Origin of the sequence: Fischerella thermalis PCC 7521 (assembly GCF_000317225.1) — a bacterium.
GTDB lineage: Bacteria > Cyanobacteriota > Cyanobacteriia > Cyanobacteriales > Nostocaceae > Fischerella > Fischerella thermalis.
Genome location: NZ_AJLL01000008.1, coordinates 1 through 57,671 on the forward strand (window position 1 = coordinate 1; position 57,671 = coordinate 57,671).

Annotated in this window: 48 protein-coding genes and 1 pseudogene (1 of these 49 running past the window's edge); 25 read left to right on the forward strand and 24 right to left on the reverse strand. The window is 40.4% G+C overall.

Annotation, left to right across the window (positions count from 1 at the left end; translation table 11 throughout):
• Positions 1-64: 64 nt before the first annotated feature.
• Positions 65-2,605 carry a tetratricopeptide repeat protein gene (locus UYK_RS0101730; protein ID WP_016870797.1) on the reverse strand — a complete coding sequence of 847 codons (2,541 nt, stop codon included), beginning with the start codon at positions 2,603-2,605 and terminating at the stop codon, positions 65-67.
• 715 nt (positions 2,606-3,320) lie between these two features.
• Positions 3,321-5,090: an ArnT family glycosyltransferase gene (locus UYK_RS0101735; RefSeq protein ID WP_016870799.1), complete on the reverse strand. Its 1,770-nt coding sequence runs from the start codon at positions 5,088-5,090 to the stop codon at positions 3,321-3,323.
• Between the two features lie 119 nt (positions 5,091-5,209).
• Here UYK_RS0101735 and UYK_RS0101740 point away from each other — a divergent pair, with 119 nt between their 5' ends.
• The 9 genes from UYK_RS0101740 (at position 5,210) to UYK_RS0101775 (ending at position 12,864) form a co-directional block, all read left to right on the forward strand.
• Positions 5,210-5,854 carry a class I SAM-dependent methyltransferase gene (locus UYK_RS0101740; RefSeq protein WP_009455370.1) on the forward strand — a complete coding sequence of 215 codons (645 nt, stop codon included), beginning with the start codon at positions 5,210-5,212 and terminating at the stop codon, positions 5,852-5,854.
• 163 nt (positions 5,855-6,017) lie between these two features.
• Positions 6,018-6,530, forward strand: coding sequence for a hypothetical protein (locus UYK_RS0101745; protein WP_009455371.1), 513 nt, complete (start codon positions 6,018-6,020; stop codon positions 6,528-6,530).
• An 87-nt stretch (positions 6,531-6,617) separates the two neighbouring features.
• The gene (locus UYK_RS0101750; protein ID WP_009455372.1) at positions 6,618-7,505 is read left to right on the forward strand and encodes a hypothetical protein; all 888 of its coding nucleotides are present in this window, start codon (positions 6,618-6,620) and stop codon (positions 7,503-7,505) included.
• A 214-nt stretch (positions 7,506-7,719) separates the two neighbouring features.
• On the forward strand, positions 7,720-8,190 hold the full coding sequence (locus tag UYK_RS0101755; RefSeq protein ID WP_016870801.1) for an alanine racemase C-terminal domain-containing protein: 471 nt from the start codon (positions 7,720-7,722) through the stop codon (positions 8,188-8,190).
• Between the two features lie 10 nt (positions 8,191-8,200).
• Positions 8,201-8,344, forward strand: a complete 144-nt coding sequence (locus UYK_RS25885; RefSeq protein ID WP_157221803.1) for a hypothetical protein — start codon at positions 8,201-8,203, stop codon at positions 8,342-8,344.
• A gap of 237 nt (positions 8,345-8,581) precedes the next feature.
• Positions 8,582-9,781, forward strand: a complete 1,200-nt coding sequence (gene sat / locus UYK_RS0101760) for a sulfate adenylyltransferase (protein ID WP_009455374.1) — start codon at positions 8,582-8,584, stop codon at positions 9,779-9,781.
• A gap of 146 nt (positions 9,782-9,927) precedes the next feature.
• Positions 9,928-12,123: a caspase family protein gene (locus tag UYK_RS0101765; protein ID WP_009455375.1), complete on the forward strand. Its 2,196-nt coding sequence runs from the start codon at positions 9,928-9,930 to the stop codon at positions 12,121-12,123.
• Positions 12,124-12,432, forward strand: coding sequence for a hypothetical protein (locus UYK_RS0101770; protein WP_009455376.1), 309 nt, complete (start codon positions 12,124-12,126; stop codon positions 12,430-12,432).
• 12 nt (positions 12,433-12,444) lie between these two features.
• Positions 12,445-12,864, forward strand: a complete 420-nt coding sequence (locus UYK_RS0101775) for a hypothetical protein (RefSeq protein ID WP_009455377.1) — start codon at positions 12,445-12,447, stop codon at positions 12,862-12,864.
• 29 nt (positions 12,865-12,893) lie between these two features.
• On the opposite strand, the gene UYK_RS0101780 is transcribed toward UYK_RS0101775, so the two are convergent.
• Positions 12,894-14,429, reverse strand: a complete 1,536-nt coding sequence (locus UYK_RS0101780; RefSeq protein WP_009455378.1) for a DEAD/DEAH box helicase — start codon at positions 14,427-14,429, stop codon at positions 12,894-12,896.
• A 246-nt stretch (positions 14,430-14,675) separates the two neighbouring features.
• On the opposite strand from UYK_RS0101780, the gene UYK_RS0101785 reads away from it, so the two are divergent.
• Complete coding sequence (locus UYK_RS0101785) at positions 14,676-14,882, forward strand: adenylate/guanylate cyclase domain-containing protein (RefSeq protein ID WP_009455379.1); 207 nt, start codon at positions 14,676-14,678, stop codon at positions 14,880-14,882.
• A gap of 81 nt (positions 14,883-14,963) precedes the next feature.
• Here the strand turns inward: UYK_RS0101785 and UYK_RS0101790 are convergent, their stop codons facing one another.
• The 3 genes from UYK_RS0101790 to dtd form a co-directional block, all read right to left on the reverse strand.
• On the reverse strand, positions 14,964-15,467 hold the full coding sequence (locus tag UYK_RS0101790) for a MogA/MoaB family molybdenum cofactor biosynthesis protein (protein ID WP_016870804.1): 504 nt from the start codon (positions 15,465-15,467) through the stop codon (positions 14,964-14,966).
• Positions 15,468-15,577: 110 nt separating this feature from the next.
• Positions 15,578-15,913: a photosystem II reaction center protein Psb28 gene (psb28, locus tag UYK_RS0101795; RefSeq protein WP_009455381.1), complete on the reverse strand. Its 336-nt coding sequence runs from the start codon at positions 15,911-15,913 to the stop codon at positions 15,578-15,580.
• Between the two features lie 104 nt (positions 15,914-16,017).
• Positions 16,018-16,470, reverse strand: a complete 453-nt coding sequence (gene dtd / locus UYK_RS0101800; protein WP_009455382.1) for a D-aminoacyl-tRNA deacylase — start codon at positions 16,468-16,470, stop codon at positions 16,018-16,020.
• Between the two features lie 100 nt (positions 16,471-16,570).
• On the opposite strand from dtd, the gene UYK_RS0101805 reads away from it, so the two are divergent.
• Positions 16,571-16,777, forward strand: coding sequence for a hypothetical protein (locus UYK_RS0101805; protein WP_009455383.1), 207 nt, complete (start codon positions 16,571-16,573; stop codon positions 16,775-16,777).
• 94 nt (positions 16,778-16,871) lie between these two features.
• Here the strand turns inward: UYK_RS0101805 and UYK_RS0101810 are convergent, their stop codons facing one another.
• Positions 16,872-17,981 carry a CobW family GTP-binding protein gene (locus UYK_RS0101810; RefSeq protein ID WP_009455384.1) on the reverse strand — a complete coding sequence of 370 codons (1,110 nt, stop codon included), beginning with the start codon at positions 17,979-17,981 and terminating at the stop codon, positions 16,872-16,874.
• Positions 17,982-18,115: 134 nt separating this feature from the next.
• Between UYK_RS0101810 and cysS the strand changes: the two genes are divergently transcribed.
• Complete coding sequence (gene cysS / locus UYK_RS0101815; protein ID WP_009455385.1) at positions 18,116-19,558, forward strand: cysteine--tRNA ligase; 1,443 nt, start codon at positions 18,116-18,118, stop codon at positions 19,556-19,558.
• A 117-nt stretch (positions 19,559-19,675) separates the two neighbouring features.
• On the opposite strand, the gene UYK_RS0101820 is transcribed toward cysS, so the two are convergent.
• Positions 19,676-20,983, reverse strand: coding sequence for an ABC transporter ATP-binding protein (locus UYK_RS0101820; protein WP_009455386.1), 1,308 nt, complete (start codon positions 20,981-20,983; stop codon positions 19,676-19,678).
• Between the two features lie 351 nt (positions 20,984-21,334).
• Here UYK_RS0101820 and UYK_RS0101825 point away from each other — a divergent pair.
• The 3 genes and pseudogenes from UYK_RS0101825 to UYK_RS0101835 form a co-directional block, all read left to right on the forward strand.
• A pseudogene (locus tag UYK_RS0101825) lies at positions 21,335-22,003 on the forward strand (FAD-dependent monooxygenase); the annotation flags it as partial.
• 349 nt (positions 22,004-22,352) lie between these two features.
• Positions 22,353-22,889, forward strand: a complete 537-nt coding sequence (locus UYK_RS0101830) for a single-stranded DNA-binding protein (protein WP_009455388.1) — start codon at positions 22,353-22,355, stop codon at positions 22,887-22,889.
• A 150-nt stretch (positions 22,890-23,039) separates the two neighbouring features.
• The gene (locus UYK_RS0101835; protein WP_009455389.1) at positions 23,040-24,929 is read left to right on the forward strand and encodes an ABC transporter ATP-binding protein; all 1,890 of its coding nucleotides are present in this window, start codon (positions 23,040-23,042) and stop codon (positions 24,927-24,929) included.
• Positions 24,930-25,067: 138 nt separating this feature from the next.
• Here UYK_RS0101835 and UYK_RS0101840 read toward each other — a convergent pair whose 3' ends face one another.
• The 3 genes from UYK_RS0101840 to UYK_RS0101850 all read right to left on the reverse strand — a co-directional run bounded on the left by UYK_RS0101840 (position 25,068) and on the right by UYK_RS0101850 (position 27,512).
• Positions 25,068-26,195, reverse strand: coding sequence for a DUF6745 domain-containing protein (locus UYK_RS0101840; protein ID WP_009455390.1), 1,128 nt, complete (start codon positions 26,193-26,195; stop codon positions 25,068-25,070).
• A 644-nt stretch (positions 26,196-26,839) separates the two neighbouring features.
• Positions 26,840-27,229 carry a GFA family protein gene (locus UYK_RS0101845; protein ID WP_016870810.1) on the reverse strand — a complete coding sequence of 130 codons (390 nt, stop codon included), beginning with the start codon at positions 27,227-27,229 and terminating at the stop codon, positions 26,840-26,842.
• 22 nt (positions 27,230-27,251) lie between these two features.
• Positions 27,252-27,512 (reverse strand): hypothetical protein, encoded by a 261-nt coding sequence (locus UYK_RS0101850; RefSeq protein ID WP_009455393.1) that lies wholly within the window; start codon positions 27,510-27,512, stop codon positions 27,252-27,254.
• 581 nt (positions 27,513-28,093) lie between these two features.
• Between UYK_RS0101850 and UYK_RS0101855 the strand changes: the two genes are divergently transcribed.
• Complete coding sequence (locus UYK_RS0101855; protein ID WP_009455395.1) at positions 28,094-28,468, forward strand: DUF4870 domain-containing protein; 375 nt, start codon at positions 28,094-28,096, stop codon at positions 28,466-28,468.
• A gap of 94 nt (positions 28,469-28,562) precedes the next feature.
• On the opposite strand, the gene UYK_RS0101860 is transcribed toward UYK_RS0101855, so the two are convergent.
• The gene (locus UYK_RS0101860; RefSeq protein WP_026086331.1) at positions 28,563-28,913 is read right to left on the reverse strand and encodes a hypothetical protein; all 351 of its coding nucleotides are present in this window, start codon (positions 28,911-28,913) and stop codon (positions 28,563-28,565) included.
• Positions 28,914-29,142: 229 nt separating this feature from the next.
• Positions 29,143-31,806 carry an alanine--tRNA ligase gene (alaS, locus tag UYK_RS0101865; RefSeq protein WP_009455399.1) on the reverse strand — a complete coding sequence of 888 codons (2,664 nt, stop codon included), beginning with the start codon at positions 31,804-31,806 and terminating at the stop codon, positions 29,143-29,145.
• 387 nt (positions 31,807-32,193) lie between these two features.
• On the opposite strand from alaS, the gene UYK_RS0101870 reads away from it, so the two are divergent.
• Complete coding sequence (locus tag UYK_RS0101870; protein ID WP_009455403.1) at positions 32,194-32,397, forward strand: heavy-metal-associated domain-containing protein; 204 nt, start codon at positions 32,194-32,196, stop codon at positions 32,395-32,397.
• A 1,011-nt stretch (positions 32,398-33,408) separates the two neighbouring features.
• A complete protein-coding gene (locus UYK_RS0101875; RefSeq protein WP_016870815.1) occupies positions 33,409-34,437 on the forward strand; it encodes a GGDEF domain-containing protein in 1,029 nt (342 codons plus the stop codon).
• Positions 34,438-34,443: 6 nt separating this feature from the next.
• Here UYK_RS0101875 and UYK_RS0101880 read toward each other — a convergent pair whose 3' ends face one another.
• Complete coding sequence (locus UYK_RS0101880) at positions 34,444-35,121, reverse strand: hypothetical protein (RefSeq protein ID WP_009455405.1); 678 nt, start codon at positions 35,119-35,121, stop codon at positions 34,444-34,446.
• Between the two features lie 247 nt (positions 35,122-35,368).
• Here UYK_RS0101880 and UYK_RS0101885 point away from each other — a divergent pair, with 247 nt between their 5' ends.
• Complete coding sequence (locus UYK_RS0101885; protein ID WP_026086332.1) at positions 35,369-35,755, forward strand: VOC family protein; 387 nt, start codon at positions 35,369-35,371, stop codon at positions 35,753-35,755.
• Positions 35,756-36,062: 307 nt separating this feature from the next.
• Positions 36,063-36,944, forward strand: coding sequence for a ribosome biogenesis GTPase YlqF (ylqF, locus tag UYK_RS0101890; protein WP_009455407.1), 882 nt, complete (start codon positions 36,063-36,065; stop codon positions 36,942-36,944).
• Between the two features lie 73 nt (positions 36,945-37,017).
• Here ylqF and UYK_RS0101895 read toward each other — a convergent pair whose 3' ends face one another.
• Together UYK_RS0101895 and UYK_RS23970 are read right to left on the reverse strand one after the other, a co-directional pair.
• A complete protein-coding gene (locus tag UYK_RS0101895; RefSeq protein WP_026086333.1) occupies positions 37,018-37,293 on the reverse strand; it encodes a hypothetical protein in 276 nt (91 codons plus the stop codon).
• 870 nt (positions 37,294-38,163) lie between these two features.
• Positions 38,164-39,444, reverse strand: coding sequence for a sensor histidine kinase (locus tag UYK_RS23970; protein ID WP_235182297.1), 1,281 nt, complete (start codon positions 39,442-39,444; stop codon positions 38,164-38,166).
• Positions 39,445-39,666: 222 nt separating this feature from the next.
• Between UYK_RS23970 and pcrA the strand changes: the two genes are divergently transcribed.
• Positions 39,667-42,003, forward strand: coding sequence for a DNA helicase PcrA (gene pcrA / locus UYK_RS0101905; RefSeq protein WP_009455410.1), 2,337 nt, complete (start codon positions 39,667-39,669; stop codon positions 42,001-42,003).
• Between the two features lie 841 nt (positions 42,004-42,844).
• Here the strand turns inward: pcrA and UYK_RS0101910 are convergent.
• Complete coding sequence (locus UYK_RS0101910) at positions 42,845-43,621, reverse strand: sterol desaturase family protein (RefSeq protein ID WP_009455411.1); 777 nt, start codon at positions 43,619-43,621, stop codon at positions 42,845-42,847.
• Between the two features lie 637 nt (positions 43,622-44,258).
• On the opposite strand from UYK_RS0101910, the gene UYK_RS0101915 reads away from it, so the two are divergent.
• Entirely contained in the window at positions 44,259-45,728 is a 1,470-nt protein-coding gene (locus tag UYK_RS0101915) for an MFS transporter (RefSeq protein WP_009455412.1), read from the forward strand.
• A gap of 189 nt (positions 45,729-45,917) precedes the next feature.
• On the opposite strand, the gene UYK_RS0101920 is transcribed toward UYK_RS0101915, so the two are convergent.
• Complete coding sequence (locus UYK_RS0101920; protein ID WP_009455413.1) at positions 45,918-47,483, reverse strand: YcjF family protein; 1,566 nt, start codon at positions 47,481-47,483, stop codon at positions 45,918-45,920.
• Between the two features lie 257 nt (positions 47,484-47,740).
• On the opposite strand from UYK_RS0101920, the gene UYK_RS0101925 reads away from it, so the two are divergent.
• On the forward strand, positions 47,741-49,456 hold the full coding sequence (locus UYK_RS0101925; protein ID WP_016870820.1) for a sensor histidine kinase: 1,716 nt from the start codon (positions 47,741-47,743) through the stop codon (positions 49,454-49,456).
• Between the two features lie 102 nt (positions 49,457-49,558).
• Here UYK_RS0101925 and UYK_RS0101930 read toward each other — a convergent pair whose 3' ends face one another.
• Positions 49,559-50,905, reverse strand: a complete 1,347-nt coding sequence (locus UYK_RS0101930; protein WP_016870821.1) for a lipid-A-disaccharide synthase-related protein — start codon at positions 50,903-50,905, stop codon at positions 49,559-49,561.
• Positions 50,906-51,051: 146 nt separating this feature from the next.
• On the opposite strand from UYK_RS0101930, the gene UYK_RS0101935 reads away from it, so the two are divergent.
• Entirely contained in the window at positions 51,052-51,756 is a 705-nt protein-coding gene (locus tag UYK_RS0101935) for a diacylglycerol/polyprenol kinase family protein (protein ID WP_009455416.1), read from the forward strand.
• Between the two features lie 146 nt (positions 51,757-51,902).
• Here the strand turns inward: UYK_RS0101935 and UYK_RS0101940 are convergent, their stop codons facing one another.
• The 4 genes from UYK_RS0101940 to UYK_RS0101955 all read right to left on the reverse strand — a co-directional run bounded on the left by UYK_RS0101940 (position 51,903) and on the right by UYK_RS0101955 (position 55,662).
• Positions 51,903-52,769 (reverse strand): SDR family oxidoreductase, encoded by an 867-nt coding sequence (locus UYK_RS0101940; RefSeq protein ID WP_026086334.1) that lies wholly within the window; start codon positions 52,767-52,769, stop codon positions 51,903-51,905.
• A gap of 42 nt (positions 52,770-52,811) precedes the next feature.
• Entirely contained in the window at positions 52,812-53,372 is a 561-nt protein-coding gene (locus tag UYK_RS0101945) for a Uma2 family endonuclease (protein ID WP_016870823.1), read from the reverse strand.
• Between the two features lie 501 nt (positions 53,373-53,873).
• A complete protein-coding gene (gene obgE, locus UYK_RS0101950; protein ID WP_009455419.1) occupies positions 53,874-54,872 on the reverse strand; it encodes a GTPase ObgE in 999 nt (332 codons plus the stop codon).
• Positions 54,873-54,969: 97 nt separating this feature from the next.
• Positions 54,970-55,662, reverse strand: coding sequence for a Mo-dependent nitrogenase C-terminal domain-containing protein (locus UYK_RS0101955; protein WP_009455422.1), 693 nt, complete (start codon positions 55,660-55,662; stop codon positions 54,970-54,972).
• Positions 55,663-55,912: 250 nt separating this feature from the next.
• Here UYK_RS0101955 and UYK_RS0101960 point away from each other — a divergent pair, with 250 nt between their 5' ends.
• Complete coding sequence (locus UYK_RS0101960) at positions 55,913-57,019, forward strand: hypothetical protein (protein WP_009455424.1); 1,107 nt, start codon at positions 55,913-55,915, stop codon at positions 57,017-57,019.
• A 43-nt stretch (positions 57,020-57,062) separates the two neighbouring features.
• Here UYK_RS0101960 and sir read toward each other — a convergent pair whose 3' ends face one another.
• Positions 57,063-57,671 carry the 3' portion of a sulfite reductase, ferredoxin dependent gene (gene sir, locus UYK_RS0101965; protein WP_009455427.1) on the reverse strand. Its footprint extends 1,305 nt past the window's final position, so the window shows 609 of its 1,914 coding nt (coding positions 1,306-1,914); the start codon falls outside the window, past its right edge — the gene reads right to left on this strand; its stop codon occupies positions 57,063-57,065.

Sequence of the window (57,671 nt, forward strand, 5' to 3'; positions counted from 1 at the left end):
TGTACATGGTAAAATCGTGTCGAAAAATCCCTAACCAAACCCTATTTTCCCGACCCTCAATCCCTTATTTCTCCGCAATCAATCTTTGCAACCGCTCATCTGTGAGAAATTTTTGAAAGCTAGAGTTAGTTTTTACTGTCTTGCGACATTCAGGATTGAGACTAATAGCTCGTTGTAAGCTTTCAAGGGCTAATTCAAGATTTTGTTGCAAAGCATAACAACAAGCTTTGTTGTAATGAGCTTCAAAGGAATCAGGAGATAGTGCAATTGCTTTGTTAAGGCTAATTAGTGCTTCTTGATAAGAACCTAATTTATTTAGCGCATTACCTCGGCTGTACCAAGCTTGGTAATTATGAGGGTGGATAGCTAGTACTTTGTCGTAGCAAACTACTGCTTCTTTGTAGTCTCCCAAATTTGCCATAACTACACCCCGGTTGTACCAAGCTTCGTAATAATCAGGCTTGATTGTTAGTGCTTTGTCATAAGAAGCAAGTGCTTCTTTGTATTTGCCTAAAGAGTACAGCCCATTACCTCTGTTGTACCAAGCTTTATAATGGTCAGGTGCGATCACCACTGCTTTATCGCACGATGCAACTACTTCTTGATAAAAGCCCAAGGGATATAAGGCTATACTGCGGTTGTACCAAGCTTGGTCATAGTCTGGCTTGATTAGCAGCACTTTGTCGTAAGCAGCAACCGCCTCTTCATAGTGTCCCAAAAAATATAACGCATTGCCCATGTTGTACCAGGCTTGGTAATGCTCGGGTTTGAATTCTACTACTTTTTCACAGGATCTAACCACTTCCTCGTATAATCCCAACAGATATAGGACTACACTCCCGTTGTACCAAGCTTGATAATAGTCGGGTTTGAGCGCCAGGGCTTGGTCATAGGAAGTAACTGCCTCATCATAATGTTTTAACGCATACAATGCATTACCTTTGTGATACCAAGCTTGATAATGGTCGGGTTTAAGCGCCAGTACTTGCTCGTAGGAAGCAACAGCCTCTTCATAGCGTCCCAAGTTTTCTAGTGCTTGACATCGGCTGTAATAAGCTTGGTGATAGTCTGGCTTAATAGCTAGTGCTTTGTCGTAGGAGATTACTGCTTCTTGATCACGTCCCAAAAAATACAAAGCAATGCCCCGATTATACCAAGCTTGATCTAAATCCGGCTTGATCGCGAGCGCCTGATCATAAGAATCAACTGCTTCTTCATAGCATCCCGATAGGTGCAATGCTAGGCTCCGATTATACCAACCTTGGTAGGAGTCACTCTTGAGGGCTAGGGCTTTGTCATAGGATGTAACTGCTTCTTCATAATTTGCTAATAAGTACAGTGCGATACCCCGGTAAAACCAAATATCAGAGATTTCACGGTTGAAGGTGAGGAGATGATCGAAGCAAGTTAAAGCTTGTTTGGGGTGATTGAAGTTTAAGAGTTGACAGCCTAAATTAAAGAGTTTACCCAGCATTTGCTGCGGATATCTATCTGTTAGCTGCAAAATCAAGTGGGATAGGGAATCAACATATTCATTAGCATCCACTTGCTTGTCTTTGGCTTCTATTTGTCCTGGGCGAGGATTAAGGATGTGTTCACTTTCAATCAGATCATTTAGGACTCTGCGAATTAGCCAACGATGCTGTAATTGTTGCTGGGACTGATCCCCGATCATTAATAAAGCAGCTGGTTCTAAGATGAATCGTTCAACTGCAAGATTAAATTGTTGCAGCAAATCTACAGCATCATAAATATATCGGCTAGCGGGATGTTTTTTGATGGCATCTGCGTAGCACTTTTCCCAAGTCTGTTGACAAGTTTCAATGTAATTATTAGAGGTTAAAGATAAGCCTTTATTTCTGAACCGACGGAGATTTACAACTACATTTGTGAAGGTCTGGTCATTTTTCTGGGCGATCGCTATATAGTCATCTTCGTTAATTTTTATCTTATTTTGAGGAACAGTGTTACTTAATAACTGAACAATTGCTGCATTTTCTGGTTCTGGTAAGTGATAAACCTGAAAACGCTGCTGTTGCACTTTTTCCCATTCACTTGCGCCAGTGGCAATTACCCGTATTTTATCCTGACCGCAGAACTGTTCATAAATTTCCAGAACTCGCCACAGTCGCTGTTGTAAAGGTACAGTCAAAGGTGCTAACTCAGATCCCTCTAGTCCAAGGGGCAATTTGGGCAAGTGATCGTCTATCCTTTGATAGAGATTATCAAGCACAAACAGCAACTTGCGCTTAGCAGCAATTTTTTGTAGTTGCTCTTGGTTTGGTTCATCTATCCATCCATCAGATTTTAGCCAGAGAACTGTCCAGCCTTCTCGGTTATAAAGTTGTGCTAATTCGGCGGCTTCTCGAGTTTTCCCGACTCCTGCTTTTCCGACAATCAAAAGCCAGCGGAATTCTTCTAATTGATTTTCCAATTCTCGCCGCACATTGCGATCGGCTTGTCGCATTTGATAAGGAATGTGGGAATCTGCGAGGGGGTCATTGCTATCCTCACCAAAAGCCACAGATAATACATTTCCATTGGGTTTGATAACCTCAAAGGGAAAAATGGAAGGAGGTATTTGTCTAATCCGCCTCTGTTGCATGTAACACCACAAAAGTCTAACAACGGCATTAATTCAGGGTGTGAGCAACCTTCAGAGAAAGGATATGAATAAGTTCACCAAAGTTGTTTGTAGGTGGATCCAAGGTTAAGAAGAAAAATGCAATTTCCCTTTTAACATTGAATCTCCACCTAACCAATAATTGAAAATTTGGTTTGGTGAATTAATATTTTATCCTTCTTTAAATTGTGATATGATTCTCAGCTACTCACCCAATCGCTGGAAAATATAAGCCCAAAAGCATTCGATTTGCGTATTTCAATTCTCTTTCTTGAAACCTGAACAAAGGGATCATCCCCACTTTGCTACTTGGCGGTTTCAACCAAGTTACACAAACTCAACCCACCTGCACGAGTTGATATAACAATACCAGGCGGAGTTTGCCTGTATAACTGCGATTTTCAATCGCCAGGGATTTTTTGCACATATGAGATGCTTCCTGAGCAAGTTACTCAAATATTATCCCACAACTAAATAAATAAGAGTTAACTGAAATCAGTAAATAGTAAACAGTGAACAGTTATTAGGCGCATGGTTGGGGACAAAAAGGGAACAGCGAACGGGGGTAAGGTAGGGGAACAGATAAAAAATGCCAATTACCCATTACCCATTACCCATTACCCATTACCCATTACCCATTACCCATTACCTATTACCCATTACCTATTACCCATTACCTATTACCCATTACCAACCTCTAGGGTAAGACTTGAATCAATTCGTATTTTTGCACAGTACCCAAAACACGATGAGGTGTAGATAAATTTGTTGCTTGTTTTGCAGAGATCCAAGCATAGCTATAAACTGGTAGTTCCGAAATTTGCTCTACATCTTCTCCGTGATGAGGAGTGTAAAAATCAAGTAGTACCCCAGTTTTTCCCCCAACTTTGACAAAGTGGATAGAATGATTCTGTAAAATTTGAGCGATCGCAGGCTGTGCTAAAAAAGTTCTCATCTGGGGATTGTAATCACTCAAAAAGCCATTACTTCCAGCGACAGCCAAAGCTAACCAAGCTGGAATTAACCAACCAGCCAACCAATAGTTGGAATTCAAAAACTTTTTACCAAAGTGGTAACGACCAATCCAAACTAAAGGTAAAATCAACCAACCATAGCCTAGAGTCAAGGTGACAGTTGCATATTTGCGAATATCAGCACTACCCCAAATCAAAGCGAATATACTCGCCAGTAACAATAGAATAGCTAATACACCGATCCCATAGCTGAGATTGCGAATAACTTTCTTGATATAAAGTTTTGCATTTAAGTGAAGTACACCCGTCCCCAACTCTCCCCTGAGATTGGGGAGGGTGCGCGACAGTGCGGGTGGGGTATTTTTGTACGTCGCGTTGTTGAAATCTGCTGTATAAGTTAATGTTGTTTGTTCATTTCCCCCTAAATCTCTAATCTCCATATTGGCATCAAAACCCACTTTACCCAGCCAATCCAGCCCGACAGCCGCTAGCAAAGCCATAAAAGGATATAGTGAAAGACTGTAGTGAGGTAAACGAGTAGAAAAAAGACTAAGTTCAAAAAATAAAACTAATGGCAAACCAACCAATATCAACTGATAGCGAGGAATAGGAAGACGCCAAGCTAAAAATAAACCCAAAAGGCTAAAGAAAAACCAAGGAAAAGCTTTAATAGGGAGATTCCATAAATAAAATAAAATCCCATTTCCAGAACGCTCTTGAGAAACTAAACGAAATACAAATTGCCATAATTCTCTAACACTATCAATACCATAGTGCAAAAAATTAAACCACAGCCAAACAAAAAAGGGAGTTAAACCCAGCAAAAATCCCAAATATAAAATTGGGTTTGTCAGATGACGATGACGGCGATGTTCCCAAACTAGATAAGGAAACAAAGCAAACATTGGCAAAAAAATCATAAAGCTTCTCATCAAAAAACCCAAACCAAAACAAACACCCACAACAAAAGTATAAAAATAGCAAGATCGAGGATTTAATTCTGCTTTTAATAAAGATAAAATTGCTAAAAGTACCAGAAAAATCATTGGTACATCAGGTGTACCCAAACGACAATATTGCAACCACAGAAATTCCACACTTAAAATTGCACTAGCTAGCCAAGCAATTTTTTTATCTAATAAAATTTTCCCAATTTCATAGAGAATTATTACACTCAGTACACCCAAAATCATACTTGGCAGACGTACACTAGCCTCATTAATACCAAATAGGGTATAAGAACTAGCAATTAACCAGTAGGGGCCTGGAGTTTTATGATGGGGTTGTGACCAAGGATTAATCCAATCACCAGACTCAAACATTCGACGCGATCGCCAAGCATAAATCCCTTCATCATGGGCCATCAAGCTACTATGCCCAGAATTAAATAACAATAACGGCAGTATCCAAAATAACAAAGTTACGTAAGGAAAGCCTACCCAAGAACGAAAACGGCGCCACACTAATTGATACTCCAGTAACCTAAACAACATTGATATTGATTGTTTTTTAACTAATAGATCCTTGATAGACTCGCCTATTTTTCAGACTGTTTCTAATATACGTATGGTGGTACACAAATTTAGACAAGACCTCTCATCATCCAAGTTTTATGCTGCTTAGACCAGAACAACGTACAAAACTTGACGCAGACGACGACAAGCAATTTTATTCCTTTCCGCGCCTTGTCACTCATGTAGACGAAGGTTTTATTCAACAATTAACCGATTTATATCGCGATCGCCTGCAACCCAACACACGCATTTTAGACATGATGAGTAGTTGGGTTTCCCATTTACCGGAAGAAATGCAGTTTGCTCATGTGGAAGGACACGGACTCAACGCTGAGGAATTAGCACACAATCCCCGCTTAAATCATTATTTTGTTCAGGATCTCAACGAAAATCCGCGTTTACCACTTCCAGATCAAGAATTTGATGCCGTCCTCAACTGTGTCTCTGTGCAATATTTGCAATATCCAGAGGCAGTATTTTCCGAAATTTATCGCGTCCTCAAACCAGGTGGAATCGCCATCATCAGCTTTTCTAACCGCATGTTTTATCAAAAGGCGATCCAAGCATGGCGAGACACATCAGAAGCAACCAGAATTGAATTAGTTAAAGGCTATTTTAACTCTGTACCTGGATTTACTACCCCAGAAGTGATTGCTAGGCAATCAAATATACCAGCTTTCCTTCAGTGGTTGGGTGCTGGGGGAGGAGATCCGTTTTATGCAGTGATTGCTAGACGCCAATGAAGTTTCTTTGTGTCTTGGTGTCTTAGTGGTTAAACAAAATTTATTTTTTCACCACCAAGGTACTAAGCTGAAACAAGTCTGATCAAAAAGTAAATTTTTTGTTAAAAGCACCTAGAAGCCGTGATAATTGCCTTGAAACTTTAGCATCAACGAGAGTCAAACTATGAATTTTCCTCGTGTCCGCAGGATTTTAGCTGTTGTGTTGCTGTCAGTGTTGTTGCTGACCACAGCTTGTACTCCCAAAGAACCGGGACGCTTTGACCAGGTGCAACAAGAAAGCAGTCGCCAAAAAACTGGTCAAGCTGTTGCCAAACAAGCAACTCAGGGTAGCGAATTTAACAAGTTTTTCCCCCCTGCTGAAGATGGGTACGAGCGTGTATATACTCAAGAAAAAAAGGGTTTTGCTGAAGCTAAGTTAAAAAAAGATGGTCAAGAATTAGCGATGCTAGCTATTTCTGATACAAAAAGTATCCCGACAGCAGCAGCCAAATTTGCCAACAGCAGCAAGCAAATTGCTGGCTATCCAGCCGTAGAAATTGGCAATACTCAAACTGCAATACTCGTCAACAACCGCTATCAGGTAAAAGTACTGTCTCGTTCACCATCATTTACAGCTAGCGATCGCGAAACTTGGCTGAAAAAATTTGACCTGAATGGTCTAGCACAACTCAAGTAAAAGTTGTTAATGGTTGGTGATTGGTAGTTATTTGGAACCAACAACTAACAATCAACAACCAAAAACCAACAAAATAAGGAGATTTTTGTGAGTAAACCCATTTTTGAGTTGGTAGACGAACTACCAACTAATAACTTGACTGTTTCCATGCTGAATTCGCTAGATTTTGTCGCCCCTGGTGAGTGGCAAAATGTGGTTGGTTTTGTCAACACGATTAAAACTGTGACTGGGGAAACTGATGAAGGTTTGATTCAAGCAATTGGCGAGCGAGCAATTTATCTCTACAATGATCGTTCCCAGGGCTACCAACGGGCTATGTGGTTGTATCAAACAGTTGATCGCACAGATAAAGCGCTGGGTGCAGCAGCTTTTGCTAATAAGGTAGGAGAGAAAATTCCTCTGTTGGGGTTTCTCAACTCTATCACTCCCAAAGCTGACAAAGCTCAAACCATTGATCTGTGTTTGAAATTAGTTGCTGAGTTGGTAGCTTTTTGTAGCATCAACGGTATTCCCGGCGATAGCATTGGGGACTTTGTAGCGTCCTTGGGTGAGTATAGCGGTGAGTCGCTGATTCGCATGGTGGCTTTGGTTTGTGTTGATGGTTTGATACCCCTTGGTCCGGACTTCATCAGCAAAGCCTTATCTACAATTAGTCAGACTAATCCCCAAGAGTTGGAACACAATACAACTTTCCAAAATATGCAAGAGGCAATTCCGGGTCAAAACTCTGCTAGCAAACTGAATTTTATTGGCGAAAGTTTTCAGTCGGTTCAAGGTTGGATGAGTAACTTAGTTGCTGCCAAAAATTTGACGCCTCAAAAGGTTGTTCAGAACTTGCAAAATTTTGTTGAAATAGCTGATGACAAATTAGATTATTTAGGAGCGTTTCTAGACGTAGCAACAAATTATTACGAACATACAGGTACACAAACCCTTGCACGCCGCTTGATTGAACGAGCTGTAGCGGAAATTTAGTTGAATAACTGAATGGGTAATTAGTAATAAATTCTATTACTAATTATCCTTATTAAAAGAATAATTTCTAAGAAAAAATCTTCACCAAAAAGTAGTGAATTAAACTGGAAATTCAGGGGTTGTATTTGATAATAATTTGGCGCGAATCGCTAGAAGTGGTGTTCGTTGTTTGTTGTTTGTTGTTCGGATAAATTAACAACCAAAATGTAATAGTTTGGTAAGGGTTGGCGCTGCTTGTTATGGGGTACGCACTTCCCGGGACTTTGAAAATCCTTCAGAACTGAAACCCGTGATGTCAGTAAAAACCAGGGTAGCGCAGGTAAGGAAAATACCAGCAGGTAAAACTATTGGTTATGGCAGTTTGTATACTACCCAACGTGATAGTTTAATTGCATCTTTACCTGTGGGTTTTGGTGAAGGTTATCCGCGATCGCTATTTAACAAGGGTATTGTTTTGATTCAAGGTCAGCGTTGTCCAGTAGTAGGAAGAGTTTCGCTAAATATTACAACAGTAGATGTTACAGATCTACCAAAAGAAGTAAAATGGGGAGACGAGGTAGTTTTGGTTGGTAGTCAAGGTAACGAGGAGATTACCTTTGAAGAATTAGCAGATAAGTTTCAGAGTGTACACACAGAAATCAACCTGATGGCTGGTTTTATGAACCAGGTAAGTTACTTATATTGATTCAGGTGATGTGCTTTTTCCCATCCTGGCACGGCAAAGTAGCCGTGCTTTTATTATAGATTCAGAAGGCAGAAGGCAGATGGGTAAGAAATTTTATACTTGGTTGTGGGAATTCTCCGTGATTAGCTGTCTTAAAAATAGCGATCAAAATTAGCGACTAACTTAACAGCCAACTCATAATCCATCGGTGTGCATCGCCTTGCACGGTGTTCGTTAGACTTTTTCCCTCGTTGTGGGCAGTTGCCCATGAAACTCAAGCTTGAAATATGAAATAATTTCAGTGAATACACTGACTTGATGAAATCTTTATTTTTACTTTTGACTACTCTTATAAACTTTGTTCCATACATAACTTGTAGTTTGGTAAGTTATTAACATAGCTTAAAAAAAAGTGTATTTAGGCAAACAAGGGGCGAAGTTGAGTTACTATCCGGAAGGCATTCCTCCTCACGGTGGGCAGTTGGTTAATCGCATTGCTACACCAGAACAAAAAGAAGTATTTCTCTCTAAGGCTGAGTTTCTGCCGCGTGTGCAACTCGATCAAAGAGCAGTTTCTGACCTAGAAATGATTGCGATCGGTGGTTTTAGTCCTCTAACTGGTTTTATGAACCAGCAAGACTACGATCGCGTTGTCGCCGAAATGCGCTTGGCGAACGGTACTGTTTGGTCAATTCCAATTACACTTTCAGTCAGCGAAGAAGTTGCGGCTTCCCTTACAGAAGGCGGTTTGGTGCGTCTGGATAACCCTGAAGGCAGATTTATCGGGGTTTTGGAACTCAGCCAAAAATATCGCTATGACAAAAAGCGAGAAGCAATCAATGTCTACCGCACCGATGATGAAAAACATCCCGGTGTCCAAGTAGTCTATAATCAAGGGCCTGTGAACCTTGCAGGTGATGTGTGGTTATTAGAACGCGATCCCCATCCCTATTTCCCTACCTACCAAATTGATCCTGCCGAGTCCCGGCAATTATTCAAGCAAAAAGGCTGGAAAACCGTTGTTGGTTTCCAAACTCGTAACCCCATCCACCGCGCCCATGAATATATCCAAAAGTGTGCGCTAGAAACTGTGGATGGTCTGTTTTTACATCCCTTGGTAGGGGCAACAAAAGATGATGATATCCCTGCGGATGTGCGGATGCGTTGCTATGAAATATTACTAGAAAATTACTATCCCCAAGATCGGGTAATTCTAGCAATCAATCCCTCAGCAATGCGTTACGCCGGGCCTCGTGAAGCAATTTTCCATGCTTTAATCCGCAAAAATTATGGCTGTACTCACTTTATCGTCGGGCGGGATCATGCAGGCGTTGGTGATTACTACGGAACCTACGACGCTCAGTACATCTTTGCTGAGTTTACACCAGAGGAAATCGGCATCACGCCAATGATGTTTGAACACGCCTTCTACTGCACCCGTACCAAGCAGATGGCGACAACTAAAACTAGTCCCAGTAAACCAGAGGAACGCATTCACCTTTCGGGTACAAAAGTACGGGAAATGCTGCGTCGAGGCGAGTTACCTCCACCAGAATTTTCCCGCCCAGAGGTAGCAGCAGAACTAGCACGGGCAATGAAAGTGAGTGTTTGAGGATCAATCAGGGATCGGAAGGAAGACAAGGGAGAATTATTTAACAAGTTTCTTCCCAGTTCCCTTTCCCCTTTCCCCAATCTTTACACTAAAGCCCTCTGCCCGATAAGCTTAATAAGCTGGTGGACTAAGGGCTGATAGCAATTATGAAGCGGCGGACGTTTTTGCAACGGTTTGGCTCCATACTCGCGGCGTTGGGTGTCGCAGAAGCTGAGTGGTTCCAATTCGGAACTCGTTATCGGCAGGCATTAGCGCAACCCAGTTCGCGTAAACTAGCGTTATTGGTGGGCATCAACCAATATTCTGAAAGTCCAGCACTCAATGGTTGTCTGGTAGACGTGGAACTGCAAAAGGAGGTTTTGATCCATCGTTGTGGTTTCCAACCGTCAGATATTTTGTCTCTGACTGACGAACAAGCCAGCAGAGAATTTATTGAAGCTGCTTTTTTAGAGCATTTGATTGGACAAGCAAAACCTGGTGATCTAGTTGTCTTCCACTTTAGCGGCTATGGTAGTCGTGTCCGTGTGGGGAACACACCAGAAGCGACACAAAATGCTCTTGTTCCCGCAGATGGAATTGAAGAATCTCCACAAAATCCAAAAATTGTCAACTATTTATTGGAAGAAACCCTACTGTTGATGTTGCGATCGCTCCCTACAGATCGAGTCACAGCAGTATTAGATACCAGTTACTATGCACCCACTAGTATATTGACAGCCCCTTTGCGAGTTCGCGCCCGCCAAACGCCACCAGCAGCAGTTTTAACAGGTGCAGAACTCGACTTTCAAAAACAACTGCAAGAAAAAGCCTCTCCAGAACAGCCAGGAGTAATACTGTCTGCAACTTCCACTCCCAACCAAGTAGCACGGGAAATCCAATATTCTGGTTTTAGTGCCGGATTATTTACCTATACCTTGACACAATATCTCTGGGAAACAACACCAACAATCACAATTCCCGTGTTGATCTCCCGTGTGGAAAGTGCAATGCAGCAGTTAGGTAGTACACAGCAACCAGGCTTGTTGATCGGTAAAAAAAATCAGCAACGAGTCCAACTCAACGAGAACTTTGTCCTAGAGACTACTGGTGCAGAGGGAGTGGTGACAGCAACGGAAGAAGACGGTAAAACAGTACAGGTGTGGCTGGCTGGAATTCCACCCCATGTACTGGAACACTACGGTGTGAATTCTCGTTTGAATGTGGTGAATCAAGCTGGTGCAACTACACAATTAATCGTGCGATCGCGTAGTGGCTTGACGGCAAAAACCCAGATTTTATCTACTGAAAATAAAACATCTCCTCAAATTGGGCAACTTGTCCAAGAAGCAGTGCGAGTCTTACCCCGAAACATCAACTTAATAATTGCTCTTGATGGGGAACTAGAAAGAATTGAACGGGTAGATGCTACCAGCGCCTTTGCTACAGTTGCTCATGTGACAAGCGTAGTTGCAGGAGAACAACCAGCAGACTACGTATTTGGTAAACGTCCAGACACCAAAAACAAAGATTTAATTGCTTCCACCTCATTAATAATCTCTCCCAGTCGCTATGGCTTATTTTCTTCCAGTAGCGAGAGGGTTCCCAATACCTTTGGCGAAGCAGGAGAAGCAGTCAAAGTCGCAGTACAGAGATTAAGTCCCAAACTAAAAACCCTTCTGGCGGCAAAATTGTGGCGACTCACAGATAACGAAGGTTCTTCCCGATTGAACGTGAAAGCAACCCTAGAAATAATTAGTGGAATTGCACCTCGTGCAATCATGCACCGGGAAACACTACGAACTGCTAATCCAGAAACCATCAACAAAAAATCAGCTAACCCTGAACCGGGACACACCCCGACCATATCGATTGGGAGTCGGGTACAGTATCGCGTGCAAAACATCGGCAACAACCCAATCTACTGTATGCTTGTAGGACTAAATAGCGCCAAGAACGCGATCGCTCTTTACCCGTGGCAAAAAGTCACAGAAACTGAAGATCCCCAAGAACCACAGCTAATTGATATTACCATTGCTCCCGGCGAAACCCTAACTTTACCACAGACCACATCTGGTTTTGAATGGGTAATCCAAGGGCCACCTTCCTTTAGTGAAACCCAATTAATCTTTAGCACAGCTCCATTTACCCAAACCCTCAACGCTTTGGCATCTGCTAAACACCCACGCGCCGATCAACAACGTATTCTCCCAATATTAAACCCCCTAGAAGTAGCCCACGCCCTGCTGCAAGATTTACACAACGCTAGTACAACAGCAGCCGATCCTAACACCGTCCCTGCTGACTCCTATGTATTGGATGTGAATCATTGGGCAAGTTTGGGTTTTCTATTTCAGGTGGTTTAAATGGAGCCTTTACCCCAACAATGGAAGGATGTTCAACCAAATATTGTCTATCAAACAACCAATGCTCTACTTGTTTCGTTTAGTGCTGAACAAGTAAAGCTGGGAATCAAATATGATCAAAGTAGCAAGCATTTAAAAGCTATTGATAAAGGACAAGTGCCACAGCGCGGTAACATTGGCCTAGTTCCTTCCCAAGAGGAAGGTTACGATTTGAAATCAAAAGTGTTGGGCAAAGGTGGTGATCGACGGTTTCATGCAAAATTTATAGATGGAATCTTGCACTTTCCTGGTTTGGCAACAGAACATTAATTCAAGTAAGCCATGACTAAACTCGAATTAAAAAATCATCAAATATGGCGTGATTTGACTGAAATCTTAGAAAATCTAGATAGTGATGCACTTTTGAAAGAGCATTTAGAATTATGTGACTACAAAGTATGTGGCTACTGGGATGAAAATGATGGATATTATCAAGAAATTATCTTGCCACGTGATCTCACAGCTTTGTTAGTCAGTAGTTCCATTGGCTTTACACATACCAAACGCTTTTTTCAACTTAAATTTGTCCTGCTAGCTTCAACAGATGCTACTTACGAGCAGCCAAACCACAATGACGCACAGAAAATTGGTGAGTTAATTCTCATCTATGATGAAAATCTAGAATTTATAGATGAAAATTGGGTTTTAGATGTTCATTCTCCTAGGGTGGAGGCAAAATGCACCAATACCAATTCTTTATAGAATACACTGCTTTTAACAAAAACTAATCCCTACTCCAGATCTTCTTCTTTTTTAGACTTCTTCTTCTCAACCGTATACTTAATCTCTAACTGCTCCGCAGCACGATAACTTTTTTCCTCACCAGTACCATACACAACCTGTAAATTCCCTCTTCTGTTCTCCTTCTCTTGGCGATCTTGGCGTCGTGGCGGTGCATTTCTTACCCCTCTTCTCCTCGCCGAAGTTCCCTCTTCCGCCGTATCTTGCGCCACCACCTCATATAAAATCGCCTGTTTATGATTATCCTGACCCTTCCTCAACACCCTCCCCAATCTCTGAATATATTCCCTTGCCGAACCCGTACCTGATAAAATAATCGCTACACTCGCCGCCGGCACATCTACCCCTTCATTCAACACATGGGAAGCAACAACAGTCTTATACTCCCCCTCCCGAAACCTTGTCAAAATCTCATGGCGTTCCTTCACAGGCGTTTGATGAGTAATAGCTGGAATTAAAAACTCCTGGGAAATTCGATAAACTGTAGCATTATCAGCAGTAAAAATTAAAACTCGCTCCGGATAATGCTTCGCTAATAAATTTGCTAGAATTCTTAACTTACCATCCGTACCAACAGCGATTTCTTTAGCTTGGCGATGGGCTAACATAGCTCTACGTCCTGCTTGCGATCGCGCACTCATCTGCACAAATTTTTGCCAACCCTGGATGCTCCCCAAAGAAATTTTCGCTTGCTGCAAAAAATCATTGCGGATTTGAATTAAATCGTTGTATTTTTCCCTTTCATGCTGGGATAGCTTGACTTTAATTTGCACAATTTCGTGTTCTGCTAACGCTTTTCCCGCCAAATCTTCAGCCCTTTTGCGATATACTTCTGGGCCAATTAGTATATTCAAATCAGTATGTTTGCCATCACTGCGTTCCGGTGTCGCCGATAATCCTAAACGATAGGGAGCGATCGCATACTCTGCAATTACCCGATTAAAATCCGTTGGTAAATGATGACACTCATCAAAAATCAACAAGCCGTACTGATTTCCCAAACTTTCAGCATGAATCGCGGCGCTATCGTAAGTTGCAACCAGTATTGCTGTTTTATCCCGTGAACCACCCCCCAGTAAACCTACCTCCGCATCCGGAAACGCCGATACCAAGTGTGCATACCACTGATGCATTAAATCCAACGTTGGCACAACAATCAGTGTACTGCGCGGCGTCGCCTCCATTGCCATCTGCGCCAAATAAGTTTTTCCAGCGGCGGTAGGTAGCACCACTACACCTTGTCTTCCCGCCAACTTCCAAGCTGTTAACGCTTCACTTTGGTGGGGATAGGGTTCCATTTCCAAACTAGAAAGCAATTCTAGAGAATAAAATCCTTTCGCCTCGTCAATAAAATAGGTATCCTCTGCTTGGAGTGCTTCTACCAAAGGACGATATCTAATCGCCGGAATACGGAACTTTTCAACTCTATCATCCCATACGGCGTAATCTGTCCAAGCTTTGCCACGGGGTGGTGGATGCAAAATTAATGTGCCACGATCAAAAGTCAATGTAGGGGTACGAGCCATTTTTAGGTTTCTCCCAAATAGTTGTTTGTTGTTTGTTGCTTGTAGTTTGTTCCCAGCAACTACCAACAACCAACCGCCAACAAAATTTACTCACTCAACTTATTCCCTTAACAAAAATAACTGAAAACGTGCATGATTAAACCGACAAATACAGACAAAGAGCAACTTGATATATTCCTGAAACAAGTGATGTTTCACTGAAAAGCCTGCTAGTATTTTCGACTCCTACACCACACAAAGACAGAAATGGTACTTGATCGATTACGATTACAAGCACAGATTATGTTAATTGTTGGACTGACAGTAATTGGCTTAAAAAAATTTGCTTATAATCTGTGGGGAGATACTGTCAATACTGCTAGTAGAATGGAATCACACGGTTTAGCTGGCTGTATTCAAGTCTGCGAAGCTTCTCATCAATGTTTAAAAGATAAATTTATTTTGGGAAAATGAGGATTGATTAAGATTAAAGGCAAGCGAGAAATGATGACTTATTTACCTTCTGCCTTTTTTATCATAGATAATTTTTTGCTCTTATTGACGTAACAAACCAACCAAATGGGAAAGTTCCGGTAAAATTAGTTTTTCCATCGCTAATTGCACCGCATTGCTAGAACCAGGAAGAGAAAAAACTAATTTACTTTGATACACACCAGCAACAGCACGAGAAGCGATCGCTCGTGAACCAATTTCCTGATAACTTAAAAAGCGAAACAATTCACCAAATCCCGGCAAAGTTTTTTCTAACAACTTTTCTATGGCATCATAGGTAGTATCTCTCGGTGCAATACCCGTGCCACCAGTGAAAATTACTGCATCTAAATTGGAATTTTTACCCAGCAGTTCTAACTGTTCTTGGATTTGATTTGGTTCATCTTTAATAATTGTGTAAACTCCGACTGTGTGGTTAGCATCCCGGAGTAATTGTTGAATTAACTGACCACTTTTATCTGTGGATTGGGAACGTGTATCGCTAACGGTAACTACAGCACAAGTTACCGTCAACAATTGAAAATTTGAATGAGGGATATGAGTCATTTATTTGTGGTTTGGTGTTTGTTGGTTGTTGGTTGTGATTGGTTGTTTGAGCAAACACCTACCAACTATCAACCATCAACAAAATTCCTTAGCCAATGACCAATGACTTTTTAAGATTTATTAAATCCCAAGTCATTTTCTTCTGCATATCTTTGCATAAACCGCATGAAGCGATCCCATTGTTCTTTAGATTTCATTAAATAAACAGCTTCCAAAGCTTCTGGTTTACCGTTGACGAATCTACCTTTGACTTCGCGGGTGACAATTTCCCCTTCTTCGTCAATCATGTACATACCGGTGATGTCTTCGGTATTGCCACTATCCAATGCTTTAGGATTTTGAAAAATAAACGTTGCAGTACCACTGTCACCAGTGCGCGATCGCGTCAAGCGTACTTCTGGAATTACTTCTTCGTCAATACCTTTAGAAAACTGGATTTTTGCCATGATGAGTGAATTTAAAGTTTTGTGATGTTTAAACTAATATTTTCTCATCTTTTAGTACAAATCAGTCTAGATGATGATCAGATTGATTACCTACGTGTAAACACTTATATACTTTCTTTGTCTAGTATTAAGGTTACAGGCCCGTCATTTTCAATCGTAACTTGCATCATCGCCCCAAATTTACCAGTTTCTACCTTCAAACCACTCTCCCGTAACTTGGCGACAAAGCAATTATATAAATTCTCAGCAGTTTGAGGGGTTGCTGAACGGTCAAACGATGGTCGTCGACCTTTGCGACAGTCACCGTAAAGCGTGAACTGACTGATTACCAGCAACTCACCACCAATTTCTTGCACAGATTTTTGCCACCTATCTCCGCCTTCCTGGTCAGGGAACAGTCGCAATTCCAAACATTTACGTACCATCCAGTCAAGTTCAGCATCAGTATCACTATCAGCAATACCCACAAGCAAATTCAGTCCTCGTCCAATTTTGCCGATAATTTCACCATTAACTGTGACTTTGGATGATTTAACTCGCTGAATCACAACACGCATTATATAAAGTGACGTTTTAAGTGTTATTTATACTGTATTTATCCTCGCTGGGCTAGTCTTAAATAAAGACACAATTCAACAGTTGCTGCGAAAAGAACTTATGCAAGAGTCAGTAACTTATCAAGCTTTAATAGATGAAGGTCGGGCTATAGGTCGGGCTGAAGGTATTCAAGAAGGTATTCAGCGGGTTGCTGTCAACCTTCTCAAAGAGGGAATGTCAAGGGAAATGGTGTCAAAATTGACAGGTTTATCAGTAGGACAGCTGCAACAGTTGGAGATTTCAGAGACTGACGAATCACAAGATTAAGAGAAACTAATAAAAAGTTCCCTCACCCCAAAGGGGTTAGTCATTGGTCATTCTAATGACAAATGACAAATGACAAATGACCAATGACCAATGACTACTTCCCGAATCCTTTACCACGAGTCGTAGAAGGAATACATAGACAGTTTTCTAATTGTTCTCGCAATTTTTCATGGTCTAAATTTTGACCAATCAGTACTAACTGATTTTTCTTTTCGCCTTTCCACTCATCATCATCTAAGGTAAAGCGTTTACCACATAGGTGAAAAATATGTCGCTTGGGACTTTCATCAAACCACATTATACCTTTGGCGCGGAAAATAGTGTCGGGAAGTTGGTTATCTAAGAAATACTGAAATTTTCTGATTGCAAAAGGTTTGTCACTCTCAAAAGATATTGAGGTAAAGCCATCATTTTCCAGATGATTGGAATGATGGTGATGGTGGTGATGATCATGGTCGTGGTGGTTGTGACCGCATTCTGAGTGGTCATGATCATGGTCGTGATGGTGATGGTCGTGATGGTCGTGATCATGCGCTTCTGCAGCGTCAAAATACTTATCTGTCTCAAACAGACCAACACTGAGAATTAAAGGTAGTGGTACTTGTGCTTTCTTGGTACGAATAATCCTCGCACCTTCCTTAACCTCTCGAATTTTGGCTTCTAGTGTTTCTAATTCTGTTTCAGAAACTAAATCTGTTTTATTCAACAAAATCACATCACCATAGGCAATCTGACTATAAGCTGCTTGAGAATTAAATAAATCTAGGCTGTAATTTGCTGCATCGACAACAGTGATAATCGAATCTAGACGAGTTAAATCTCGTAATTCCGTACCAAGAAATGTTAAGGCAACTGGTAATGGATCTGCTAGTCCAGTTGTTTCTACAACTAAGTAATCTATATTTTCTTGACGTTCTAAAACTTTGTAAACGGCATCAACCAAATCATTATTAATGGTGCAGCAGATACAACCATTACTTAACTCCACCATATTATTATCGTCGGTAGAGATAATTAACTCGTTATCAATGCCGATTTCACCAAATTCATTTACTAAAACAGCGGTTTTTAAACCCTGTTGATTGCTCAAGATATGATTAAGTAAAGTTGTTTTGCCACTGCCAAGAAAACCAGTGATAATTGTGACTGGTAATCCTTGTTTTGGGGCATCCATTGAATGAGATTCAGAAGTAGCTGCTTGCATAACACTGCCATCAAATGAGTCAAACTAGAGAATGTAGCGCAGAGAGTCCATAAAACACTAGCATAGGGATGCTGGATCAACATCCCAGTTGCTTTAACCTATTATTGCGTATCTCAATCAGTAATTACTGTGTTATGACCCTAACCGTTTACAATACCCTCACTCGTCGCCAAGAACCTTTGGAAACAATTGAGCCTGGAAAAGTTAAGATGTATTGCTGCGGCGTGACGGTGTATGACTATTGCCATTTGGGTCATGCTCGTTCCTATATAGTTTGGGATACTATACGTCGTTATCTGCAATGGCGCGGTTATCAAGTCTACTACATCCAGAATTTTACCGATATTGACGATAAGATTCTCAACCGTGCCAGGGAACAAGGTACAACGATGGAAGCGATATCACATCGTTTTATCGATGCTTATTTTGAAGATATCCGGCGTTTAAACGTCATGGATGCTGACGAATATCCCCGTGCAACGGAACACATTCCGGAAATCCATGAGATGATTAAAGCCTTAATTGCAAAAGATTATGCCTATGCGGCTGGTGGTGACGTATATTACAGAGTTGAGCGTTTTTCTACTTATGGCAAGCTATCTGGACGCGAACTAGAACAAATGCAAGCTGGTGCAAGTGGCAGAGTAGATGCTGAAGATCAAGAAGGTAAAAAACAGCACCCCTTCGATTTTGCTCTATGGAAAGCTGCTAAACCTGGAGAACCAGCTTGGGACTCACCTTGGGGTAAAGGTCGTCCCGGATGGCATATTGAATGTTCGGCGATGATTCGATCGCGACTAGGTGAAACAATAGATATTCATGGTGGCGGTGGTGATTTAATCTTCCCTCACCATGAAAATGAAATTGCCCAATCAGAAGCCGCCATCAATAAACCCCTAGCCCGTTACTGGATGCATAACGGCATGGTGATGGTGGATGGTAAGAAAATGTCCAAGTCTCTGGGTAACTTTACTACCATCAGAGAATTATTAGATCGCCCAGTTGACCCAATGGCGGTACGTTACTTTGTCTTGCAGGCACACTATCGCAAACCTCTTGATTTTACAGATGAAGCGATCGCCACTGCTGAAAGTAGTTGGAAAACTCTCAAAGAAGGTTTACTCTTTGGTTACGAACACGGTGAAAAACTTGGCTTTGACAATAACGGCAATAACTTAGATAAAGAAATCATCAACAGGTTTGAAGAATCAGGAGATGATGACTTTAACTTCTCTGGTAGCCTAGCAGTACTATTTGAACTGGCCAAGGAACTACGCCGAGAGGGAAATCTTTTGGTGCATGAAGGTAGAACCGAAATACCACCAGAAGAATTAGCTAAACAATGGCAGACTCTTGTGACTTTAGCCGGAGTTTTGGGTTTAGAAGCTAAGGTTACAGAAGAAACAAATAATACTGGTGGTATTACTGAAGTAGAAATCGAAGAGTTAATTCAAAAACGGCAAGAAGCGAGAAAAGCCAAGAACTTTGCCGAAGCAGACCGCATCCGCGATGAATTGCAAGCCCAAGGCATTACTTTAATAGATAGCCGTGAGGGTACTCGTTGGCATAGGAGTTAAAAAAAACGAACACAGATGAACACCGATAAACACAGATAATTTATCCGTGTGCATCTGTGTGCATCTGTGTTCGATTTTCAAAACATCATACTTTACTACATGCAAGGAACACTAAATTTAAGGAAAAATTGCCAATTCCGTTTCTGGATCAAAAAAGTGAAGTTTTTCTGGTGTCAGGGATAACCATAGCTGTTCCCCCACATGTACCAGCCTGTCTGGAGGTACTCGCACTTGCAAAGAATTACCAGAAGCAGTCACAGGTTGTTGAAAACTAGAACCAACTAACTTTGTAGATAAATAGCTATCATTGCCGAGGTTTTCTACTAATTCGACTTGTACTGGTAAATTTTTCGTCGCAGGCACACTTAAAATTAAATTTTCTGGACGAATGCCTAATATTACAGTGCGTCCATCGTATTTTTGTAAGGCTTTACCCCAAAATTCTGGCAAAGTCAGGCGAAAATCTCCGTTAGTAATTAACAAAGGGGCATGAAATTGCATCGGCATAAAATTCATTGGTGGTGAACCAATAAATTCAGCCACAAAAAGGTTGGCGGGACGATTATAAAGTTCCAACGGCTGGGCAACTTGTTGAATTTGACCTTGATTGAGAATTGTAATGCGATCGCCCATTGTCATCGCTTCTGTTTGATCGTGGGTAACATAAATTGTTGTTGTCCCTAGCTGGCGTTGCAGTTTGACAATTTGGGCGCGAGTTTCGGCGCGCAGTTTAGCATCAAGGTTAGAAAGCGGTTCATCCATAAGAAACACTTGGGGATTGCGGGCGATCGCCCTTCCTAAGGCTACCCGTTGTCTTTGTCCCCCGGATAATTGTTTGGGTAAACGATTTAACAGTCCCTCAATTTGTAATAACTGGGCAACGTATTTTACCCGTTCATTGACTGAGCGTTCTTTCTTTGAAATATAACGGAGTCCTTTGGGTAAATTTCGTGTCATCCCCACGAGTAAATTTTCTGCCCACGCCGTTAAATGGGGTGATGGGGTAAACTCCTCCCCACCTCCAATAGTTCGGCGTCGCAATCCAAAAGCAATATTGTCATACACCGACATGTGGGGATAAAGGGCGTAATTTTGAAACACCATCGCAATATCTCGTTCCTTAGGGGGGAGATCGTTAACTAAGCGATCGCCTACCCAGATATTGCCTCCAGTCATGACTTCCAAACCAGCAATTAACCGTAGCAAGGTGCTTTTACCACAACCAGAAGGCCCGACCAGCACCATAAATTCACCATCTGCCACAGTCAGGTTAATTCGCCGCAAGACATTCACACCATCTGCACTTTTAGAGGCAGTTGCTTCCTTTTTCTCTCCATTCAATACCAGCTGGGTTTGAGAAGTAACACTTTCTCCCCGACGAGGAGGAAAACTTTTATAAACGTTTTCTAAAATTACTTGCGCCACGAGTTTTTCAGCAATGGTCAAGGGTCAAGGGTCAATGGTCATTTGTCATTAGTTAATAACTTTAAACAAATGACAAAGTACACTTAGGCTTCAGCGCTCATGATACACGTTTGCAGTGACTACGAAAAGTTAAAAAAACAGCTTTTACTATAACAGCCACACTACCTTGAAAGACACCCCTCTCCTTAGCAAGGAGAGGGGCGAGGGGTGAGGTTTTTTCATCCTTGGTGGTGAAATTTTTTCATTAGGACTACCTTGAAAGAAAGCACATTGGGGAATTTTATTATGGCTTCTCATCTTACCTCAAATCCTTCTCCTCAAGAGACGCCGACTCCTACCCATGACATTTTATTTGAATCTATTCAAACTTCACCACCGATGGATGTGCTTTGGTTCCGTTTACCGAAGCAACCAGGAGATTATGAAGGGGGAATGGGGCGTATTGGTCGTGGTCATATCGTCGCTATGCTAGATCGCGGCGATCAATGGCAAATTGCCTACGTGATTCCTAAGGGAGAGTATCAGGAAATTCGTGCGTCTGGCATGGAAGCTTTGAGAAAGTCTATTGTAGAAGTAGTGCCAGAATTGCAAGACCGCATTCAACATCTACAAGATTGGTCACAGATTGCTTTCCTGTCTGTAGAATCCAGCCGCTTAGTCCGTTGGTATCGTCCTGGACTACTGCTGATTGGTGACGCAGCCCATGTGATGTCTCCTGTCGGTGGAGTTGGTATCAATTATGCGATTCAAGATGCTGTTGTGGCTGCAAATGTCCTGAGTAAACCACTCAAGCAAGGACATGTAGAATTACACGAACTCGCCAAAGTGCAACGCCAAAGAGAATTGCCGACTCGGATTATCCAAGCATTTCAGTCTTTTATCCAACAGCAGATATTTGCCCGTGTTCTCAATTCAAATCAGTTGTTACAGCTACCTGGTTGGTTACGCTTGCCTTGGTTACGTGACTTGCCAGCAAGGTTAGTAGCCTATGGTGTTTTTCCTGCTCATGTCAAAACTTGAAGACAAGTATAATACAAATGTACTGAATTGTTGTAGAATTAAATACTTATTGCAGCCAATTAAAGTTTCCGAACAGTAGTTTGATACTGTTCGCAATACTTCCTTGGCTTTTATGCTAAAACAGTCTCAAAGCCAAGAGTGTAAATTATGGAATTTAGTTATTCACCATCAATAAAGTTAATGAGTCTTGGTTGTCATTAGTTAATAGTCAATGGTCATTAATTATCATTAACAATATTTTTAATAGAGACATTCGTATGATAAACAAAACAAACATTATTTAATATTCTTGCTTTCCTGTTCCCCGTTCCCCAATCCCCAATCCCTATTTCAACTCAGGAGAATTTTGATGAACAGCTGTATTTTGATGGCGGAAATTATTAAAGAACCAGAACTGCGTTTTACACCAGATGGATTGGAAGTGACAGAGATGCTGGTGCAGTTTTCTGGGTTGCGAGAAAGTGAACCAGCAGCAAATTTAAAAGTAGTAGGTTGGGGCAATATGGCTAAAGAAATTCAGCAGCACTACCACGTTGGCGATCGCGTTCTTTTAGAAGGACGCTTAGGTATGCACACCATTGATCGTCCAGAAGGTTTTAAAGAAAAACGTGCCGAGTTGACAGTACAAAAAATTTATCCTTTGGTTGCAAATTTAAACATGACTGGATCTTCCAGGACCACAGCACCAATTACTACTCCTCCTCAAAAAGCTGTTTCTAGTTACGAACCACCGCTTTCTACGCCAACTCCAACAACAAGTAATGTTGGTGTCGCTTCCCAAAATAATTACTCAGAACCTGTTCCCCAAGTCTCAAAACCTGAACGCAGTTCCTATCCTCCAGTAGCACCTAACCCAGAACCAGACGTTGATGATATCCCATTTTAAATCAGTGAACAGTTACCACTGATCAGTTATCACTTATTGTTTACTAGTTAACCCCCGTAGATTCTGGGACTTACACCTTTTTCCCTTACTGTTCATTGATAACTGATAAAATCCTGTTTATTTTCAATTCCCATTTAACCCCGACTTCCTATGAAAGAAATAGTCCTAGATGTTCGCGATTTACAGGTAGAATTTGCTGGTGATAGCAAAATCATCAAAGCTGTAGATGGAATTTCTTTTCAATTGCATCGAGGTGAAACTCTAGGCATAGTAGGAGAGTCGGGGAGTGGCAAATCAGTTACATCTCTAGCAATCATGGGTTTATTGCAGTCTCCGGGTAGGATAGCAGGCGGAGAAATTTGGTTTCGTGCCAATGAAAATAGTCAACCCATCAATTTGGTAGAGTTATCTCCTCAGGAAATGCAACTGCACCGGGGTGGCGATATCGCCATGATTTTTCAAGAACCGATGAGTTCGCTTAACCCTGTGTATACTATTGGATTTCAACTAACAGAAGCAATTTTACGACACCAAAATATTTCAGAAGCAGAAGCACGACACCAAGCGATCGCACGGCTGCAAGAAGTAAAATTGCTCCAAAGTGATGAAAAGATCCGACAGCATTATATTGACACCTGGCAACACTCATCTTTTGGTTCATCCAGCTTAGATGAACAAAAGCTACTCAAGTTAGTCAAGCAACATAAAGAAGCCATCCTAGAACGTTATCCTCATCAACTTTCCGGGGGTCAGTTACAACGGGTGATGATTGCGATGGCAATTTCCTGCAACCCCCTGGTATTAATTGCTGATGAACCAACTACCGCCTTGGATGTGACGGTGCAAGCAACTATTATTGATTTGCTGCGAGAATTACAGGTCAGTCGCGACATGGCGTTAATTTTTATCACCCACGACTTAGGCTTAATTGCCGAAGTAGCCGATAAAGTCGCGGTCATGTACAGAGGTAAAATTGTTGAATTCGATGACGCCAGCAAAATTTTTGCCAATCCTCAACATCCATATACAAAGGGTTTGGTAGCTTGTCGTCCTAAACTTAACCGCCGTCCCCACAAGCTTTTAACTGTTTCCGACTACATGAATGTCGAGGAAATACCAACGACGGGAGAAGTGATGATTCAGGGAAAAGAACCCACAGAACCCCCAGATGTCACGCCGGAAGAAATAGCGCAGAGATTAGCAAATTTAGAAAGCGAACCACCTCTACTCCAAGTTAAGGATCTTAAGGTTGGTTTTCCAATCAAGGGTATATTTGGCGGTACAAAACGTTATTACATGGCTGTGAATGGAGTTTCCTTTGATGTCAAAAAAGGAGAAACTCTAGGTTTGGTGGGAGAATCTGGTTGTGGCAAAACTACCTTAGGCAGAACTTTGTTACGCTTAATCGAACCGATGAGTGGTCAAATTATCTTTGAGGGACGAGATATCACAACCCTTAAAGGAGAAGCATTGCAAAAACTGCGACGGGAAATGCAAATAGTCTTTCAAAACCCATTTAGTTCCCTTGACCCCCGTATGAAGGTAGGGGACACGATCATGGAACCCTTGCTGATTCACTCCATTGGTAATACAAAGCAAGAAAGACAAAAACGTGCTGCTTATCTATTAGAACGAGTCGGCTTAAGCGCCGATGCTATGAACCGCTATCCGCATCAGTTTTCCGGTGGTCAACGCCAAAGGATTTGTATTGCTCGTTCTTTAGCCTTGAATCCTAAATTTATTATTTGCGATGAATCGGTTTCGGCGTTGGATGTATCAGTGCAGGCGCAGGTGCTGAATTTGCTCAAAGAATTACAAGATGAGTTTGGTTTAACTTACATCTTTATTTCTCATGACTTGAGCGTGGTAAAGTTTATGAGCGATCGCATTTTAGTTATGAATAGTGGTGAAATTGTCGAGCAAGGCATAGCAGAAGAAATTTACCGCGAACCCAAACAAGAATACACTCAAAAGTTAATTGCTTCGATTCCTACTGGTAGTCGCGATCGTATCCAACATCGCCAATTACGGGCAATGTAAAGTAAAGTAGGCTGTGTTACAGCTTTAGCCTGTCGTACAGTGTTATGTTGCCGTGTGTTAGACATTTTGATAATTTTTTGTTAGCAATCATTTGAAAATTCGCGCCCAATACACGCCACTACAAAATAGTGCCTCCAATCAAGTTTGCATAGCAAATTCTGTCGGTGCAATTCCCCAATTCGCCCAAGTAATTGCTTCTTGTGCAGATTGTACATTTGGTGGCACACGCAATACATGAATATATCCTGTGCTAGGACAAGTCATTTTTAATAAATAAATTGGTTCTATATCTACATCGTTCTCTATTTTTAATAATGTGTATTCTCGATAACGATCTAACTCAGATGCTTGTAATTGTTCGATAATACGAGCGTAGCCGATACCCTGAATCAATACTCGCCGCAGTTCGGCGTTATCTTCTTGCAATAACCATTGTGCTTGCCATTGTTGGGGGTGTAGCTTACCATATTTTTCTGGCAAAGTAATACCGTGGTAGGCGTAAAGGTTGTACCCGTCGGCAAATTCAATCGCAGTTTCACCTTCAGCGTGGAGGCGATTACTGCTGTCAAAGCACAGTTTGGTGGGGCGATCGCACACTACTGCTACTCTTTTATAAGGAAAAATCCAACCACAAGATTTAGCCAAAGATTGAAACAACTGCAATAACTCTTGATCAGCAGTGTAATTTAATGCAGATTTCCAAAATTCTAACCAACTGCAATAGCTGCAAAATGTAGCAGCAGGTATAAAGTTACCGTCATATTGTTTGCCCAATTCATTTTGCAGTTGATGATACAGTGCTGATAAATTTACTTCAATTTCTAACTCTACGAGATATCCTAAGTCAGTGTTTAACTGCTGTTCTAAAGATTTCATGTAAGAAAGAAATTGATAATACAATGTGGTGTGAATGTGTACATTAATATTATCGGGTCTTTGAATAGCAATAGGATCTTGATAATATCTTGCCTGAGCCGGAAATAACTTTAATATACGTAAACGTAATTGTAACAATCTCTGCACCAAGCTTGGAATAATTAAATTCTCACAGCTTGGTAAAGCTTTACTCATAGCCTCATAGGGGCTTTCACAAAATACTACTTCTGGTGTAGCAAGACCACAAAAAGCATAAACTTCTTTAACTGCCTCAGCTGCTTTTTTTCGGTCAACTCGCTGAGTTGAAAGAGCAATATTTCTCCACTTGCGTTGATAAATTGGAACTAAATTCTCCTGTTCTAGACTTAGTTTTGCAAATTGGTATGACATACTAAAATAGGTTTAGTTAATATGTTATATTTTCAAAGTAACTCCAACTTTACAAGTCTGCGGTAGTTTCTGTTAGCTTTTCACTATTGCAATAGTCGTAACTAATCGCTAAAAACAATCAAGAACATTGTTACTAAGTTAATAAAATCAGCATTCTTTACTTTCAACTGTCACATCAACAAAGATGATGGCTAAAATCGTATGTTCTATACAAAATAGATGACCTTAATCTCTAAGTTAGACTAGCATCTCTTAGAAAGTGATCATAATTATTACTATTACACAGTTAACTTAGAAATAACATTAATAATCATGAGAAGACAAGAGATATGCAACAATAAATATATACCTGGTATCAATCTTTATTTTTCCACAGACAAATAAAATAATTTCTTTCTGGTTAAGCCAATAGTAGTTAGAATGTGGATTTAAAGGCTTAGCTGGGTTAGAGCAGTCTAAAATTTTTACATTATAGCTATGGTGTATAAGAAACAACTAGTTTTCAGACGAATTTATTAAATATTTTTAAATACAAGTATTTTTTACATTTGTTAGAGAATTTGAGAAGATAGGCAATTTGTAATTACACGACCAAAATCAAGCTTAATATTTGTTAGTAGCTATAGAGCGATCGCTGATTTAACTTACCGTAACTTGTGTATATTTTGCTCCCAATTAGCCCCGTCAAAAGGTACAATTTCAAACTTTTTCACTACATCACCATCTAGACAACGGATGTTAACATCTATGCTGTCTGGATGACTGCGAGGAATATAAAAAGAGTGTATTCCACAAATGCAACAAAATTTATGCTGAGCAACTCCTGTATTAAATGTGTAAGTTGTTAATACATCATCGCCTTGGAGTAATGTAAATTTATCTTTTGGCACGATCAAATGCAGAAATCCTTTTTTTCTGCAAATAGAACAGTTGCAATCATCGGCTTTATGCCTATCAACTACAACTTGAAAACGTACCGCGCCACAATGGCATCCGCCTGTGTATGTGACTGATTCTTGGATATTGCTTGTCATGTGAATAGAGAAATGCTAGGTTTTAAGCATGTAAATTAGCTTGTTCTTGCAACCAAGGATCTACTGGTTGTCCGTCTTTGCGCCGCAATTCAATTTCTACTACCATCACTTCTTTAGAACCTGGAGGGGCAGGTTTTTTGTGGAAAATAATATCGTAATCTGCGGGATTATGATTACGCTCTTTCAACCATTCTTGTACTTTAGTTGTGGCAAAAAATGATTGCCCTTGTTCAAACATCTGGGTAATTTGCATTTGTAAAGAGTAAGGATTTAAACGACCCATTTTTTCCCGCCTTTTTGAAGTAATGTTAAAATTAGGACTTTGCCTTACTTTATTTTATCTCTGTTGTGATCTTAAACGGGTATTTTGAGATATTGCACCAGTTTTTGCGTCCGCCAAGAAATAAATTTCTTGGCTAATAGTTTAAGTCCACTCAAGTGGACTGTATTTACTAGTGGGAGTAAAACTTCTCCAAACTCAGCATATTCTCGAACCCACAACTATACTTTGGTTTGATGACATTCGGTTTTTTGAGTGTTAGTTCAATTCGCAGATATCAATATTAACTAACTAAGTAATAAATTGGCAGGCTATTTGCCTCCAAAAGATGAATCTTAACTCAAAGCGTTTCTTAATTCTGTTCTAGCACTTTCTCAGGTTTATGATAATTTATTAGTATCACTCTGCTAATAGAAAATTGTAGAGTTCGGTAAACATCATTACCGATATTTGAGCTATGGCAGTCAAAGTTAATCTGTCTACAGCAAAAGCCTAAAAACTTGCTAGTACGGCAACCTGCAATACTAAATTTATAAGGCGATCGCTACAATCAAAGCTAGAAAGCGAATTGGAGAGCTACCAGGATGCAAGTCACATATGATTCCGATAAGCGCAAATTGCTATCATCTCTGTGTCATGGAGCGATTTTCTTTAGTACAGCGTTGTTTTCAATTGGAGTTCCAATTGTAATTAACTTAATTTCCGACGATCCAGTTGTGAAAAGCAACGCCAAAGAATCAATTAATTTTCACTTGAATGTTTGGTTTTGGGGAACCGTCATCGGAGTCCCTATTGGAATTCTATCTTTCCTAACCTTTGGTATCGGCGGGATTTTGTTCTTTCCTGTTGTTGCTTTTGGTTTTCTATTGCACTGGGGACTGACAATCTGGGCATTATTAAAGTGTTTCAGCAATCCCGATGTACCTGTACATTATCCGTTTATTTTTCGACTCTTCTAATCGTTCCAGCTCAAGATCAAGTTTATTTTTGGAAAAGGGATTGAAATAAGCGTCCCTTTTTTTGTTTTAGGATGCGATCGCATTCTACCGTTGATCAAAATTCAAGAATTTCCTTAATCACACTCTTCAAGTCTTTTCCCGCAGGACGTTTAGCAAACTGTTCGTGATTATAAATCCACACCAGTTTAATTACACAGTCAATATTGTTAACCAAATACATCAATCTGACTTGTCCAGAAGCTCCTTTGGAAACCTTCAACTCCAAATTGTGAAAAGTCCATCCTTCAAGTAGCTGAATTTTCCCTGGTAAAGGTTCATGACGGGAATTTATTGGATATTGATCATCAATCAAATTTTCCAAAACTTCAGCAACAAGCTCAACAAAATCAACCCCTAGAGTTTTGGCTAGTTTTTGAATTATAATCGAAATTTGTTTATAGTACATTTTTACTATAAAATATGTTTGTCGCATACCAAAGACTTGTATAATCAGCAAGCTTTCACCAGCCTCAATCTCAGTTAGGGTTTCTCTTGGTGTCTTGGTGACTTTGTGGTGAAAAAGATAATCTTGAAACCACTAAGACACTAAGACACAAAGAGTACTAACACCAAGCGTATTTAGTTTTATCCTTAATTTGTACTCAATCAAAAATAAAGGATAGGTTAAGCTTTATCTAACCCAACGCTGACTTTAACTCGCCTTTGGCTTTCTCCAAAGCCTCTGGTAATTTACTTGCATTCCGTCCACCGGCTTGTGCCAAATTCGGTCTTCCACCGCCGCCACCGCCACAAATTTTGGCGATCGCACCGATAAATTTACCAGCTTGCAGTCCTTTCTGATTCACTTCCGGCGAAAAAGCAGCCACTAAACTAACTTTCCCGACTTCCGGGACAGAACCTAACACCACCGCCGCACCTGCACCAAGTTTTTGCTGCAAGCGTTCCGCCGCAGTTTTCAAAGACTCTGCGTCAACGTCTTCTAGCTGGGCGACGAGAATTTTATAATTGCCTACAGTTTCCACTGTTTGCAGGAGTTGATCAGATTTAACAATTGCCAACTGTGATTTGAGGTTTTCTAATTCCTTTTGGGTGTTTTTGAGTTCGTTTTGCAGAACCGTAATTCTGTCTGGTAACTCTTCTGGTTTAACTTTGAATCTGTCGCTTAAATCTTTGACTACCGTATCCCGGACATTTAAGTAGTCTAGTATAGCTGGGCCGGAAACCGCTTCGATTCGCCGTACCCCAGAAGCAACTCCAGCTTCCGAAATGATTTTAAACACACCAATCTCAGCAGTATTACTTACGTGAGTTCCACCGCACAATTCCATTGACACGCCAGGGAAATCAATCACGCGTACCTCGTCACCATATTTTTCGCCAAACATGGCGATCGCACCTTTCGCTTTTGCTTCTGCGATGGGCAAAATTGCTACTTTCGCAGAGTGCGCCTCAGCAATCCAAGTGTTTACCTGTTCTTCAATTTGCTGAATCTCCTCAGCAGTCAACGCCCGAGGACAGTTGAAGTCAAAGCGCAATCTGTCAAAGTCGACTAAAGAACCCGCCTGGGAGATCGAATCATCGACGATTTTCTTTAACGCCGCTTGCAGTAGGTGAGTGGCGGTGTGGTTAGCTTGGGCGCGACGGCGACAAGCGCGATCGATTTGGGCGGAAACAGTATCGCCGACTCTCAGTGTACCCCGTTCGATGCGTCCGAAGTGGACATGAAAATCTGATTCTTTCTTGACATCGTTAATAGTAACAACGACACCCTCACCACTTAGATAACCCTTGTCGCCAATTTGTCCGCCCGACTCTGCATAAAATGGCGTTTTGTCGAGGACTATTTGCACGTCTGTTCCTGCTTCTGCTTCTTCTTCAGCAATACCATTGACAAGTATCGCTTCCACTTTTGCAGTTGCTGTTGGTTGTGCGTAGCCCAAAAATTCCGTGGCGTGGATATGTTCTGCTAGTTTGTCGAGCGAACCTTGCACAGTTAAATCGATGGTTTCGTGGGCTTTTCTGGCGCGTTGTCTCTGCTTTTCCATTTCTGCATCGAAGCCAGCAACATCAATTGTTAAGTTGTTTTCTTGAGCAATTTCTTGAGTTAATTCTAAGGGGAAACCATAAGTATCAAACAATGTGAAAGCATCTTCACCGTTAATTTGGGTTTTGCCCTGTTGCTTCACCTGAGCAATAATTTCCTCAAGTAGCTTTTCGCCTCTTTCCAAAGTTTGTAAAAAGCGAGATTCTTCTCGTTGCAATTCTGCTTTAATGCTATTTTCCCGTTGGCGGAGATTGGGGTAAGCGTCTTCAGCGAGGGAAATGGCAACCTCAGCAACTTGGGGTGTAAAGACGTTACATGTAACGTCTTTACGGTAAATGCCAATTAAGCGTCCGTGTCGTACCAGACGCCGAATGAGACGCCGCAGCACATAACCTCGTCCGACATTGGAAGCGCGAATTTCATCAGCGATCATGTGGACGACGGCGCGAGTGTGATCGCCGATTATTTTGAGGGAAACTTGGTTTTTCTCGTCTGATTTATGGTAGTCAATACCAGCAATTTCTGCCGCTTTTTTAATAATCGGGAAAATTAAATCAGTTTCGTAGTTGTTGGGAACGCTTTGAAGAATCTGCGCCATCCTCTCTAAACCCATGCCGGTATCAATGTTTTTGTTGGCAAGGGGTGTGAGATTGCCTTCTGCATCACGGTTGTATTGCATGAAGACGAGGTTGTAAAACTCGATGAACCGAGTGTCGTCTTCTAAATCTATATTGTCGTTGCCTTGTTCTGGATGGAAATCATAGTATATTTCTGAACAGGGACCACAGGGGCCGGTGGGGCCAGATGCCCAGAAGTTATCCTCTGCACCCATGCGTTTGATGCGCTTTTCAGGGACGCCGATTTTATCCCGCCAGATGGCGTAAGCTTCGTCATCTTCTTCGTAGACGCTGACAACTAGGCGTTCTGGGGGTAATTTAAAGACAGTTGTAGAGATTTCCCAACCCCAAGCGATCGCCTGTTCTTTGAAATAGTCACCAAAGCTGAAGTTACCCAACATTTCAAAAAACGTATGATGCCGTTTGGTACGGCCGACGTTTTCGATATCGTTGGTGCGGATGCATTTTTGGGAAGTCGTCGCCCGTTTGAACTCTGGTGTGCGTTGTCCTAAAAATATCGGTTTAAATGGTAGCATCCCCGCGATCGTCAGCAGTACTGTTGGATCTTCTGGAACGAGGGAAGCACTTGGGAGAATCTGGTGTCCCCGTTGGGCATAGAAGTCAAGGAATAAGGCGCGTATTTCGTTACCGCTGAGGTAGTGGGGATGAAAAGACATGGGTTATTACACTAAGACTAGGGAGTTAGAGAACTGTTAGTTGTTGGTTGTTGGTTGTTGGTTGTTGGTTGTTTAACATCATCCCCAAACCACTAACCAATGTACAGACGCGATGTTCCTCACGTCTCTACCAACCACTAACTAGTCTCTCTTACAGAAAAAGTATGCCGCAGAAAAGGACTTCTGTGCCACTAACTACGTAAGACTTCTGAAGGAGGATTTACTTGTTCAGTGTAATTGCATAACTAACTTGTGACAAAGTTGCTGTCAAATGTGCCGCTATATGAAGCTGCACATTTTCCTGACTTTAGTAGGATGAGGAGTTTAAGTTTGTTCCATAAAATAAAAATCTCAAGATTGTAGTATTTTTACGTACCGAGGTTGTTCATGGCCCTGAAATTAACCGTCCCAAATATATCTTGTGAGGATTGTGCCAGTACAATTGTAGAATCTATCCACACAATGGAACCTGATGCAAAAGTCGCGGTGGATGTCAAAGGTAAAACTGTAACCGTAGAATCCGCAGCATCAGAAGAGTCTATTAAACAAGCAATTGTTGCAGCTGGATACACTATTGAAGGCTATCAATAATAACTAAAAATTCGGATTAACCTTGTCCCATCAAGGAACTATCGGTCAAAGAAATAAGGAGGAAAGATTAAGCGGGTAGAAATATTCTTTACCCTACTCTTACAAAATTATCTTTTGCAAGTTGTTAATTCTTTTTACCTTCTTTAATTTTATTTCTGTAATTCTTCTAAATTATGATTTTTGAATTGTTTGTTGATTCGTAGGCAATAATTCCTTGATGGTACAAGCCCCCTGAAAAATCTGTAGGTTCGATCCAAAATCTGTTTTGAAAATAAGGCACAGGAGCCAGTGCGGTAGACGGGTCTCCCAGCAAAAACTACCTGGCGTGGCAGATGACAGAATTTCGTTGTGCCAAAACAGCAGCGTGAATGACTGTCTTGAAAAGCTTACCCACCCTTAGGAAACTCACTGATCCTCCGGGGGATTAACCTCGACGAGAACCGCCTGTTTTTCGCGCTGCTTTATCAAGTAAAGTGCGTCTACAAATTTTTGACAAAATTCACACTTGTTTGATACCGAAGTGATAGATATACTCTCTTTCTAAAGGAAATTAAGTACGTAATGGTTTTTACGGAAAATTTCATCAAATTATTCATGCTCTTGATGCCAGTACAATAATACCTGAAACTTATACTGAGGAAGTGATTGCATGTTCAAGAATAGTAATTCATGTAATTTTATTATCACCGTAGAATTTTGGATAATAGACTCCAGGAAATTACAGTAATACTTTTATACTTAAAAAGATTATTCAGTATTTATACTGTTTGAAATTAAGGTTATCTGGGCAGAAATTAGGTATCAGAAATTTTAACTCTAGACACTGTAGTAAAGATTAGTATTTTAAGGAGATAAACATTGAAAATCGCTTGTAGTTCGGACAACGAGACAATAAAATGAGGGGTAATACCCCTAGCTAAATATGTAGGTATTTATAGTAAAGAGAGTAAACCTGAATAGGGTTCACTAAAACCATTCCCTCAAAGTTAAAATGGGGCAAAAAGCAAAACAATGAAGATTTCTATTCTGATCTTTGGAAGTGATAACTTTATCGCCAAGCTTCCAGATCAGATCCATGATGCAAACTCTTTTAATTTAGAAGTTATCACTAATCTTAATCAGGCGATATCTCGCATTCAAATTACGCCGCCCGATATATTAATTGTCCAGACAAGCTGTGATGGCAGCATGGAACTCTGTTATTGGTTAAAAGAACAAACAAAATTATCTTGGATCTACTGTATTCTTTTGGAGGATCGCTCTCAATTACTTCTTGATAGAAGTAGGTATGGCAGAGAGTGGGAATTAGAAATGACTTCGATCGCCCTTAGGGAAGGGGCTGATGCTTATATATGGCTACCTCTAGAAGAAACAGATTCTACCTCAGCAGAGTTAACCGCTAGCCAAAACTTGTTGCTAGCACAGTTAACTATTGGTTTGCGAAAAGCACAGAAATACCGTGATTTGATCCGGACAAATGATTTGTTGTTAGCGATCGCTTTAGCTGATTCACTGACAGAATTGAGTAATCGTCGGGCTTTAGAGTGGGATTTACCCAGACAAATCCAAAAAGCCCGTACTAATGGCACTCCTTTGAGTTTGATTATTTTAGATGTTGATTATTTTAAAAAAGTTAACGATTCTTATGGTCATTTAGTTGGCGATCGCCTTTTACAGTTATTATCCAACCGACTGCGGCAAAATCTCCGATATCAAGATACTGCTTTTCGTTATGGCGGAGAGGAATTTGTGATTATTCTCAGCCACACAAGTTGCGATGAAGCAGTAGTGGTGGCGCGTCGTCTCAATCGTATAGTCAGCGAACAGCCATTTGCAATCAACAATCAACTCTCAATCAACATCACCATTAGCTTGGGAACAGCTTGTCTGCGAATGGAAGATGATGTTAACGGTATCAGCCTGTTGAACCGCGCTGATCAATGTTTATTGCAAGCTAAAGCGGCTGGACGTAACTGTGTAATTAGCTATGAGAAGTACTTTTCTCACCATACCTCCCATCTCCGGGTAGTTTCTTCTTAAAAAATTTTATAATTTCTCGTCAATAATTTTTACGCATTCTGCTACTGTAGCCTTCTGTCGCATCGCATCTACCAAAGCTTGATAAGCCGACCAATTTTCTTGCAGGAGGGTTTTAGCTTGCAACGCACAAAAACGTTGTTTTTGTTCGCAAGCAGACGCAGAAAAACCCAAACTCTTCAAAACGCCTGCTAATTTGCTTTTATCATCAGCTCCACCTTCAGCATTTTCATATACTAAAGTTTCAGCAGTAATACCCGCCATCCATACAGTACAGTAACGGTCTAGCATTTGGGCGGTTAGCTTACCCCATTCTAGTTGAGATGCTAACTCAGCATCATCAAAACTGACACCGCCTTGTCCTGGTTGTTTTTGCTTCCAAGCTTCCCAAGCACTGAGGGTATAGCCGATGACGGGAATACCCAACAGATACGCAACCAAAAAATGTCCAGCTTCGTGATGAATGATGCGTTCTCTGTGTTTCGGTGAAAACCCCGCTACCCAATCTAAAAATATAGTTCCCCCCTTACCTTGCAAGCCGAAAGAATCGAAAGTGGCTATCCCCAAAATCGTGAAAGTCGCAAGCGCTGGTACGGTGGGCGATAAATTAAACATTGACCCCAGTAGAGTCGAAAGGGTCATGAGAAAGACAAAAATTGCAACTAAATTCAGGGCGGTTTTGCTCATACTAGACTGAAATCTTGCTGCTTAACATTTCTTAATTTCATTATGAAGCGATCGCAGCAACTCTAAGTAGATCGGCAAAATTAAAGTTAACTCAATGGTCAATGGTTAGTAGTTAGTGGTTGGTTATTCCCCATACTCCACCCTACGGGAAGCCACGCAGAGCGCGTCTACACACTCCACGCACTCCGGGGTACTGCCAAGATGTAAAAACAATCTTACAATGCAACCAGTTTGTAGTTGGGGTTTTATGCTATTTCAATTTACTGACGCACTTGTAACTTTCGCATCTTTTGAATTTGAAAGATTAGTTAGTTTTTATACTAATCTTTTTAATCAAAAACCCGAACATATCATATCTAATGTCTATGCTGAGTTCCAACTACCTAGTTTAAAATTAGGAATATTTAAACCAAAACCAACCCATTATTTAGAATTTGAGTATTCAACTAAAAGCAAAATTAGCTTGTGTTTAGAGGTGAGAAATTTAGAGGATGCGATCGCTCATTTAACAGCTTTAGGCTATCCCCCACCAGGGGAAATCATCATTGCATCCCACGGTAGAGAAATTTATGCTTATGACCCTGATGGCAATCGTTTGATTTTACATCAGTCTGAACTCAAAAAAGGGATGTAGGGGAGTAATACCATTTCACAAAATTATTGATACAAATCCTCTCCCCTGTCTTCCTTGTCCTCCTTGTCTCCTAGTCGCTAAATTTATCAAACTTATAGTGAAACGGTATAAGGATGTAGGGGTGTAAGAAAAGCGAAATTTTGATTTACCCTAATGTACACGAATTTATTTCGTGGAAAAGATCATAAGATTTGTATCAAGCTAAAAGTACAACGAGTCTACTTAGCATCCTAAGAACGAAATCCCATTATTTATAGGGTTTCCCTTTTGCCTTCTCATTAATAACTAATGTCAAAAGATAAGAAAAATGGGTATAAATCAAAACTATAAATTAAATTTGATTCAGTGGTATCCCGGTCACATTGCCAAAGCTGAAAAAAACCTCAAAGAACAACTCAAGCTTGTAGATGTGGTGCTAGAGGTACGGGATGCCCGCATTCCTTTGTCAACCTTCCATCCCCAGATACCACAATGGATAGGGAATAAAAAACGGTTGTTGGTGTTGAACCGCTTAGATATGATTTCTGAGCAAGTACGCCAGTTGTGGGCAGACTGGTTTAAACGCCAAGGTGAACAAGTTTTTTTTACCAATGCCCAACAAGGTCAAGGAGTCACGGCGGTATCAAAAGCAACCCAAGCTACTGGTGTGGAACTCAATCAAAGAAGACGCGATCGCGGTATGTTACCCCGCCCAGTCCGGGCTGTGGTAATTGGTTTTCCTAATGTTGGCAAGTCAGCTTTAATTAATCGCTTGGTGGGACGGCGAGTAGTGGAGAGTGCAGCGCGTCCTGGGGTGACTCGTCAATTGCGTTGGGTGCGAATTTCCGAAGACTTGGAATTACTGGATGCTCCTGGTGTAATTCCTGCTAAGTTAGAAGATCAAGAAGCGGGATTGAAATTGGCTGTTTGTGACGATATTGGTGAAGCAGCTTACGATAATCAATTAATAGCAGCAGCATTCGTAGATTTAGTGAATGAACTTTATGCGATCGCGCCTGATGTGTTACCAGAGAATCCTTTGCGATCGCGCTATGATCTCGATCCTACATCTTCCACAGGCGAATCATACTTGCACAACTTATCAGAATTACGTCATAAAGGTGATGTCGAACGAACTGCACGCCAAATCTTAACTGATTTTCGCAAGGGATTTTTGGGTACACTTCCCTTGGAACTTCCGCCAAATTGATGGGAAAGTTGCAAAATTAATTAAAATCACAGCTAAATTTAAGTATGATGTAAAACTTTTATCTGTTTAATTACTAAGTTATGTAAAGCACTAATCCAAACGCAGAGATCGCAACCAGTGCAGGAACCACAGCGCTGAATTCAAATTGTCTGGTTTTGAAAGTTTGTAAACAATGTATGGGAATGACCAGGGGCCAGCAGATAATTGCGATCGCCAACAACACTAAAGATAAAAATTTATCCTCAGGAGAATCGACGGGATGGCGCAAATTAAATCTCAACCAGTTAATCAAAAAATAGCAGGTCATCAGTAGGTAACTAATAACCAAAGACAATTGAATCTTGTTCACCTTAAGCTCTCCTTTCATCTCTCAGATTCAGCAAAAATGAATTTGATTAATTCATGACATACAATTGTTGATATTATGTGTTCAAAAAAATGCTGTTACCTTTATCACTTACGCTTCAGCTAAAACTTTTATTCGTAGATAAATGTTAATGGAATCACTCATATAGATAAATCAGTACTTATACCGAATTTTGATTGCTATAGATTGAATTAGCAATGATACCATACTCATCATAACAAGCATGTTACACATCATATATTCTGTAAATAATTTTTGATTTTTTCCTCATACTGTAGCAACCGATTTGATTCCTGAAAACTCCTAAAGACAGGGAACTCTTAAAAAGGGACACTTAACAAGAAACAAGGAATGAACGCCTACTGAGTTTTTTTTCAAAAATTGCATAGCAGTCTGAGGTTCTCAATACTGCTGTAACAAAAGTGCAATAGTTTCTGTAAGCTGGTAGAAAAGTGTTCTTGCTGCTGTTACATCATCAATAAACTGCCACTCTTCATCTCTTGTACATGCCTAATATTTGGGTATAGTGATTGATTTTTTGACTAATAATTTACAAATATTGCATATGAGTTACAGTTAAGTATCTTAATAGCATAATATGCGTATCAATTCAATTTGAAGGTAAAGAGATTTGAAAAATATAAAAATTTTCAAGTCAATTACATAGGGCATTATGCAGAAAAACTTGCTTACTTTAATTCATCAAGGGAAGATACCTGAAAACATAAACATTATATTTAAGCCCCTCTCCGCGTCGGAGAGGTGTAGGGGTGAGGTTCCGTCAAACTCACGTATGTTTTAAAAACGAACATCGTGCAAGGCGATGAACACATGTAGATAGTTGATTGATTACTATTTCTTCAATGTAAAAAAGAATGTACTACCTACACCTAACTCTGATTCCACCCAAACTTCGCCTCCATACATTTCTATAATTTTTTTAACGATAGCAAGTCCGATTCCGGTACTATTTGGGTTTTTATGATCGGTTAGTTTTTGAAAAATTTTAAATATTCGTTCAAAATGTTGTTTTTCAATCCCAGGGCCGTTATCTGTGATACTTATTTGCCAATATCCATTCTTTTCAGTACAAGCAATTGTGATCTTACCTTGTGGCTTGTCTATGAATTTGATGGCGTTACTCAATAAGTTTTGAAATACTTGTTCTATCCGAGTTTTTTCAAATTTAATTACAGGTAATTGGTTAGCTATTTCGATTTGGATATTTTCGATTGGTTGGAGTAATTCAATTACTTCTGTGACTACATCATTTAAATTTACTCGTCTGCTCTCTTCTTTAATACGTCCAACTCGTGAGTATTCTAAGATTGCATCTATTAAATTATGAATTTTGTGGACTCTAAAAATTAACAGATTAATTAATTCTTTACCTTCATGATCAAATTTATCTGCATAATCAGCTAATAACCATTCTGATAACGAACTAATTCCTCTGAGCGGTGCTTTTAAATCATGGGATACTATATAGGCAAAATCGTTTAACTCTTTATTGGTACTTTCTAATTCTTTTACCAACAATGCCATTTTCTCTTGAGACTGCTGACGTTGGGTAACTTCTTGCTGGAGTAGTTCATTCGTTTTGGCAAGTTCAGCTGTACGTTGTTCAACTAATTCTTCTAAATTTTCTTTATATTCACGTAACTCACGTTCTACGCGCTTGCGTTCGATAATTTCGTTTTGTAAAGCGTTATTCGCCGCTTCTAGTTGTGCTGGACTAGGAAGCGCAAGTGCTTGGGGAACTAGAGGTATTAAGGTTAAAGCAGTATAAAACGAAACTATAGCCGTGACAGCTTTAATGGTACCTGATAACCAATAGTCAGGATGCCATAGCGTCCATACACCCATAATATGAGTAGTGCCACAAGAGATAATAAAGGCCCCAAATAAAATAAATAGACTCTTGAATGGCACATCTTGCCTTTTACGGACAAAATAAATTAGTGTCAGTGGAATTGAGAAGTAAGACAGAGCAATAAGCGAATCTGTTAAGATATGCAGCCATACTAACTCCAGCTTCCATAGATAACAATGACCGTGGGGTATAAAATTCCCACTGTAAAAAAAAACTACTAATAAATTCCACTGTATTATCTCCGGTACATTTGAGTTCATGCACCATATAAAAAGTGATAGTTCGTCTATTTTAAGGAATATTTTTTGTCAAAATAAACAAGTTAGCGTGAAAAAATATATTTCGCGTGATGATTGTTAATGTTGTACCAGACGTGCCATGGCACATCTGTACATTGGTTAGTGGTTGGTTGTTATTAGTAGTTAACAACCCTTGACCCTTAACCTATTAACTAATTACTATTGATTATTGACACTTGACTAATGACTATTGACTTTCTCAGTCACCTCAACCCCAGTCAGCGCCGCGCTGTTGAACACTTTTGTGGCCCTTTGCTAGTTGTTGCTGGTGCAGGTTCCGGCAAAACACGAGCGCTTACTTATCGCATTGCTAATCTGATTTTGCAACATCGTGTCGATCCTGAAAATATCCTGGCAGTGACTTTCACCAACAAAGCTGCACGGGAAATGAAAGAACGTATTCAAAAATTATTTGCCGAACAATTGGCGATCGCAGAATTTGGTGAGCGTTTTGACTTACTGCCAGAATACGATCAAGTCAGATTAAAATCCCGAGTTTGGCGTTCTTATATCAAAGAATTGTGGTGTGGGACTTTCCACAGTTTGTTTTCTCGGATTCTCCGCTTTGATATCGAAAAATACCAAGATGAAAAAGGACGTCGTTGGAATCGTAATTTTTCTATTTTTGATGAATCTGACGCCCAAAGTCTGGTGAAAGAAATCGTCACTAAGCAGTTAAACTTAGACGATAAAAAATTTGAACCACGTTCGGTACGCTACGCCATTAGCAACGCCAAAAACAAAGGTTTATCACCCCAGGATTATGAGAGGGAACAACCAAATTACCGAGGAAGAGTGATCGCGGAAGTTTATAGTAAATATCAAGATAGGCTGGCAGAAAATAATGCCTTAGATTTTGATGATTTAATTCTCGTACCTGTAAAATTGTTTCAGCAAAACGAGCAGGTATTGGGTTATTGGTATCACAAGTTTCGCCATATTTTAGTAGATGAGTATCAAGATACTAATCGGACTCAATATGATTTGATTCGGTTATTGGTGACCCATGGTGAAACAAATAAGAATAATTGGGATTGGCGCGATCGCTCGGTTTTTGTTGTTGGTGACGCTGACCAATCAATCTATTCTTTTCGGATGGCTGACTTTACTATTTTGCTTGAGTTTCAGCAAGACTTTGGTGATGGTTTGCCGGATGAAGATACCAGGACAATGGTAAAACTAGAAGAAAATTATCGCTCCTGTGAAAATATTCTCCAAGCTGCCAACCAATTAATTGAAAATAATACCCAACGCATTGATAAAGTTCTCCGCGCTACCAGAGGTGCAGGTGAACAGATTTATTTTTTCAAAGCTGATGATGAAATTGCGGAAGCCGAATTTGTGATCAATCAAATTCGCAATTTAGAAAGAGAAAACCCGGAATTAAACTGGGGAAGTTTTGCTATACTTTATCGCACCAACGCCCAATCTCGCCCCTTTGAGGATCTTTTAGTCCGCGCCCAAATTCCCTACACCGTTGTCGGTGGGTTAAAATTTTATGACCGCAAAGAAATTAAAGATGTACTCGCCTATTTAAGAGTGATCGCTAACCCCGCGGATACAGTCAGTTTATTACGGGTAATCAACACTCCGCGCCGGGGAATCGGTAAAGCGACAATTGACAACTTAGTTGGTGCTGCTCAAGAATTAGGCACGACTTTGTGGGAAATACTGAGCGACGAAACATCAGTTAATACCTTATCTGGGCGTTCTGCCAAGTCTGTAAATAACTTCGCAGCCATGATTAGCCGTTGGCAAGCAGAATTAGCAACCGTGCCAGCTTCCCAGATTTTACAAGGTATATTAGAAGACTCTGGATATGTGCAAGACTTAATGAGCCAGGGAACAGATGAAGCAGAAGACAGAGTCCAAAACGTCCAGGAATTGTTTAACGCCGTACGCCAATTTGAAGAGGAAAACGAAGAGGTTTCTTTGGGAGATTTCCTTGCTAGTGCTGCTCTGAGTTCCGATTTAGATAATCTCAAAGAAGGACAAGCAGCTGTTTCCCTGATGACTCTCCACGCTTCTAAGGGGTTAGAGTTTCCTGTGGTGTATATGGTGGGGTTAGAACAGGGACTATTTCCTAACTATCGTTCCATGAACGATCCCTCAGCTTTAGAAGAAGAACGCCGTTTGTGTTATGTGGGGATTACTCGCGCCCAAGAAAGGTTATTTCTCTCCCACGCCCGGGAACGCCGCCTTTATGGAAATCGGGAACCCGCAGTGCGATCGCAATTCCTCGACGAATTACCAGAAGAATTATTAGTTACCCATCGTCCGGGTAGAGTTGCTTACAGCAAAACTGCCAACGGTAGCGTTCCACAACGCGCAACAAAAGCCAGACAAAGCGTTGAGGAAAAATGGCAAGTAGGCGATCGTGTCTTGCACAAAATCTTTGGCGAAGGTGAAATTACACACGTCTTTGGTTCTGGGAGAAAAATTTCTGTAGCGATTAAGTTTGATCAACTTGGTCAAAAAATTGTTGATCCTCAAGTTGCACAGTTACAACGGGTGGATTAGGGGAGTGCGAGGATGCAATATGGAAAAACTAACTCCAGTAATTCTAGTTTTATGACGTTTCTGGTCGTACACCACACAAGCGTTTAAAGTCTTCTGGTTTCAAGCTTTTTACTGGTTCGTATGTCATCAATACTACCCAACTCTATCCTACTTGTTCCATGCATCTAGGACTTTTGCAAGAGGTCTAATTGTAATAGCGAATGGTTTTAATCGGAACTCCGCTGAGAGATGTTACCTGACCAATCAACAGCATGTTCTTTCTAGGTTTAATACACTTTAATTACTGCATGTGTATAAATCTGTATAAATCTATATGTCATATTTACATTTATTGTGGTTTTTTTGTATCGATATATGGAATTCAATAAATGATGCGACTGTTAAAGTAGTGAGAAAATTCATCGACAAAATACCTTGCAGAAAAAGAAGTGGCAGAGCCACTTCTAAGTAATTCCCAGGTAGAACCTGAAAAACAGTATAACGGGCATAATAAATATAAATAGTATAAAGTAACACTTATTAACTTATATGTTAGTTTTTGTTACTTAGGTGAATATCAAAAATAAAATAAAACATAATATGATGTAACTATTTTCTGGTTAAATTTTAAGCAATGCAAATAAAGAGCAGAGATTTCCCCTCGTCAGGAGCTAGCTTGACACACCTGAAATTCGACATTAGTGCATGACTAAATTTTAGTCTTTTGATTGATTTTCTAAACATCAACTAGTAGTTAAAAAAAGCTTATAAATTGGCTGTATTGATACTAAAATTGGATTTTTATGTAAACTTTAAGGGATAAGTATATTTCGCTATAAATTTATGCAATATTGTCCTTAGATTATTTTCTTGAAGGAGAGGTAAACTCCTTCTCATAATTAGGGTCATGAGTGCCAAGCAGCTTATCCCAAAACGTGAAGTATAGCCCGTAGTGTACTTTATACTTACGGTGATGTATTGAGTGATGGGTCGAACCAATAAACCACTTGCCAAACCATTGGCGAAAAAACCATGAGGGAAATAGCTCAAATCCGAGATGAGTTAATACAGCCCATATAGTCATTGTCATCAGCACAGCAATCAAAGTGATGAAATGAAGTGGAATCAGGAAGACAATCCCTACAAAGAAAAGACCTTGTAAAACCGCTTCTGGCAAGTCGAAAGCAAAGGAAGTCCAAGGTGTTGGATGTCCTGAACGATGATGACCATAGTGCAGCCACTTAAAAAGCAAAGGGTTGTGAAACGCTCGATGGATAAAGTAAAAGTATGTATCCTGGAGGATAAGTACTGCAACAAAGCTAACCCCTAAATACCACAGTCCATACTGGCTTACACAAGTGTACAAGAGTGTTACGCCCGAATCGTATGCTGAGAGAATAAGCGCGGCGCAAAGTCCAAAAAATACCGCAGAGAGAACCGAGAGTTCGACATCCTGTCGAATTGATTTCCACTGGGCAAGTTTCACATTTAGCCCCCGCTTTACCAAAGCCTTTCCCATCAGTGAATAGAAGAAGCAGTATGTTCCCCCTGCAATGAGAAAGTATCGGACTAGAATAATCCCGAAAAATGCCAACCAATATAACCCTAACTTCTCTAAAATCAACAACAAAGTTTGCACTCAATTCAGTTAATTTACAGATTGAAGCGTAACATTTTTAATGATTCCTAACTTCTATCGCAAGCAGTGTTAATTTGACACTTCCAATCCACCGGTGAAACTAGATGGGGTGCTTACTTCACAGGAAGACCTCAACAACCCGACGTATTGAGATGGTTAAATCTATGCCAATGTGATGTAAATTATATTTAAATTTTTCTAGATTATTGCAATTTATTTCCAAACAATTATAATCGTGAATAGTTAAGAAATATAATGTTACAGTTCCATCAAAAGAGTAATTTTACTCACTGGTCATAAATATTCTTACCTTATCCAAGCCTAGCCTATAGTTTGGCAATATCTTGTGAGTAGGGAGACTATGGTTAAAAAGAAATTAATAGCACTCGAGCACTTAAATATTGTTTTGTATGCTTAATATGCCGTAATGTTTAACTATTCCTAGCCATAGACGCTTGAGTCATTAGATAGAATATCATATTTTACTTTTTATTTCGATAGATTGAAAAATCTATCATCCTCCTGGCTGTTACTCAACCTTGATCGTCATCGTATCGTTCAGGTTATAACCACCGAGACAGGTGGACTGAATCTTTACTTGTCCAACTTAACACAACTAAATTAATATTTTCCTCTAGTGAAGACTCTATCTACCTCTACTGAAGAAGTACTAGAACACCTGCCTCATATAGAACTACTACAACCCCTAACAGTATCAGACCCGATACTCAAGCCAGACTCACCGCCGAAAATTTCTAAGCAAGCCACTCGAACTAGCCTGAAGGCATCAACCCTAGATGGAGTGTTTGCTACCATTTTTTCCAATATTACTGGCGGTGTATTACTGGTGAACTTTTTACTCCAGCTGGGTGCTAGTCCAGTAGAAATTGGCTTGCTATCTTCAATTCCCCTGCTGGTAAATTTTTTGCAACCAGTGGGAGCTTATCTTGCCGATCGCACTTCTAGCCGCCATTGGTATACTCTGGCGATTTTCGGTTCTTCTAGGCTACTTTGGTTGATTTTAGTGGCGGGTATTGCCTGGTTCTCCTGTTCTAATACCGCACCCCACCAATTAGTAATCTGGACACTGGGAATAATTCTAGTCACCAATGTTTTAGGAGCCTTGGGCGGTTGCGCCTGGTTCAGCTGGATGGCTGCTTTAGTTCCTCCTCGCTTGCGAGGGCGTTATTTTGGTTTTCGCAATAGTGCTGCTAGCTTAGCTAATCTCTTGTCTGTGCCATTACTCGGATTTGCTGTCTCGGTCTGGCCTGGTGGCACAATCCAAGGTTATGGCATACTTTTGTTGCTGGGAGTGGTTATTGGTCTAGTCAGTTTGGCGTGTCAGTTTTGGATGGTAGATGTCAATCCACAAAATTTCCACTCTGGCGAAGCCTTATCCCAACAGGAGAAAATTTTTAGCAGTGAGCAACCAAAGGCGTTTAGTTTCCTTAAAGACCTCAATTTCTTGAAATTTTTGCTCTATTTTGGCCTGTGGACATTCGCAATGAACCTCAGCGCCCCGTTTTTTAACCTTTACATGCTGAAAAACTTAGGCTTAAACCTAAGTACAGTCACAATTTACACCAGTTTGATAGCTGGAGCTAACTTAGTTATGTTAGTACTCTGGGGCAAGCTGGCGGATAGAGTAGGAAATCGTCCAGTGTTATTGTTAGTTGGCATTTTAATAGCATTAACACCCTTATTCTGGTTGGCTGCTGGCAATAACTCAGTTTCTGTGTGGCTATGGCTACCGCTTATCCACTTGGTAACTGGCGGTTTTGGAGCAGCGATCGAGTTATGCAACAGTAATATTCAGATGGAAATGGCACCCTTGGATCGTCCTTCTCAGTATTTTGCGATCGCAGCAGCTGTTACTGGTGTTACTGGTGGTTTAGGTTCGACAGTTGGCGGTTTCCTAGCCCAGCTAGATATTATCGGTGGCTTACCTGGATTATTTGCCCTTTCAACTACTGTGCGATTAGTGGCGCTATTACCTCTGGTATTTGTACAAGAACCACGCAGCAAGCCAATTGTTCATGTGATGGGAAAAATCCTGCCCTTTAAGGCAAAACTAGCGTTAGTTTCAGCAGAGAAAATGGCGGCTTAACACAAGGGTTAGTACACAACAAAAATCCTTCCTTCAAGAGGAAGGATTTCATTTTTTGATGCAGCATGGTGCATTTCATGTCCGCTTGAGGACTTATATTATCCGTTGGGGTTGGTAATTGGTAATGGGTAATGGGTAATTGTAATTAAGATACTGATAATTTTTCAATGCCAATCTCTAACTAGCAACCTAATCTCCACTTCCTAATCTCTTTTCTTCCTCTTCTTCCATCAGTTCTGCATTCCCTTGCAAAGGTCTAACAACTCGTGCGATCGCTTCTTGGATAAAAGCCTTCATAAATTCATCGCGGCGATTAAGTTGAAACTGACGCTGCACTACCTCCGTCATCCCGCCGTCGCCCCAATCTTGATCATTACGAAAGTATTCAATAAAGCTTTTACCAGCGATGCGTGTCAGATACGCAGCTGTCACACCTTGAATTCCTCTACCGATAATAAAAGTACCGACATTGAGTTGCAAAGCTGTAGAAAGTAACTCCAATGCACCTTTAACAATCCCTAAACCGGCGATTGTTTTCGCCAGAGACAGCGCTAATTCCCGCCCCCGTTCCATGTTTAATTCACAACCGTAAACTCTGCCAATTTCTACAACCATTTGGGCGTTGACAGCAGCTGTTGCCAGTAAATCTACCATGGGTAATGGTGTAACTGACACCACTCCTGCACCAATCCACTGAAATCGTTCTACGATTTTGTCAGCTTGACGGCGACGTTGACTATCAATTAGTTTGCGCGCTTCTTCTCCTAGACGCAGCGATTGCAGAAGAATGTTATCTGCCACTAAATCTTCACCTTCTGCACGTAAAATTGCCGCCATTCGCCGCAGCAAGGGTATAATTTCTGGCTCTGGTTGGAACATTTCGCCAGTTTCTAGCTGGGCGGGTTGGGGATTGGCAGAAATTGCTACCACATCGCTAGCAGCAATAAACCCTCGTACTCTTTGCCGCAATCTAGCGAGGATGGCTTCTTTATCCTCTTCTGTGTACAGGTCTGTTTTATTTAGCACTAACAAAGAGCGTTTTCCGATTTCTGCTAAGGCTCGTAAAGGCTCATATTCCGAGCGTCTGAGGTCATTATCTACTACAAATAACAGTAAATCTGCTGATGTTGCTAGTTCTCTGGCTAGCTGTTCTCTCTCAGTACCCGCTATGCCTGCTTCTAAGATTCCTGGCGTATCGGTAATTAAAATCTTGCGCTCTAAACCCCGTAAGCGCATACAATAGGTTTCTCCTGCGGTGGTAGTTCCCATGGGTGCATCTACTCTGCCTACCATACGTCCTAAAATCGCATTTACCAAAGAAGTTTTGCCAGCACTACCAGTACCAAACACCACGACTTGAATTTCACCTCGTTTGAGGTTGGCTTCAATTTCTCGCGATTTACTGAGTAAGGCTTGACGGGCGACTTCATCTTGAATTTGGGCTACTTGTTGCTTCACAGCTTGCAGGGTGGAAGAAGCTGCTTCTGATTTGGCGGCGGGGATTTGCACTTGTTGACGTTGTCTTTTGGTACGGCGCGATCGCGTCTCGCCAGCTTGAAGTACCAATACGTAATAGACAAAGGCAGCAATTAAAGCACCAATTAAGACAACGATCAAAAACAGGAGTAAATTGCCCAAAAAGGGAGAATAGGACAACTGCCAATAAAGCCGTGACAGAGAGTCAATCAGCCACAGGCAAAGTCCCAAAATGACGATTAGACCGACAATAAGCGTAACGATACGCGACAGAGGCATGGATGGCACAGGCTAAAAAAGGCAGAAGGCAAATTCAGTTGTCAGTTAGCAGTTAGCAATTGATCACTGTTTACTGTTCACTGATTTCATCCTGCTTCTAATATTAATAGTTTCAGTATTTTTCACCAGGGTCGAGAGAAGTATGTTTTGATAAACTGAGAAAAATCTACATATTAAATTTATACTTAGCTGCTAATAACAAGATTTTTTTATGCTAGAAATCCGCCAGATGGAAAACTGCAACATCTTACTAGATCATGATCCCCTTATCTGAATTAAAACATTTGCCAGAGCATTACTACAACCTGGTTAAACGAGTGTTCCATCAGCTCAGTATTCGACAAAAAATTATTCTTGGATATGGTCTTTCCCTGGGAGTTGCAGTTTTAGGAACAACAGCGGGACTGTTGATTGGTAGAAATCACTACCAACAAGCCAGATATCAAATGATCATGGCGGATGAAGAAAGTCATTTATTTAGTACCCTTCAAGGAGAGCTGTTAGAAATCCAGTCCTACCAGCAAGGAATTGTACCTTTTTTGAATCAAAAGCCAAGGCTGCTACAGGAAGCTTCTGAGTTAAAAACTAATGTAGCAGAAGCTGAAAAGTTATTTTCTCAGTTGGAGGAATTTAGTCGAAGTAGATCACAAGCAGATTTACTGGCATTACTAAAAAAGTATGATGGTACTGTCAGCCTTTATTTCCAGCAGTTGAGGACACTTCTAGATCAGATTTCGTCACTAGTTTCTAGCCCCCAGGAAGCGCCAAAAGCACAAGAATTAATTCTGCAATTTAGCCGCAGTACAACTGCACTTGATTTTTATGAATTTAGCCAGGAGTTAAACAAAATTGCCAAAACAGTTCGCGATCGCCAAGAAGAAGCTGATCAAGCCCAAAATCAAGCATCAGTACTGCAAGCTCTAATTATTATTAGTAGCATTTTACTATCAACTGCGATCGCTGCCACTTTGGCTATCTACACAAGTTATATCATTGTACGTCCCTTGCAAACCCTCAATTTTGTTGCCCAAAAAGTCACCCAAGAAAACAATTTTGACTTGCGAGTATCCGTGACAACAAAAGATGAAGTCGGTACTCTCGCTGATTCTCTTAATCAGTTGATCCAACAAGTAAAATATCTTTTAAAAGAACAAAAAGCTGAGGCTGAAGCACGACTCATTCAAAGCGAAAAGCTATCTAGCTTAGGTAGAATGATTGCTGGTATTGCTCATGAAATCAATAATCCCATAAATTTTATCTATGGTAATTTAAGCAGTGCCAAAACCTATATAAACGACTTATTTGACTTATTGCAAACATATAAAGTTGAATTTCCCGATCCTAACCCAGCAATAGAAGCGAAAAAAGAAGATATTGACTTTGAATTTATCGCAGAGGATTTACCAAAACTCATCAATTCAATCGAATTTGGGGCAGAAAGGACACGAGAAATCATCCGGAGTTTAAAGGATTTTTCTCGTTTGGATAACTGTGAAGCTCAGTCGGTTAATTTACATACTTGTATAGACAGTACACTATTAATTCTGCAACATCGTCTGAAAAAAGGTATTCAAGTTATTTGCAATTATGGAGATATTCAATCTGTTAGAGGTTATACGGGTTTACTCTATCAAGTATTTATGAACTTGTTAATCAATGCCATTGATGCTTTAGAAGAAAAAGTTGCTCAAGATAGACAATTTGTACCCGTGATTACTATTAACACAGAATCCATGAATAGTGATTGGGTTGTAGTGCGAATAGCGGATAATGGCCCTGGTATTACTATAGAAAATCAAGATAAAATATTTGACACTTTCTTTACAACAAAACCACGAGGTATTGGTACTGGTTTAGGTTTAGCGATTACTCATCAGATAGTTGTCGAAAAACACGGTGGTCAGCTGACTTTTAATTCCGCATTAAACGTGGGAACGGAATTTAGGGTGATTTTGCCAGTTGCGAGAGGGTAGAGGTGGGGAGTGTGGGGAGTGTGGGTAAAAGTAATTCAAAATTCAAAATTAAATGTTCCCTATTCCCTGCTGTCAAGAGTTCGCTATTGCCTATTGCCTAATTTACAATTTTTCCATCAAACATTCTGCAATCCGCTTTGCTGCACCTGCTTTACCCATCCTTCGCAGGCCATTTTCGGCAATGACATGCAATTTATCTGGGTTGGCAAAAAGCGATCGCACTGCTTGGGCAACTTCATGGGGTTCTTCTACTAAAATGACGCTTGGCCCCAAAAGCCGACTTTGGGTTTGTGCAAACTTGGGGTTAAACTGCGGCCCTTTTCCTGGCATAGTGATTGCTGGTTTACCCAAACCAACAAATTGTTCTGTTGCTGTTCCTGCCATTGCGATCGCGATATCTGCCATATGCAGGCAGTCGTTGTAAGCTTTTTGTGTCAAGATAAAATATGCATTTTTTTGGTAAAAAGTCAATGCACTGTCATCAGGAATTGTCACAGGGCAATCTGGGTGAGGATACCAACCGTGAGATTGGAGAATTTGGTGCATACTAGCAAAGTGTAAACTAGGAGCGATCGCACCTAAAAATACAAATTTGTCCCAATCATGCGTCTGCTGCATATCTATTAATGCAGACACTGCAAGTAAAATTTTCTGCCAGTTAGCGTAAGCTTCTGGAGGGCGTGAACCTGGTAGAAGAGTGATAATTAGCGGTCTACCCAATTCTCGTTTTTCGCTATCAATACTATAAAATCGTGCTGTAGGAAAGGTTGGTTCTAAACCATCCATCATAGGATTTCCCATATCAAAGACGGGAATAGGCCACTTTTGTAATATCTTCGTTGTTAACGAATCCCTGGGAAATACTGCCTTACAACGGTAATGGCTCATTAACCAACGTTCCCAAGGATGGTAAACTGAACCAGAAAAATGCCCCAAGTGCGCCAGTGGATGATCGCGTTTTAATAATCCCTGTTCATCCCGTACATGGTACTCTGATTTTGCTGTGCCTACAAAAGCATATTTAGTACCACTCATCCAAGCAAAAAATAACGGCAAAAGATCCCCCACAGCTAAGATGGCGTGATTTTTGCCAGATTTTTCTTGAGAATTGACCCAACTGCGGATAGTTAGAATTTGGTCAAAAGTCAGTTGTATTAGTCCCCCACCCATATCACGTAGAAACTGCCATCCGTCCATGTAAATAAATCCACCAGAAGGCATGGCACGTACTGAACCAATCAGGGGAATATTTAACTTTTGGTAGGCGTATCCTTCACCTACCAAAGGCAGAGCAAAAATGTCTGGTGGGTGCACCTGCTGCTGAAGTTCCTGTACAATCCGGACTGCGATCGCATCTTCTCCATGACCATTGCTCAAAACTAACAACCGCAGGTGAGAATTTGTTTCTTGGATTTGAGAGTTAGGGGTTAAAGGGGACACTTCACTCATAAGTAGACAGCAACAGGCAAAAGCTAGATTATTTTACATGTTATTTGATCAGGTTAATAAATACACAAAAAACTCATCAACTTGAGCCAGGCTACTCTTTTTGGGATGATGAAGTCTATGTCATATTTAAACATTAATTGCTGAGTATGCTATCTACTACCTTAGGAATCAGCCCGTCCGTCGGAAATTTAATCGTAACTGTGCTGACTTTTATTTATGTTTTTGGGTTAGTAGCGTTGATGAATTTCTGCGTTACTCGTTTTGGTCTACCTCAGGATATTAGTCGCAAAATTACACATATTGGTGCTGGTTCCATCATTATATTTTTGCCATTGTATAGTGACTTACATTGGTCAAAATACCTGAATATTTTAATTATGTTTGTGTGGCTAATCCTTTTAGTACAAAAAGGTTTTTTTGCTGAGCCTAATGATGAGGCTGTCAAAACCATGACTCGTACAGGTGATAGAGGTGAATTACTCAAAGGGCCACTTTATTTTGTAGTTGTAGCTATTATTTGTGGAACTTTATTTTACAAAACTTTTCCTGGGATTGTTGCTATGGCCTGTTTGGGTTGGGGAGATGGTTTTGCACCAATTATTGGCTCAAGATATGGTAGATGGAAATATGAAATATTCAGCAATAAAACAGTGGAAGGAAGCCTGGCAATGTTTATTTTTGCTTTTGCTGCTAGTATATTTTTTGTGTGGCTAATTATTCCCAGCAATTTTAATATTAGTCGGATTTTCATAGTTGCTCTTGTTGCAGTTTTGGTGGAAGGATGTAGTCCAAAAGAAATAGATAATCTTTTAATTCCAGCTACAGTTATTGCAACAACAAGTTTGGTTTGATTTCAATTAGGAATATGAGAGGTTGCACCAGATTTTCACAGGGGCTAATAGCTAAAGTTAGATTTATCTGACTAACAAAGTCTTTTAGTCCGTTGGAAACGGACTTGTGCTATTAGCATTGGAATTTATTCCAAGGCGGGATATGGCTAAACTAATTTCTCTAATTCTGCTCTCAAAGATAGAGGTTGATACCCTAATGCAAAAGCTTTAGAACTGTCTAAGGAAACATCACGGGGTCTGGGGGCAGCCATTTTTACATCTTGTTGTCGACAAGCTTTTAATCCAGTAGTAGGTAATTGAAATATTTCTACTAGTAAACATCCAAAATCATAGCGAGAAATTCTTTCTTGACCACCCAAGTGAATTATTCCTTGTACTTTTTCTAATGCTAGTAACAGTCCTTTGGCTGCGGTAGTGGCACTTACTGGTGTACGAAATTCATCTAGAAATAATTTTAGTTCTTTGCCCTCTTGCAGAGTTTTGATGAACGGCTGTATAAAGCTGGTAGCAGTGGGTGTGGCTGCACCAAACATTAATGGCATTCTACACACAGCAGTCATCGGATAGCGTTCTAACATTCCCACTTCTGCCATCACTTTTTGCTCACCGTATCTATTTACAGGACATACGGGATCTGTTTCTCGATAAGGAGGATTTAAGCCATCAAAAACAAGGTCGGTAGATGTAAACACGCAAGGAATAGAAGCATCTGCACACAAATCAGCAATGTTTTGGGAGACTATGACATTAGTTGCGTAAGATTCCTCAGGATGATTTTGGCAATAATTAGGTTGTGATTGTGCTGCGGTATGAATGACTGCGGCTGGCTGAATTTCATTAAATATCTGTTTTAATTCCTGAAAGTTTGTTAAATTGACTTTCTGCAATTTGGTATTGGGAATTTCTACAGCATGAGTCAAGTAGGTTCCATAGACTTCCCAATCTAGATTTGCCAATTGGCAAAGATGCCAACCTAAAAATCCACTAGCTCCAGTAACTAATAGTTTGTGCATCATGAAAATCTCACGCTATTCAGGCAGAGAATAACATGAAATTTACGTCCTTACGTCTTCATAAATATCTGCGATCGCTATTTCTAAGCCTACCGAAGATAATTGTAGATTATCTTCTTTTCCTAGTTCTTCCACAAACCAATTATTTTGATTGTTTTTGCGGTAGACTTCAACCTTAATTTCCGATTCTGAAACTAAAACGTATTCTTGTAAGTTTTGTAATTGCCGATAATTCATCAACTTTTCATTACGATGAATACGTTCCGTTGCCGATGAAAATACTTCCACTATCAAACAAGGTTGACTTTTATAAAATTTTTCTCGATCTTGAGGGTTACAGGTGACAGAGATATTTGGATAATAAAAAATGTTTAAATTAGGGATTCTAATCTTCATCTCTGATGAATAAACTCGATAGTCTGTACAAAACAAATGTGTACGTAATCGAGTCAATATGTTGCTAGTAATGACTTTACTTTTATTACTATCTTCTCGCATTGGATAGACTTGACCCGCAAGATATTCGTGACGAATGCGGCTTTCTAGTTCAAATTGCAAATACTCTTCAACGCTGAGATTCAAAAATTTGCTGTGAGTATACATACTCGGAGACTATGTAAATTTACTAAGTTAAGTTGTCAGAATTTTTTTGAAATCAGCACCCTTGGTTGGAATATCAAACTCTGTTGATAGCCATGACTTTGTAGACGTCGTAGCAACCACACTAACGAAGTCATATCAGATACTTTTGTTCTTCATAGTGAAAATAGCTTGATACTAAGCTAATATCACCCAGTTACTATCTTAAAGTATTACCCTATCAGAACGCTTACGTCTACAGAATCAATTGTTACAATTAAACAAATTTTCTTAGATACAAATAGTTATAAAGTTAAAAACTTTTACATAAATTAACTTTTAGCGATTTTCAAATTCTCTTTTTCTCCTTTTCTTGGCGTACTTGGCGGTTTATTACTCTGCCCCAAAAATTTGCCTTGCCAAACTACTAGTTGTTCACCACATTGATTTTTATAACTTATGTGGTCGAGTACTACCAGTATTCTCAGTAGCAGTCATATTTTATACCTCAGATTTTTTACTTAATTAAATTGTTTCTAGCACTGACCAAATTTCTTGTAGCATTGGCTCTAAACCAGTACCAGTAACAGCAGAAATTAAGAATACTGGGGCGTGGGAAAGATGATTAAGTTGTGTTGCTAATGCCTCTAAATCCACACTTTCCTTATCTACGGCGTCGATTTTGTTGAGAGCTAAAATTTGTGGACGATCTGATAAACCCCTGCCATAATCATGCAATTCTTGTTGAATGATTTTATAGTCTGCGATCGCATCTTCACTAGTTGCATCAATTAAGTGCAACAGCACTCGCGTACGTTCAATATGGCGTAGGAAATCATATCCCAACCCCGCCCCTTGAGAAGCACCTGCAATTAATCCTGGAATGTCGGCAAAAACTGTACCATCACCATTGGGTTTACGCACCACACCCAGATTTGGCACAAGAGTAGTGAAGGGATAGTCAGCAATTTTGGGGCGTGCTGCTGATAAAGCAGATATTAGAGTAGATTTTCCAGCATTTGGTAAACCAATAATCCCTACTTCTGCCAGAAGTTTTAACTCCAAACGCAGCTGCTTAACTTCTCCTGGTAACCCTGGTAAAGCATACTCTGGGGCGCGATTACGGTTACTCAAAAAATACTGATTACCCAGTCCACCTTTACCACCTTTAGCAACTAGCAACTCTTGCCCAGGTTCTACCAAATCCCCCAGTATTTCCTCTGTTTCGGCATCATAAACTACCGTACCGCAGGGAACTTCGATCACCAAATCCTTGCCATTTGCCCCGGTGCGATTATTTGGACCACCGCGGGAACCATTTTCTGCTTGGAAACGATGGTTGTATCTGAAGTCAAGTAAGGTTTGCAGACTTTCTACAGCACGTAAAAGCACCGAACCGCCTTTTCCACCATTACCGCCAGATGGACCACCTGCTGGTACATACTTTTCTCGTCGGAAAGCGACGATCCCATCGCCTCCCTTACCTGCTGCTACTTCAATTTCTGCTTGATCAATGAATTGCATAAATGGGTAATGGGTAATGGGTCATTGTTATTAGCCATCAAGCACTAACAATTAACCACTAACTACTAACTAATAACTACTAAACCTAAACCATTAACTAAATATATTCCGAAACATCCTCACCACATTCATCTGCTAAATAGGAGAGGGCGCGGAAACGTAAGCCGACTAGCTGATCATAAAGCGGATTAAGTTTACACAACGGTGGGATATGCACGATTTTGCGTCCAAATAGCTTCACATCACGCTCAAATGGACACTGGGAAGGAATCATTTTGCATAAAAAGCGTGCAACTCTGGGATCTTGGATGTCTAGTCCATCTAGCCAGTCGCGAACTGGCTGTAATGCGTCAAGTTGACGCTTTGTAGGTGCGATAACTAAAGGAGTCTCTAACTGCTGTTCTACTGGCTCTGTGGGATGAAATTCTAAAGTATGACGCAGAGCCTCAAGTAAGTTCTCCGGTTCTCCCAAAGCCTTACACAACTCATGTAGAAGATAATCTTCACTTTTAGAATATGTACCATCAGCGATCGCCACCATCACAGCTGTACGTAAGAAATTTTCTGCTGCTGGCGTACCGCGACCTAAAACAGTAGCCAATTCCTCTGGTTCAATAACATCTAAAGACTCTAAGTTGGTCTCAGGAGCCAGTTTATCCTTGGTGATGCTGGCAATTAATTCTTGTTCTTGGTCGTCAAAGTCACCATCTGCCCAAGCAATAGTCAGTAATCCACGCAGCCATGCTGCTATTTGTTCACTACTGTAGGGAGATTGAACGGCACTTGTCATAAACTCACGCCTCTAGCTTTTCCCAAATCCATACTAGTACAAGAAGGCATGAGGCTGAAGACAGCATAAACTTTTCAAGTATTTTATATGGTAATTTTATTTACAATTTTAAATTTTCTTATGTCTAACCCTCTCTTTATCGTTTTTTGTTGTGTTAAGATTATTGAGAATTTTTTTAATTAAGCTCTCTAAAAAGGGTTAGTTACAGGTTGAGTCCCAAGAATATCAAGATTAAATCAAAGGTATAAAAATGTTTTATTTTGGCATTGAGCATGAAGTTGCTTTTCTAAACTCAGAAGGAGAGTTTGCAGATTTTTCTTGCACAAAATTTACTGATTTTAATCAAATTATCGAACCACTACCCATATACCCTCACGACTCAACGCAATTATGTATTGGAGATGCTGGTATTAGGAAAAAAAGGTGGTACATCGAAGGATTTGAGAGATTTGCAGAAGATCAAAAACTCATAGATTGTATTCCCAAAGGAATTGAAATCAGAACAACAATAAATCCTGATATTAAATCTGCTATTAATGAATTGTCAGAAAGTTTTTGCTTACTACGTCAAGTGGCTGCAAAATTTGATTTTTCACCAATTTTAGTTAGTTTTAATCCCTACAAAACTGTTTTTCAGCCTGATCCTCCACTTAATAAATATGAACGTAGTATCTTGCAGGCTAACCCTGATGAACAAACTGCTCATATTTTTATGGTTAGTTATGGACCAGATTTAAATTTATCATTCCCTGGTTTATCTTATGAAAGTTTAATTGATATTGCAAAAAAATTAACTTATTACAGTCCTTATATTGTTCCTTTTAGTTTTAGTTCTCCTTTTTATCAAGGTGATTTGTGGCAAGGTTTATCGGTAAGGACATTTATCAGAACAGGTAAAAGAGCCGCAGCAATTGTATTTGTAGAAAAACCTGAACAGTTGATTCAGTCTACACCTTCGCTGACAAAAATCGCACGCATTCCCGCAGAAGTTGGTCGAATAGAATTCAAATCATTTGATAGTTGTGATGACTTTTCGATGTATGCTGCATTACTAGCATTATTGAAAGGTCTAGTTTTGGATACATCATTACCAGGAAGAGCAATAATTCCAGATGCTGAAAGACATCAAATCTCTGCAAAAGAAGGATTTAACAATCAAGAGATTTTCGCGATCGCTTCCCAAGTTTTGCAAGCTGCGGAAGTTGCATTAGGCGAAGATCCAGACGTGAATTTGCTCGCACCCCTTAAAGACATACTTAACAACCGAGAAACAAGAGCTTGCATGATGATTAGTGATTTCAAAAAACTCGGTTCAATAGAACAGGTTTTGAAAAATAGTTACTCAGGACTAGTGTAAGGTAACAAGATCCCCGACTTTTTAGAAAAGTCGGGGATCTGTATCACTCCGTCTTCAAATAAAGCTTTAACGCTTCATCCACCACATCCGTCATCGACTTACCTTGACTTTGAGCAGTTTTCTTCAGCACCGCATAAATATCATCCCGGACAGTAATCCGATGGCGTCCAACATTTGCAGCTTTAGCAAGCTTGGATTTGTAGGATTCAGTAAACTTACGAATTGCATCAAACCCAACGCGATCGCAAAAATCCCCAAAGCTTTCACCTTTTTTACGTGACTTTTTAAAGTACACAAAAATTGGCTCTAGGAAAGTTTCTAGATCATTATGATGTAACTTATCAATATAAGCCTTGGCCAACCTAGTTTGGTCTGGCGAACCACCCAACCATATCTGATAACTTTCGGGAGCGCTACCCACAAACCCTAATTCTGCCATATACGGACGAGCGCAACCGTTGGGGCATCCTGTCATTCTTACCACAAAATGCTCATTTGGTAAACCCACTTTATTTAACAAAGCGCGAATCCGTTCTAGAATTCCGGGAATAGCTCGTTCTGATTCCGTAATTGCTAAACCGCAAGTAGGTAAGGCTGGACAAGCCATCGAGTAACGGAAAATCTGGTCAATGCTATCAATATTGGTGACAAC

Coding starts and splice junctions, on each gene's coding strand:
- alaS (WP_009455399.1), bottom strand. CDS start 31,806: ATGTCTTTTCATCCCCACTACCTCAGCGGTAACGAAATACGCGCCTTA.
- UYK_RS0101850 (WP_009455393.1), bottom strand. CDS start 27,512: ATGGGTCGTTTAAATCCTTACTCTTTACAAATGCAAATTACCCAGATG.
- UYK_RS0101830 (WP_009455388.1), top strand. CDS start 22,353: ATGAACAGCTGTATTTTGATGGCGGAAATTATTAAAGAACCAGAACTG.
- UYK_RS0101885 (WP_026086332.1), top strand. CDS start 35,369: ATGCTATTTCAATTTACTGACGCACTTGTAACTTTCGCATCTTTTGAA.
- obgE (WP_009455419.1), bottom strand. CDS start 54,872: ATGCAATTCATTGATCAAGCAGAAATTGAAGTAGCAGCAGGTAAGGGA.
- UYK_RS0101945 (WP_016870823.1), bottom strand. CDS start 53,372: ATGTATACTCACAGCAAATTTTTGAATCTCAGCGTTGAAGAGTATTTG.
- UYK_RS0101940 (WP_026086334.1), bottom strand. CDS start 52,769: ATGCACAAACTATTAGTTACTGGAGCTAGTGGATTTTTAGGTTGGCAT.
- UYK_RS0101870 (WP_009455403.1), top strand. CDS start 32,194: ATGGCCCTGAAATTAACCGTCCCAAATATATCTTGTGAGGATTGTGCC.
- UYK_RS0101880 (WP_009455405.1), bottom strand. CDS start 35,121: ATGAGCAAAACCGCCCTGAATTTAGTTGCAATTTTTGTCTTTCTCATG.
- UYK_RS0101740 (WP_009455370.1), top strand. CDS start 5,210: ATGCTGCTTAGACCAGAACAACGTACAAAACTTGACGCAGACGACGAC.
- cysS (WP_009455385.1), top strand. CDS start 18,116: ATGACCCTAACCGTTTACAATACCCTCACTCGTCGCCAAGAACCTTTG.
- UYK_RS0101810 (WP_009455384.1), bottom strand. CDS start 17,981: ATGCAAGCAGCTACTTCTGAATCTCATTCAATGGATGCCCCAAAACAA.
- psb28 (WP_009455381.1), bottom strand. CDS start 15,913: ATGGCAAAAATCCAGTTTTCTAAAGGTATTGACGAAGAAGTAATTCCA.
- UYK_RS0101770 (WP_009455376.1), top strand. CDS start 12,124: ATGGAGCCTTTACCCCAACAATGGAAGGATGTTCAACCAAATATTGTC.
- UYK_RS0101935 (WP_009455416.1), top strand. CDS start 51,052: ATGCTATCTACTACCTTAGGAATCAGCCCGTCCGTCGGAAATTTAATC.
- UYK_RS0101805 (WP_009455383.1), top strand. CDS start 16,571: ATGCAAGAGTCAGTAACTTATCAAGCTTTAATAGATGAAGGTCGGGCT.
- dtd (WP_009455382.1), bottom strand. CDS start 16,470: ATGCGTGTTGTGATTCAGCGAGTTAAATCATCCAAAGTCACAGTTAAT.
- UYK_RS0101780 (WP_009455378.1), bottom strand. CDS start 14,429: ATGGCTCGTACCCCTACATTGACTTTTGATCGTGGCACATTAATTTTG.
- UYK_RS0101875 (WP_016870815.1), top strand. CDS start 33,409: ATGAAGATTTCTATTCTGATCTTTGGAAGTGATAACTTTATCGCCAAG.
- UYK_RS0101930 (WP_016870821.1), bottom strand. CDS start 50,905: ATGAGTGAAGTGTCCCCTTTAACCCCTAACTCTCAAATCCAAGAAACA.
- ylqF (WP_009455407.1), top strand. CDS start 36,063: ATGGGTATAAATCAAAACTATAAATTAAATTTGATTCAGTGGTATCCC.
- UYK_RS0101790 (WP_016870804.1), bottom strand. CDS start 15,467: ATGACTCATATCCCTCATTCAAATTTTCAATTGTTGACGGTAACTTGT.
- pcrA (WP_009455410.1), top strand. CDS start 39,667: ATGACTATTGACTTTCTCAGTCACCTCAACCCCAGTCAGCGCCGCGCT.
- UYK_RS23970 (WP_235182297.1), bottom strand. CDS start 39,444: ATGAACTCAAATGTACCGGAGATAATACAGTGGAATTTATTAGTAGTT.
- UYK_RS0101855 (WP_009455395.1), top strand. CDS start 28,094: ATGCAAGTCACATATGATTCCGATAAGCGCAAATTGCTATCATCTCTG.
- UYK_RS0101925 (WP_016870820.1), top strand. CDS start 47,741: ATGATCCCCTTATCTGAATTAAAACATTTGCCAGAGCATTACTACAAC.
- UYK_RS0101960 (WP_009455424.1), top strand. CDS start 55,913: ATGTTTTATTTTGGCATTGAGCATGAAGTTGCTTTTCTAAACTCAGAA.
- UYK_RS0101745 (WP_009455371.1), top strand. CDS start 6,018: ATGAATTTTCCTCGTGTCCGCAGGATTTTAGCTGTTGTGTTGCTGTCA.
- UYK_RS0101860 (WP_026086331.1), bottom strand. CDS start 28,913: ATGTACTATAAACAAATTTCGATTATAATTCAAAAACTAGCCAAAACT.
- UYK_RS0101955 (WP_009455422.1), bottom strand. CDS start 55,662: ATGACAAGTGCCGTTCAATCTCCCTACAGTAGTGAACAAATAGCAGCA.
- UYK_RS0101920 (WP_009455413.1), bottom strand. CDS start 47,483: ATGCCTCTGTCGCGTATCGTTACGCTTATTGTCGGTCTAATCGTCATT.
- UYK_RS0101835 (WP_009455389.1), top strand. CDS start 23,040: ATGAAAGAAATAGTCCTAGATGTTCGCGATTTACAGGTAGAATTTGCT.
- UYK_RS0101735 (WP_016870799.1), bottom strand. CDS start 5,090: ATGTTGTTTAGGTTACTGGAGTATCAATTAGTGTGGCGCCGTTTTCGT.
- UYK_RS0101775 (WP_009455377.1), top strand. CDS start 12,445: ATGACTAAACTCGAATTAAAAAATCATCAAATATGGCGTGATTTGACT.
- UYK_RS0101845 (WP_016870810.1), bottom strand. CDS start 27,229: ATGACAAGCAATATCCAAGAATCAGTCACATACACAGGCGGATGCCAT.
- UYK_RS0101730 (WP_016870797.1), bottom strand. CDS start 2,605: ATGCAACAGAGGCGGATTAGACAAATACCTCCTTCCATTTTTCCCTTT.
- UYK_RS0101765 (WP_009455375.1), top strand. CDS start 9,928: ATGAAGCGGCGGACGTTTTTGCAACGGTTTGGCTCCATACTCGCGGCG.
- UYK_RS0101785 (WP_009455379.1), top strand. CDS start 14,676: ATGGTACTTGATCGATTACGATTACAAGCACAGATTATGTTAATTGTT.
- UYK_RS0101840 (WP_009455390.1), bottom strand. CDS start 26,195: ATGTCATACCAATTTGCAAAACTAAGTCTAGAACAGGAGAATTTAGTT.